The following is a 55185-nucleotide window of genomic DNA, read 5'->3' as shown; positions in this document are numbered from 1 at the left end:
ACAGCCCAGCAGGGTCGACAGGGTGCCCAGCCACTCCCCGACCCTGGCGGCGGCAGTGGCCTGCTCGGAGGCCGAGAGAAAAGCCGCGACCAGTGCGGCGCCCGTGGCCAACGCGGTCGCCAGACTGAGCCAGCCGAGCACCCGCAGCTGCCCCGCGCTCCAGCCCGGCAGCTGTGGCGGCACCCGGGCCTCCACCAGCTCCACCTGTGGCGCCGCGTAGGGATTGTGCTGATCCATGGCGATTTCCTTGTGTAATGGGAACAGTCTCGCTCACCCCAACGCCTCTCTGAAACTGTACCGACGATTGTCGGAGCCGCTGTACCGCGACGCCCGGGTGAGCTGCGCATAGGCTGCCAGCATCCACGGAGAACCACCATGACCTCGGAACTGCTGCTCGCCTTCGTCCTCTTCGCCTTCGTCACCTCGGTGACACCGGGCCCCAACAACATGATGCTGCTGGCCTCGGGCGTGAACTTCGGCGTGCGCCGCAGCCTGCCGCACATGCTCGGCATCAGCCTGGGCTTCATGCTGCTGGTGGCCGCCGTGGGCCTGGGCCTCGGCCAGCTGTTCGAGCAGTTCCCGCCGCTGTACACGGCGCTGCGCTACGCCGGCGCCGCCTACCTGCTGTACCTGGCCTGGAAGATCGCCGGCAGCGGCGCGCCAGATGCCGACGGCAAGACCACCGGCAAGCCCTTCACCTTCCTCCAGGCGGCGGCCTTCCAGTGGGTCAATCCCAAGGCCTGGATCATGGCCATCGGCGCCATCACCACCTACACGCCGCAGGAGGGCTTCCTGCTCAACGTGCTGCTGATCGCCGCCCTGTTCGCCCTGGTCAACTGCCCCAGCGTCGGCCTGTGGACGGTGGCCGGCAGCCTGCTGCGGCGCTGGCTGGACCGCCCGCGCGTGCTGCGCGTCTTCAATATCGGCATGGCGCTGCTGCTGGTGGCCTCGCTCTACCCTATCCTGATCGACGTCAAGGGAAGCCTGTGATGACCCTGGAAGCCATGGACACCTCCACCCGCCTGCGCCCGCTGGCCGACTCCGCCCCCTCCGCCGTGGTCGCTGGCTTCGTCGCCGCCCTCACCGGCTATACCAGCTCGCTGGCGCTGATGTTCCAGGCCGGCCAGGCCGCCGGCCTGAGCGCCGCGCAGATCTCCTCCTGGCTGTGGGCACTGTCGATCGGCATGGGCATCTGCACCATCGGCCTGTCGCTGCGCTACCGCGCGCCGGTGGTGGTGGCCTGGTCGACGCCGGGCGCCGCCCTGTTGATCACCAGCATGCCGGGGGTGAGCTACCCGGAGGCGATCGGCGCCTTCGTGGTCTGCGCCCTGCTGCTCAGCCTGCTGGGCCTGTCCGGCGCCTTCGAGCGGGTCATGCGCCACCTGCCCGCCTCGCTGGCGGCGGCGCTGCTGGCCGGCATCCTGTTCCGCATCGGCAGCGAGATCTTCGTCGCCGCGCCGACCAGTACCGTTCTGGTGCTGGCGATGTTCTTCACCTTCCTGTTCGGCAAGCGCCTGGCGCCACGCTATGCGGTGCTCGCCGCGCTGCTGGTGGGCGGCGTGACGGCGGCAGCGCAGGGCCTGCTAGATTTCAGCCAGTTCAAGCTGGAGCTGGCGGTACCGGTGTGGACCACGCCGAGCTTCTCCCTGAACGCGGCGATCAGCATCGGCATCCCGCTGTTCGTGGTGGCCATGGCCTCGCAGAACATCCCCGGCCTCGCCGTGCTGCGCGCCGACGGCTACGAGGTGCCACCCTCGCCGCTGATCGCCACCACCGGCATCGCCTCGCTGCTGCTGGCGCCCTTCGGCTCCCACGGTATCAACCTGGCCGCCATCAGCGCCGCCATCTGTACCGGCGCCGAGGCCCATGCGGACAAGCGCAAGCGCTATACCGCGGCGCTGTGGAATGGCGTGTTCTGCGGCCTCGCCGGCATCTTCGCCGCTACCCTGGCCGCCCTGTTCATCGCCCTGCCCAGCGCCCTGGTGCTGTCCATCGCCGCCCTGGCCCTGCTCGGCTCGATCGGCAACGGCCTGGCCCAGGCCATGCAGGCGCCGGCCGAGCGCGACGCCGCGCTGGTCACCTTCATGATCACCGCCTCGGGCATGACCCTGCTGGGCATCGGCTCGGCCTTCTGGGGCCTGGTCGGCGGTGCCGTGACCCTGCTGATCCTCAACTGGCGCCGGCGCTGAGCCGATCGCCCAGAAAAAAGCCCGGGCAGGTCCCGGGCTTTTTTGTTGCGGTGCAAACTCAGGCCGCCTCGGCCTCCTCGGCCGCCAGCTCCTTCCCATGGGCGAAGTTGACCCACCAGCCGAAGGCGGCGGCGGTGAAGAACATGATGAAGCTGTAGATGGCCGCCGGAATCGCCATGGTGGGGTTGTTCAGCAGCATCGGGCTGAGCGCCAGGGCAATCGCCAGGGTGCCGTTGTGGATGCCGATCTCCATGCCGATGGCCACCGCCTGGCGGCGCGGCAGATTCATCAGGCGCGGCACGCCGTAGCCCACGGCCAGGCTGATCAGGTTGAACAGCAGCGCGGCCAGGCCCACCACCGGGGCGTAGTCGACCACCGTATTCCAGTCCTTGATGAAGGCCAGCACCACCACCAGCACCAGGAACAGCGCGGAGATGATCTTCACCGGCTTCTCCATGACATTGGCGAAGCCCGGCGCCAGCTTGCGGATGACCATGCCGATGGCCACCGGGCCGAGGACGATGGCGAATACCTGCAGCACCTTGGCGAACTGCAGGGGGATGGCCTGGTCGCCTTCCATGAAGTAGGCCAGCGACAGGTTGACGATGAACGGCATGGTGAGGATGGCCACCACCGAGTTCACCGCGGTCAGGGTGATGTTCAGCGCCACGTCGCCATGCGCCAGGTGGCTGTAGAGGTTGGCCGAGGTGCCGCCGGGCGAGGCCGCCAGCAGCATCAGGCCGACCGCCAGGGCCGGCGCCAGGCCGAAGCCCTTGGCGATGAAGAAGCACACCAGCGGCAGCAGGAGCAGCTGGCAGCCCAGGCCGATCAGCACCGGCTTGGGAAACTTCACCACCCGGGCGAAGTCCGCCAGGGTCAGCGACAGCCCCAGCCCGAGCATGATGATGCCCAGGGCGATGGGCAGGAACAGGGTATTCAAGGCACTTGCGGTCATTCTTGTTGTTCTCCGGAACAGTCATTGGCCTGTTGCAAAAATCCGTTTGGGCGCCAGGCCGCGCCATGGGTCGTTGCTGCTTCTCGTCGTAGTCCTGCCACGACGGGTCGCAACGGCTCGCCTGACAGGCTCTGACACTCGCGCTCGAATGCAGACACCGACCGCCAGGCCGCCGGCCAGCGATTCTTGACGAGCCGGCCAAGCCTTGTAACTGGCTTTTTAAGCCAAAGGAACTACTGGTCGTAACAGAATGCAAAAAGGGCGCCTTGCGGCGCCCTTCCTGTCAGATCGCGGTGGCCCCGCCATCCACCGCCAGCGCGTGGCCGGTGGTGAAGCCGGCCGCGTCACAGCACAGGTAAAGCACCGCGGCGGCGATCTCCTCGACCTTGCCGATACGCCCGACCGGGTGCATGCCGGCGACGAACTCGGCCTTCTTCGGGTCGGCCTCGGCGGCACGGCGCCACATGTCGGTGTCGATCACCGCCGGGCACACGGCGTTGACGCGGATCTTCTTCTTCGCGTACTCGACGGCGGCCGACTTGGTCAGGCCGATCACCGCGTGCTTGGAGGCGGCGTAGATGCTCATCTTCGGCGCGGCGCCGAGACCGGCCACCGAGGCGGTGTTGACGATGGCACCGCCGCCCTGGGCCAGCAGCAGCGGCAGCTGGTGCTTCATGCACAGCCACACGCCCTTCACGTTGACGCCCATGATGGCGTCGAACTCGGCCTCGCTGCCCTCGGCCAGCTTGCCCTTCTCGATCTCGATGCCGGCGTTGTTGAAGGCGTAGTCGAGGCGCCCGTAGGCGGCCACCACCTGCTCCATCAGTGCCTTGACCTCGGCGTCGCGGGTCACGTCGCAGCGCACGAACAGGGCCTCGCCACCGGCGTCGCGGATCAGCTGCACGGTGCCTTCGCCGCCGCTCACGTCGACGTCGGACACCACCACCTGCAGGCCCTCGGCCGCGAAGGCCAGGGCGGTGGCGCGGCCGATGCCGGCGGCACCGCCGGTTACCAGGGCTACTTTGCCGGAGAAGGTCATGCTCATGTCTGCATCCTCGCAGGGAGTTGGAAATGAGCGGAGTCTAGCCAGCGCGAGCGCCGGCGAGCAGCACTATCAGGGTGCCATGTGCCGGGTCATGCAGAGGAGTGATGAAGCACCGGTCGCTCCATCACTCGTCTGGATAGGATCAGGCCAGCTCGGCGACGATCGTGGCCAGCGCCTGGGCCGGGTCGGCGGCCTGGCTGATCGGGCGGCCGATCACCAGGTAATCGGAGCCGGCGGCCAGGGCCTGGGCCGGGGTGAGGATGCGCTTCTGGTCGTCGGCACTGCTGCCGGCCGGGCGGATGCCCGGGGTGACCAGCTGCAGGGTCGGGTGCGCGGCCTTGAGCGCCGGTGCTTCCTGAGCCGAGCAGACCAGGCCGTCCATGCCGGCCTGGGTGGCCAGCGCGGCCAGGCGCAGCACCTGCTCCTGCGGCGCGATGTCCAGGCCGATACCAGCCAGGTCCTGCTGCTCCATGCTGGTCAGCACGGTCACGCCGATCAGCAGCGGCTTGCGACCGGCCAGCTTGTCCAGCTCCTCGCGACAGGCCGCCATCATGCGCAGGCCGCCGGAGCAGTGCACGTTGACCATCCACACGCCCAGCTCGGCGGCGGCCTTGACCGCCATCGCCGTGGTATTGGGGATGTCGTGGAATTTCAGGTCTAGGAACACCTCGAAGCCCCTGGCCTGCAGTGCCTCGACCACCGCCGGGCCGCTGCGGGTGAACAGCTCCTTGCCGACCTTGACCCGGCACAGCCGCGGGTCCAGGCGCTCGGCCAGGGCCAGGGCGGCGTCACGGGAGGGGAAGTCGAGGGCAACGATGATCGGGGTGGACATGGCGGGCTCACAGGCAGGTCGAAAACGCCGCGCATTGTACCCCAGTCAACCGCGGCGGTCAGATCAGCTTCTCCAGCGCCAGCGCGGTCATGAAGCCGGACAGGGTGATCAGCCCGGTCATGGCATGGGTTTCGGCGAAGGCCTCGGGGATCATCGCATCGACCAGCATGCACAGCACCGCGCCGGCGGAAAAACCCAGGGCCACTGCCAGCCAGTAAGGTGACAGGCTGGCGAACAGGCCCGGTCCGGCCATCGCCGCCAGGCCCGAGAGCAGCACGATGCCACCCCACAGGCGCAGCACGTAGAACACGCTGCGCCCCTCGCCGCGCAGCCCGGCGGCGCTGGCCAGGCCCTCCGGCAGGTTGGAGAGGAAGATCGCCGCCAGCATCACCAGGCTGACCTGACCGCTGTCGAGCAGGCCCAGGCCGAGACCGACCGACTCCGGAATACCGTCGAGAAAGGCCCCGGCGGCGATCAGCAGCCCGGCCATGTGCGCCTGGCCGCCGGCCTCGCGGCCGCGATGGCGCAGTTCCAGGCGCTCCAGCCACTCGTTGGCGGCGACGAAGGCCAGGCCGCCGGCGAGCATGCCCCACAGGGTCGGTGCCAGGCCGCCGAGGCGCTCGGCCTCGGGAATCTGCTCGAAGCAGATCGCGGCGATCAGCACCCCGCTGCCGTAGGCCAGCAAGGCCGCCACCAGGCGCCGCGACAGGCGCAGGAACACGCCGAGCAAGGCCCCCAGCAGCAGGCTGCTGGCCGCCAGCACACCCCACAGGCCGGCCTGCGCCAGCATCCCCCAGTCCATACCCCCTCCTCCAGACTCCACCCGAGCCGCTAGACTGGCCGCTCCGATTCCCCGCAGGCAGCAGTGATGGCCCGTCTCCAGCTCGATTTTTCCCGCCAACAGTTCCGCTACCAGACCCACATGACGGTGCGCAGTACCGACATCAATGGCGCCAATCACCTCAGCAACGATGCCATGATCTCGATGATCTCCGAGGCCCGCGCGCGTTTTCTGTTCGATCACGGCATCCGCGAAACCTCCGACAGCGGTACCGGCATCATAGTCACCGACCTCGCCACCATGTACCGCGCCGAATCCCATGCCCGCGACCAGCTGCTGTTCGAGGTAGGCGTGATGGACTTCAACCGCTATGGCGGCGACATCATCTTCCGCATCAGCCGCCCGGCCGACGCCACCCTGATCGCCCTGGCCAAGTCCGGTTTCGTGTTCTTCGACTACGGCCAGGGCAAGGTGGTCCCCATGGCCGCCGAGTTCAGCGCCAAGTTCCCCGAGGTGAACTGGCTGTAGATTGGCGAACGGTCGGTGAACGCTCTAGGTTTACACGGTTAGCGCCCGCCCAGAGGCGCCCAACCGAGAAGCCTGACATGCGCACACCCCATCGACTCCTGATACTGGCCGCCACCCTCGCCCTGCCCCTGGGCGGCCAGGCCGAACCTTCGGCGGAACGCGGCCGCTACCTGGTGCAGATCGCCGGCTGCAACGACTGCCATACCGCCGGCTACCTGCTGGCCCCGGACCAGGTGCCGGACAGTGCCTGGCTGCTGGGCGACCGCCTGGGCTGGAGCGGCCCCTGGGGCACCACCTACGCCAGCAACCTGCGCCTGGTACTGCCCCGGCTCGACGAGGAGCAGTGGCTGCAGCTGGCGCGCAACGCCAACTACCGCCCGCCCATGCCCAACCATGCCCTGCGCATCCTCACGGATGACGACCTGCGCAGCATCCACCGGTTCGTCAGCCAGCTGGGCGAGGCCGGTGAGCCGGCGCCGGCCGCCCTGCCACCGGGCCAGACCGCCCAGGGTCCGGTCGTGCAGTTCCCGGCGCCGCCCGCCCAGCCCTGAAACCGCCTCAACTCGGTGCGCCACCCGCACGCGGCGCACCGTATTGAACCAGCGCCGCAGCGCGCGAGGCTGCCCCTCCGCTGATTGGCGCGCCCGCGGCGCATTGGCCCGAGTCTTGCTCAAGCCCTGATACAGGCATCCAACGGCGGCTGCCCCCGATACGACAAAGGCGTCGCACCTCCTCCGCTCCGGCGGTCAGTGGTGCGGCGCCTTTTGCGTTTCATCCCCCAAAGCCCGGGGGTGGCTGGCGGCCCGCGATCCGGACGCCGGCCGGTAACTCTCTCAACCTGGCTGTGGCTTCGGCCACGGGGCCGGGCGCCACAAGCGCCGGGCTCTCCCGCCGGCGGCCAGGCGACGTGCCCACGATCACGTCGCCGCGCCGCCGACGGGACTCTAACTCGATGATGAGGTGTTGGATGAATACAAGTTTCTGGAAAGCCGGCCACGCACCGACGCTGTTCGCCGCGTTCCTCTATTTCGACCTGAGCTTCATGGTCTGGTACGTGCTCGGCCCGCTGGGCGTGCAGATCGCCAGCGACCTGGGCCTGACCACCCAGCAACGCGCCATGATGGTCGCCACGCCGATCCTGGCCGGCGCCGTGCTGCGCTTCCTGATGGGCCTGCTGGCCGATCGCACTTCGCCGAAGACCGCCGGCCTGGTCGGCCAGGTGATCGTCATCGCCGCCCTGGCGGTAGCCTGGCAGCACGGCATCCACAGCTACGAGCAGGCGCTGCTGCTCGGCCTGTTCCTCGGCTTCGCCGGCGCCTCCTTCGCCGTCGCCCTGCCGCTGGCCTCGCAGTGGTACCCGCCGCAGCACCAGGGCAAGGCCATGGGCATCGCCGGCGCCGGCAACTCCGGCACCGTGCTCACCGCGCTGTTCGCCCCGGGCCTGGCCGCCGCCTTCGGCTGGGGCAACGTGTTCGGCCTGGCGCTGATCCCGCTGGTGCTGACCCTGATCATCTTCGCCGGCGTGGCCAAGAACGCTCCCGAGCGCCCGGCGCCCAAGGCCATGGCCGACTACCTCAAGGCCCTCGGTGACCGCGACAGCTGGTGGTTCATGTTCTTCTACAGCATCACCTTCGGCGGCTTCCTCGGCCTGGCCAGCACCCTGCCCGGCTACTTCCACGACCAGTACGGCTTCGATCCGGTCAAGGCCGGCTACTACACCGCCGCCTGCGTATTCGCCGGCAGCCTGATGCGCCCGCTGGGTGGCGCCCTGGCCGACCGCATCGGCGGCATCCGCTCGCTGCTGGTGATGTACACCTGCGCCTCCATCTGCATCGCCGCGGTCGGTTTCAACCTGCCCAGCGCCTACGCCGCCCTGGGCCTGTTCGTGGTCGCCATGCTCAGCCTGGGCGCCGGCAACGGCGCGGTGTTCCAGCTGGTACCGCAGCGCTTCCGCAAGGAGATCGGCGTGATGACCGGGCTGATCGGCATGGCCGGCGGCATCGGCGGCTTCTGCCTGACCGCAGGCCTCGGCGCGATCAAGCAGTCCACCGGCGACTACCAGCTGGGCCTGTGGCTGTTCGCCAGCCTCGGCGTGCTGGCCTGGTTCGGCCTGCACGGCGTCAAGCTGCGCTGGCGCACCACCTGGGGCAGCGCGGCCGTCACCGCCGCCCGCGTCTGAGCCATCCATGCCGGGCGCCCAGTGCGCCCGGCGTTCTCACAGGACGGTTGCGACAAAGGCGGGGCCGGGCGAGGCTCCCGCACTGGTCAGGAAAGGTGGAGTGGCGACACTCCTTGGAGCCCTGAGCGGCCCGGCCTTTGTCTCAACCGACTTGACTACTTCGGGCGCCTTTCGGCGCCCTTCGCACGAGAGAGCCCGCATGGCCCTGCAACTGAGCTTCGGCGAAGCCACCGCCACCGGCCCGCGCACGGAAAACCAGGACGCCATCCGCGTGGTCACCCCGGCGCCCGCCCTGGCCGCCAGCAAGGGCTTCCTGTTTGCCCTGGCCGATGGCGTCAGCCAGTGCGCCGACGGCGGCCTGGCCGCGCGGGCCACCCTGCAGGCCCTGGCCCTGGACTACTACTCGACCCCTGAGACCTGGGCCGTGGCCCAGTCACTGGAGCGCCTGCTGGTGGCGCACAACCGCTGGCTGCAGGCCGGCAGCGGCGGCCAGCCGCTGCTCACCACCCTTTCCGCGCTGATCCTGCGCGGCCGCCGCTTCACCCTGGCGCACGTCGGCGACTGCCGCGCCTACCGCCTGCACGACGGCCAGCTGGAGCGCCTCAGCGAGGACCATGTGTGGGAGCAGCCGGGCATGCAGCACGTGCTCAAGCGCGCACTGGGCCTGGACCAGCACCTGGTGGTGGACTACCTGGAAGGTGAGCTGCGCGAGGGCGAGCGCTACCTGCTGGTCAGCGACGGCGTCTGGTCGACCCTGGGCGACGCCGGCATCCGCCGCCTGCTGCTGGACGAGAGCGACCCGACCGCCGCCTGCCAGGCGCTGGTCGCTGCCGCCCATCTGGCCGGCAGCCAGGACAACGCCAGCGCCGTGCTGGTGCAGGTCGAGGCGCTGCCGGACAACGACCTGGCCGACACCCTGGCGCAGCTGCAGCAGTGGCCGCTGCCACCCAAGCTGCGCGAGGGCCAGGACTTCGAGGGCTGGCAGGTCGAGCGCCTGCTGGCCGAGTCGCGCCAGTCGCTGGTGTACCGGGTGCGCGACGCCCAGGCCCGGCGCTGGCTGCTCAAGACCCTGCCGGCCAGCCGCCACGACGAGGCCCAGGCCGGGGCCGCCCTGCTGCTGGAGGAATGGTTCCTGCGCCGCGTGGCTGGCCGGCACTTCGCCGAGGCCCATCCGCTGCCGCAGCGCCAGCACCTCTACTACGTGCAGCGCGAGTACGCCGGCCAGACCCTGGCCGAGCACCTGCGCCTGTCCGGCCCGCTGGGCCTGGCCGAATGGCTGGAGCTGGCGCCGCGCCTGCTCAAGGCCCTGGGCCAGCTGCACCGGCGCAACATCCTGCACCGCGACATCAAGCCGGAGAACCTGCTCTGGTGCGACGACGGCGAGCTGCGCCTGCTCGACTTCGGCCTGGCCTACTGCCCCGGCCTGTCGCGCGACGAGCAGCACGCCCTGCCCGGCACGCCCAGCTACATCGCCCCGGAGGCCTTCGCCGGCATCGCCCCGGAGCGCCAGCAGGACCTCTACGCCGCCGGCGTCACCCTCTACCACCTGCTCACCGGCCACTATCCCTACGGCGAGATCGAGGCCTTCCAGCACCCGCGCTTCGGCAGCCCGGCCGCCCCCAGCCGCTACCGCCCGGACATTCCGGCCTGGCTCGACGACTGCCTGCTGCGCGCGGTGGCGGCCAGCCCCGAGGAACGCTTCGAGACCGCCGAGGAGTGGCTGCTGGCCCTCGAGCAGGGCGAGCGCCAAACCCTCGGCGGGCGCCCGCGGCCACTGCTGGAGCGCGAGCCGCTGAAGGTCTGGCGCGGCGTGGCCCTGGCCTCGCTGCTGGTCAACCTGGTCCTGCTGGTCAGTCTGCTGCGGGGCCAGTGAAGCCAGGCCGCACCACAACGACGCAGCGCCGCTTTAAACGGGTGCGCAAAACCCCGAGAGATGCACGAAAGAGCACTGGAAGCCTCGAAAAAAGGGGCCTTGCAGAGTTGGCACGGGGCCTGCAAAAGACACCTCGAACACACATAAAGGCACCGCCCTCAATGCGGAAGACGGTGCCCTCCCGCTAGATCGGGACCTGGACAAAGGCGTCCTCGCTAGGCAACTGGCGGGACGCCTTTTTTGTTTCATGGCCTGCCCTTGGCAGCCACTTTCGAGTCGTCGCGGAGCATCGCTCCCGGCCATTTTTCGGGATTTCAGCAGGAGAGGACCGGCATGAACAAACTCAAGCTGGTAATGGTGGGCAACGGCATGGCCGGGGTCAGAACCCTGGAGGAGCTGCTCCGGCTCGCGCCGGACCTGTACGAGATCACCGTGTTCGGCGCCGAGCCGCACCCCAACTACAACCGCATCCTGCTGTCGCCGGTGCTGGCCGGCGAGCAGAGCTTCGCCGACATCGTGCTCAACGGTATCGAGTGGTACCAGCAGCACGGCATCGACCTGCGCCTGGGGCGCAAGGTGGTGGCCATCGACCGCAAGAAGCGCCTGGTCACCGCCGACGATGGCAGTACCGCACAATACGACCGGCTGATCCTCGCCACCGGCTCCAACCCCTTCATCCTGCCGGTGCCGGGCAACCGTCTGGAGGGGGTGATCGCCTACCGCGACATCGCCGACACCGAGCAGATGATGCAGACCGCGAGCACCCACAGCCACGCCGTGGTCATCGGCGGTGGCCTGCTCGGCCTGGAGGCGGCCAACGGCCTGCGCCAGCGCGGCATGCACGTGACCGTGGTGCACCTGGCCGACTGGCTGCTGGAGCGCCAGCTCGACCAGACCGCGGGCAAGCTCCTGCAGCAGGCGCTGGAGGCCCGTGGCATCCGCTTCCGCCTCAACGAGCAGACCGAGGAGCTGCTCGACTACGGCAGCGGCCGGGTCTGCGCCGTGCAGTTCAAGAGCGGCGACACCATTCCCGCCGACCTGGTGGTGATGGCCGCCGGCATCCGTCCCAACACCGAACTGGCGGAAAAAGCCGGCCTGCCCTGCAACCGCGGCATCCTGGTGGACGACTGCCTGCAGACCTTCGACCCGCGCATCTATGCCGTCGGCGAATGCGCCAACCACCGCGGCATCGCCTACGGCCTGGTGGCACCGCTGTTCGAGCAGGCCCAGGTCTGCGCCAACCACCTGGCCATGCTCGGCACCGCCCGCTACCAGGGTTCGGTGATCTCCACCAAGCTCAAGGTCACCGGCATCGATCTGTTCTCCGCCGGCGACTTCATGGGCGGCGACGGCACCGAGACCATCACCCTCTCCGACCCCATCGGCAGCGTGTACAAGAAACTGGTGATCAAGGACGACGTGCTGGTCGGCGGCTGCCTGTACGGCGACACCCTGGACGGCAGCTGGTATTTCCAGCAAATCCGCGAGGGCGTCGACATCGGCCGCATGCGCGATCACCTGATGTTCGGCCGCGCCAGCCTGGAGGCGGCCGGCCTCGCCGAGAAGGATGCCGCCCGTGCCTGAAGCGACCCTGCAAACCACAGCAGCCACCTGCTGCTACTGCGGCGTCGGCTGCGGCGTGCTGATCGAGCACGATGGCGAGAAGATCCTCGGCGTGCAGGGCGACCCCAGCCACCCGGCCAACTTCGGCCGCCTGTGCAGCAAGGGCTCGTCCCTGCACCTGACCGGCGACCTCGACGCCCGCGCCCTCTCCCCCGAGCTGCGCCTGGGCAAGAATCTCGCCCGCGCCCGCACCGACTGGGACAGCGCCCTCGACCACGCCGCCAGCGTATTCGCCGAGACCATCCGCGAGCACGGCCCGGACAGCGTCGCCTTCTACATCTCCGGCCAGCTGCTGACCGAGGACTACTACGCCTTCAACAAGCTGGCCCGCGCCCTGGTCGGCACCAACAATATCGACAGCAACTCGCGCCTGTGCATGAGCTCGGCGGTGGTCGGCTACAAGCGCAGCCTGGGCGCCGACGCCCCGCCCTGCAGCTACGAGGACATCGAGCAGGCCGACTGCCTGCTGATCGCCGGCAGCAACATGGCCTATGCCCACCCGATCCTGTTCCGCCGCCTGGAAGCGGCCAAGGCCGCGCGGCCCGAAATGAAGATCATCGTGGTCGACCCGCGCCGCACCGATACCTGCGAGCTGGCCGACCTGCATCTGGCCATCGCCCCGGGCACCGACGTGGCGCTGTTCCACGGCCTGCTGCACCTGCTGCTGGCCAACGGCGACTACGACCCGGCCTATATCGACGCCCACACCGAGGGCTTCGAGGCCCTGCGCGGGCTGGCCGCCGACTACCCGCCGAGCGAAGTGGCGCGCCTGTGCGGCATCGACGAGAGCGAGCTGCGCCGCGCCGCCGAGCTGATCGGTCAATCGCCGGCCTTCCTCTCGCTGTGGTGCATGGGCCTCAACCAGTCCAGCGCCGGCAGTGCCAAGAACAGCGCCCTGATCAACCTGCACCTGGCCACGGGACAGATAGGCCGGGTCGGCGCCGGCCCCTTCTCCCTCACCGGCCAGCCCAACGCCATGGGCGGCCGCGAGACCGGCAGCCTGTCCAACCTGCTGCCTGGCCACCGGGAGGCGGCCAACCCCGAGCACCGCGCCGAAGTGGCCCGTTACTGGGGCGTGGACAGCCTGCCGGAAACCCCGGGGCTCAGCGCCGTGGAACTGTTCGAGGCGGTGCGCGCCGGCAAGATCAAGGCCCTGTGGATCGCCTGCACCAACCCCGCGCAGTCGCTGCCGGACCAGCAGAAGATCCACGAGGCCCTGGCGCGGTGCCCCTTCGTGGTGGTGCAGGAAGCCTTCTTCACCACCGAGACCTGCCACTACGCCGACCTTCTGCTCCCGGCCGCCAGCTGGGGCGAAAAAGAAGGCAGCGTGACCAACTCCGAGCGGCGCATCAGCCATGTGCGCCGCGCCGTGCCAGCGCCCGCAGAGGCGCGGCCGGACTGGGCGATCGTCTGCGACTTCGCCCGTCGCCTGGAACAACTGCAACGCCCCGGCCTGCCAAGCCTGTTCGCCTTCCTCGACGCGGAAATGCTGTTCGAGGAGTACAAGCACCTGACCCAGGGACGCGACCTGGACCTCTCCGGTCTCAGCTACGCCATCCTGGACGACCAAGGTCCGCAACAATGGCCCTTCCCGGCCGGCGCCCGCCAGGGCACCGCGCGTCTGTACGGGAACGGCCTCTTCCCCACCGCCAGCGGCCGCGCACAGTTCGTCGCCGACCCTTACCGGCCGGCCCAGGAACGCCCGGTGGCGGACTTCCCCCTGCTGCTCAACACCGGCCGCCTGCGCGACCAGTGGCACGGCATGAGCCGCACCGGCACCGCCGCACGGCTGTTCGGCCACGCGCCGGAAGCGGTGCTCGGCCTGCACCCGGACGAGCTGGCGCGGCGCGGCCTGCAGTCCGGCGAGCTGATCCGGCTGCGCAGCCGGCGCGGCGGCCTGATCCTGCCGGTGCAGGCCGACGACAGCCTGCAAGCGGGCCAGGCCTACCTGCCGATGCACTGGGGCGACCGTTTCCTCAAGGGTCTGGGCACCAACGTGCTGACCCAGTCGGCCTTCGACCCGCTGTCCAAGCAGCCGGAGCTGAAGCTCAGCGCCGTGCAGGTCGAGCGCGCCGAGCTGCCCTGGCAGTTCTTCGCCCTGGTCGAGGGCGACGTGCAGCGCCGCTTCACCGCCCTGCGCCCGCTGTTCGAGCGTTTCGCCTACGCCAGCCTGGCGCCCACCGGCCGCGAACAGCGACCGGCCCTGCTGCTCAAGGCCGCCGCCACGACGGCGCCGGACGCCGAGCTGCTGGCGCAGATCGACGCCCTGCTCGGCCTCGACCAGGGCCCGGTGATGGCCTACGACGACCCCCGGCGCGGCGTGGGCAAGCGCCTACGCACCGAGGGCGGGCGCATCGTCGCCGTGCGCCTGGCCGGCGAGATTGCCGCCCGCGACTGGCTCAAGGGCCTGTGGGAACAGGGCAGCAGTGACGCCGAGCTGCGCCGCTGGCTGCTGGCTCCGCTGCCGACGCCGCCGGGCGGCGGCCTCAAGGCCAGCAAGGTGCTGTGCAACTGCATGAACGTCAGCCAGGACGCGGTATGCGCCGGAATCGAACGCGGCCTGGACCTGGACGGCCTCAAGCGCGAGCTGAAATGCGGCACCAGCTGCGGCTCGTGCGTGCCGGAAATCAAGCGACTGCTGGCCACCCGCGTGGCGGCCATCGCCGTGCAAGCCTGAGGAGTAGAAGCATGAGTGCAAAAGTCTGGCTGGTGGGCGCCGGCCCCGGCGACCCGGAACTACTGACCCTCAAGGCGGTGAGGGCCCTCAACCGGGCCGAGATCGTGATGATCGACGACCTGGTCAACCCGGCCGTGCTGGAACACTGCCCGGCGGCGCGTGTGGTGCCGGTGGGCAAGCGCGGCGGCTGCCGCTCCACGCCGCAGGCTTTCATCCACCGGCTGATGCTGCGCTATGCGCGCCAGGGCAAGTGCGTGGTGCGTCTGAAGGGTGGCGACCCGTGCATCTTCGGCCGTGGCAGCGAGGAAGCCGACTGGCTGGCCGCGCATGGCATCGAGGTGGAGATGGTCAACGGCATCACCGCCGGCCTGGCCGGCGCCACCCAGTGCGGCATCCCCCTGACCCTGCGCGGCGTGGCCCGCGGCGTGACCCTGGTCACCGCCCACACCCAGGACGACAGCAGCCTGAACTGGCAAGCCCTGGCCCAGGGCGGCACCACCCTGGTGGTGTACATGGGCGTGGCCAAGCTGCCCGAGGTACGCGACAGCCTGCTGGCCGGCGGCATGCGCGCCGACATGCCGGTGGCGATGATTGAGAACGCCTCGCTGCCGCAGCAGCGCGAGTGCCGCAGCACCCTGGCCGGCATGCAGCAGACGGCCAGCGATTTTGCGCTGAAGAGCCCGGCGATCCTGGTGATCGGCGAGGTGGCGGCGCAGCAGCAGATTCAAGCTTTGGCAGAGATTGCCTGATCCCCTTCGCTCCTGCGGAGTAGTGCTTCGCCCGGCCGCATGGCCGGGCTTTTTTTTGCCCCGGGAGCCTCAGCACTTTTCCGCGACTATCGCGTAGCGGCCCTTGTTGCGAGCGCCGTCAGGCAGGTTCATGAACTCACCGATCAGCAGCCGGCAGCCACAATCGCGCAGGATCTGTTCGGTCTCTTCCGGCAGGTTGGAGTCGTAGAAGAATTCCACGCCGAACATGAAGTCGGTGAACGCCGGATGGCTGGAGCCGCCCACCGTCAGCATCAGCCGGCCGCCACCGGGCAGCCGCTCGACGACCCGCTGCAGGATCCCCGCATGCTCGCAGCGCGGCAGGTGAAAGATCGAGTCCCAGATGATCGCCGCCTGGAAGTCCCGGTCCGGCACGTAGTGCTCCATCGGCGACAGCAGCCAGCACTGGTCCGGCAGGCGCCGGCGGGCCTGCTCGAGCATCGCCTCGGACTGGTCCACACCGATCACCCGATGGCCGCTGGCGACCACCTGCTCGGCCATCGGCCGCCCCGTGCCGCAGCCCAGGTCGAGGACGGTGGAACCCGGCGGCAGCGGAGCCAGCAGCGTGTCCAGGTAGTGGCGCTCGTTCTTGAAGAAGCCCGAGCGCGCCTCGCCCCACTGCTGGGCGACCTTGTTGTAGGCATCGCGGTTCATCGTCTCTCCTGTCGGCGGCAGGCGCGGATTCTCGCACCGAAACAGGCGTTGCCCCAAAGCAAAAGGCCCGGTCGCGGGACCGGGCCTTTTCCGGGGCCGCGCGACTCAGCCGGCCTGCTGATGCCAAACCACCCCTTCGCGGCGCTGCCCCCAGGCATCGAAGTGCGGGCCATAGGCGTTCTCCACCGAAGCCCGCTTGATCTTCAGGGTCGGCGTCAGGAAGCCGTTGTCCACCGCCCAGACCTCGGGCACCAGCACCAGGCCGTTGAGCTGCTCGTGCTTGTCCAGGGCCAGGTTGGTTTCCTCCAGCAGGCGCTTGAGGCTGCCCTCCAGCTGCTCGCGCGGCTCCTTGCGCCCGGCCTCGGAGAGCACGCACAGGGCCAGCGGCTGCGGCAGGCCGTCACCGACCACGCAGACCTGTTCGATATGGCTGTGCACCGCCAGGCGGTTTTCGATCGGCGCCGGGGCCACGTACTTGCCCTTGCTGGTCTTGAAGATTTCCTTGATCCGCCCGGTCAGGCGCAGATTGCCCTCGGCATCCTGCTCGCCCTTGTCGCCGGTGCGCAGGAAGCCATCCTCGGTCAGCGTCTCGGCGGTCTTGCCCGGCTCCTTGTAGTAGCCCTGCATGGTCGAGCCGCTGCGCACCAGCACCTCGCCCACCTCGCTGATGCGCACCTCGACGCCCGGGTTGTTCTGGCCGATCCAGCCCTGCTTGAACTTGCCGGGGCGGCACACGTGGGAATAGCCGCAGTTCTCGGTCATGCCGTAGACCTCCTGCAGCTCCAGGCCCAGGCGGCGATACCAGTTGAGCAGTGCCTCGGGCACCGGCGCGGCGCCGGACAGCGCGTAGCGCACCGCGTCCAGGCCCAGGCCACGCAGCACCTTGCGCCCGATCAGGCGACCGAGCAGCGGGATGGATAGCAGGAAGTCCAGTTTCCTGGCCGGCATCTTGGAATAGACGCCCATCTGGAACTTGGTCCAGATCCGCGGCACGCCGAAGAACACCGTGGGACGGGCGCGGCGCAGGTCGTCGAGGAAGGTATCCAGGCTCTCGGCGAAGTACACGGTCAGCCCGCTGTACAGCGAATTGAGCTCGACGAACATGCGCTCGGCCACGTGGCACAGCGGCAGGTAGGACAGCACCCGGTCGTCCTCGCGCACGCCGAACAGCTCGGTGGCGTGGCTGGCGGTGAAGCCGAAGTTGCCGAAGTTGTGCATCACGCCCTTGGGCATGCCGGTAGTACCGGAGGTGTAGATGATGGTGGCGAGCTGCTCGGCGCGCGGCCTGGGGGTGTCCTGAATCGGCGCACAGACCTGCAGGTCCTGCCAGGTGCGGTCGTAGCGACCGTGCGGGTGCAACGGCAGGGCCACGGTGGTGACCTGCTCCGGCACGCCGGGAGCCATGGCCGGCCAGTCGTCGAGCTTGCCGATGAAGGCCACCCTGGCCTCGGCATGCTCCAGCACCTGGCGCACCGACTCGGCGGTGAGGTTGGGATAGAGCGGCACCGACACGTGCCCGGCCATCCAGATGGCCAGGTCGGCGACTATCCAGTGCGCACAGTTCTTGGAAATGATGGCGATCTTGCTGCCCTGCTCCAGCTCCAGACTGCGCAGCCAACTCGCCGCACGCCGGGCCTGCTCGCCCACTTCGGCCCAGGTCAGCTGCTCCACCTGTCCGGCGCCGAGGGGCTGGATCAGGTAGGTCTTGTTCGGGTGACGCGACTCGCGCTCGAAAAACACTTCGAGCGGCAAACGGACTGCACTGGCCACGGGGCCTCCTTGTTTATTGTTTTTGTCACAGGGAGCAACCAAGCACTTGCTTGGTCGAATATTCCATGCGTCAGGAGGCATCGCAAGTAGAGAAATGTTACAGAAGCGCCGGCAGGCCGCCCTGGCCGACTAGTGGGGGTGATACAGGCTCTTGAGCGTCATCAGGCCGGGCACGCTCGACTCGCCTTCCAGCTCGACCAGGCTGGCGGTGTGCAATGCCAGGGGTTCCTGCAGATAGCCATGCACCAGCAGACCGCCGAGGCTGCCGAGCAGCGGGTTGTGGCTGACCAGCAGGCAGTCGCCCGCGTACTGGTCGAGCTGCAGCACGGCGTTGCGCGGCGAGTCGTCGGGGGTGGCCCAGTCCACCGTGGTCAGCGGCAGACTCAGGCCAAGCGCCTCGCGCACCAGCTCGGCGCTCTGCTGGGCGCGCCGGTAGGGGCTGACCAGGATATGCGCGAGCGCCTGGCCACGCAGGCGTTCGGCGCTCTTGCGCACTTCCTTGCGGCCACGCTCGGTCAGCGCCCGCTCCGCGTCGCTACGCGCACGCGGCTCGGCCTCGCCATGGCGCAGCAGCCAGAGTTTCACAGCTTGGGCTCTTCGTCGCGCACCGGGTGCGGCGCCGGCGGGATGCTGTGCGGTTCGTTGTCCTGCGGTGCGCGCGGGGTCGGCCAGTCGGCGAAGGGCCAGGGCTTCTCCTCGCTGTTGAAGGTGCCGAAGCGGCCGATCTGCTGCAGGTACTGGCTGAGGCTATCGCCGAAGCCTTGCAGGCCAGCGTTGGGCGCACCGTAGAACAGGCGGTAGCCCAGCTGCAGCAAGACCACGCCGGCGAGCACGATTTCCGCCAGCTGCCAGACGATGGCGAAGATCACCATCCAGACAATGCGCAGGCCGATGGACTCGCGCTCCAGTTCCTTGCTTTCGTCGCTCATGTCGCTCTCCTTCTCAGAATCCGCTGGGGGAAATGAAGTCCACGTCGGTCTTCGGCTCGCCGCGCATCAGCGCCTGGATCACCTGTTCCAGGGTACGCCCCTCGAACAGGATGGCATGCAAGCCGGCGACCAGGGGCATGTAGACCTGCAACTCCTCGGCCTTGTGCTTGAGCACCTTGAGGGTGTTGACGCCCTCGGCCACCTCGCCCAGGCGCGCCACCGCATCCTCCAGACTCAGGCCCTCGCCGAGGGCATGGCCGACCTGGAAGTTGCGGCTCTTGGGCGAGGAGCAGGTGACGATCAGGTCGCCCACGCCGGCCAGGCCGAGGAAGGTCATGGGATTGGCGCCGAGCTTGACGGCGAAGCGGGTCATCTCGGCCAGGGCACGGGTGATCAGCATGCTCTTAGTGTTCTCGCCCATGCCCAGGGCCACCGCCATGCCGGCGATGATGGCGTAGACGTTCTTCAGCGCGCCGCCCAGTTCCACGCCGAAGCTGTCGCGGCTGGCGTAGACGCGGAAGGTGCGGCCGTGCAGGGCCGACTGCACGCGCTGACAGAGCTCCTCGTCCTCGCTGGCGATGACGGTGGCGGTCAGCGCATGCTCAGCGATCTCGCGCGCCAGGTTGGGCCCGGACAGCACGCCGATGCGCGCCTGCGGCGCCACTTCGGCGAGGATCTGGCTCATCAGCTTGAAGCCCTCGGCCTCGATGCCCTTGGTGGTGCTGACCAGCAGCTTGCCGGCCAGCAGCCCGGCCACCGGTTGCAGCGCCTTGCGCAGCGCCGAGGAAGGAATGGCGACGAAAACCAGCTCGCAGGCAGCCAGGGTGGTCGGCAGGTCGGTTACCGGCTCGACCCCGGGCAGCAGCTTGATGCCCTTGAGGTAGCGCGGGTTCTCGCGCTGGGTGCGCATGGCCTCGGCCTGCTCGGGGTCGCGCATCCACTGCAGGACGCGCTGGCCGTTGGCGGCCAGGAGATTGGCGATGGCGGTGCCGAAGCTGCCGCCACCCAGTACTGCAACGGGTTGTTGCTCGGTCATAGGAATTCCACAACGGGCCATCGGGATGGCGAATGGCGGCATTATCACGAAGCATCGCCCGACCGGCCAGTACCGTGCGTGACTGCCATCGCAGCGCATGCGCTGGCAAAGCCTGCCTTCTCGGTTAACATGCCGCAGTCAGGCAGAGAACAAGGCCGTTCCGTGCACAGTTTCCTTCCCCTCCCCGGCTTGCCCCCGGTCGCTCCCGCGGGCACCCGCTCCGGCATGCCCATCCTCCCCGGCGGGAGAATGCAGCCATGACCTTCGGCCGCAAGTGGGACATCCACACCCGCACCCAACTGATCAGCGTCGGCCCGGCCCTGCTGCTGACCCTGCTGTTGACCGGCCTGTTCACCCACTCGCGGCTGCAGGACCTGCGCGCGGAAATCGACCAGACCGGCCAGCGGGTGGCCGACCAGCTGGCGCCGGCCGCCGAGCACGGGATCGCCGCCGGCAACCCGCAGGCCCTGGAGACCCTGCTGCGCGCCACCCTGAAGACCCCGCACGTACGCTTCCTGGAAGTGCGCGACAAGGCCGAGAACATCCTGGTCTACGTCGAGCGGCATGGCGAGGACAGCACGGCACGCGTGGAAGTGTTCCACGCCCCCATCGAGCAGGCAGCGGCGAACGGCACCGATGAGCAGTACCTGGGTCGGGTGGTGGTCGGCATGTCCGACGAGGCCTTCACCAGCCGCCAGCAGACCATCCTGTTCAAGGCCACGGTGCTGGCCCTGTTCGCCCTGCTGCTGACCTTCCTGCTGGCACGCCAGCTGGCGCGGCGCCTGGCCGGCCCGATCATCGAGATGGGACGGGCGCTGCAGGCAATCAAGGCTGGCGACTACCACACCAGCCTGCCGGAAACCGACACCAGCGAACTGGGCGATCTGGCGCGGCACATCAACAACCTGGCGGCCGAGCTCGCCCAGGCCAGCCGCGAGCAGCACAGCGCCATGCAGCAGCTGATCCAGACCCGCGAGCAGGCCGAACAGGCCAGCCGCGCCAAGTCGGACTTCCTGGCCATGATGAGCCACGAGCTGCGCACCCCGATGAACGGCGTGCTGGGCATGCTGCAGCTGCTGGAAACCACCGAGATGACCGGCGAGCAGGCCGAATACGCGGCCCTGGCCACCGAGTCCACCGAACACCTGCTCAAGGTGATCAACGACATCCTCGACTTCTCGCGCATCGAGCGCGGCGCCCTGGAACTGGAGCGCATCCCCTTCAACCTGCTGGAGCTGCTGCAGGGCTCGATCCAGGTGTTCCAGCACAGCGCGCAGCAGCGCGGCCTCTACCTGCGCCTGGAGAACCAGGCCGGTCTGGAGGACTTCGAGGTGCAGGGCGACCCGACGCGCATCCGCCAGATCCTGGTCAACCTGCTGGGCAACGCGCTGAAGTTCACCGAGGAAGGCGGCATCCGCATCGAAACGCGCTGGCAGCCGCTGGACAACGAGGTACTGTGGTTCACCTGCGCCGTGCACGACAGCGGCATCGGCATCGCCCCGCAGCGCCTGGAGCACATGTTCGACGCCTTCCAGCAGGCCGATACCTCGATCTCGCGGCGCTACGGCGGCACCGGCCTCGGCCTGTCGATCGCCCGCACCCTGGCCGAGCGCATGGGCGGCACCCTGCACGCCAGCAGCCAGGAAGGCGTGGGTTCGGTCTTCACCCTGGAAATCCCCCTGCCCTTCAGCCCGCGCCACAGTATTGCCATGCCCTCGCCCGAGGACGACAGCCAGTCCGGCGACGGCCAGGAAGTGCTGCTGGTGGAGGACAACCCGGTCAACCAGACGGTGATCGAGGCCATGCTGCGCAGCCTCGGCTACCGGGTGACCCTGGTCGGCGATGGTGCCCAGGCGGTCGGCAGCTTCGACGCACAGCGCTTCGCCGCCGTGCTGATGGACTGCCGCCTGCCGGTGATGGACGGCTACGAGGCCACGCGGCAGATCCGCCGCCTGCACCCGCACGGCGGCACGCCGATCATCGCCCTTACCGCCAACGCCCTGCAGGGTGACCGCGAGGCCTGCCTGCAGGCCGGGATGAACGACTACCTGGCCAAACCCTTCAAGCGCGCCGATCTGGAGCGCATCTTGCTGCGCTGGCTGGGCAAGCGCACCACCGCCGGCGCAGGAATGCTAGAGTCGGGCGAGTGATGATCTGCGACAAGAACAGGCTGTTTACAACTGTTCACACTGCGCTGTGACTTTCACCTAGGCGCAACAGTCTATGACTAGTCTGCCGCTACACAAGAAAACCCGCGGCGCAGCTTAGCCCCGCCGAGGGGACCATTGAGGAGTTCGCATGACCCAGCAAAACGCCTATACCCGGGAAGAATTGCTCGCCTGCAGCCGCGGCGAACTGTTTGGCCCAGGTAATGCGCAGTTGCCCGCCCCCAATATGCTGATGATCGACCGCATCGTGCACATCAGCGAGACCGGCGGCAAATACGGCAAAGGCGAGATCGTCGCCGAACTCGATATCAATCCCGACCTGTGGTTCTTCGCCTGCCACTTCGAGGGCGACCCGGTGATGCCCGGCTGCCTGGGCCTCGACGCCATGTGGCAGCTGGTTGGCTTCTACCTCGGCTGGCAGGGCAACCCCGGCCGCGGCCGCGCCCTCGGCTCGGGCGAGGTGAAGTTCTTCGGCCAGGTCCTGCCGACCGCCAAGAAGATCACCTACAACATCCACATCAAGCGCACCATCAATCGCTCGCTGATCCTCGGCATCGCCGACGGCAGCGTGGCCGTCGATGGCCGCGAGATCTACAGCGCCGAAGGCCTCCGCGTCGGCCTGTTCACCTCTACCGACAGTTTCTGAAGGACATTTCCGCATGCGCCGCGTCGTGATCACCGGTCTGGGCATCGTTTCCTGCCTGGGCAATGACAAAGACACCGTCTCCGCCAACCTGCGCGCCGGCAAGGCAGGCATCCGCTTCAACCCGGAATATGCCGAAATGGGCCTGCGCAGCCAGGTGTCCGGCTCCGTCGACCTCAACCTGGAAGAGCTGATCGACCGCAAGGTCCTGCGTTTCATGGGCGATGCCGCGGCCTACGCCTACCTGTCCATGGAGCAGGCGATCAAGGATGCCGGCCTCAGCCTGGAGGAAATCTCCCACCCGCGCGTCGGCCTGATTGCCGGCTCCGGTGGTGCCTCCACCCTGAACCAGATGGAAGCCATCGACATCCTGCGCGAGAAGGGCGTCAAGCGCATCGGCCCATACCGCGTGCCGCGCACCATGGGCAGCACCGTGTCGGCCTGCCTGGCCACGCCGTTCCAGATCAAGGGCGTGAACTACTCCATCTCCTCCGCCTGCGCCACCAGCGCCCACTGCATCGGCCACGCCATGGAGCAGATCCAGATGGGCAAACAGGACATGGTGTTCGCCGGCGGCGGCGAAGAGGAACACTGGAGCCAGAGCTGCCTGTTCGACGCCATGGGCGCCCTCTCCACCCAGTACAACAAGACCCCGGAGAAGGCCTCGCGCGCCTATGACGCCAAGCGTGACGGCTTCGTCATCGCCGGCGGTGGCGGCATGGTGGTGGTCGAGGAACTGGAACACGCGCTCAAGCGCGGCGCCAAGATCTACGCCGAGATCGTCGGCTACGGCGCCACCAGCGACGGCTACGACATGGTCGCGCCGAGCGGCGAAGGCGCCGTGCGCTGCATGCAGCAGGCCCTGGCCACCGTCAGTGCGCCGATCGACTACCTCAACACCCACGGCACCTCCACCCCGGTCGGCGACACCGCCGAGGCCCGTGCGGTACGCGAAGTGTTCGGCGCCAAGGCACCGGCCATCAGCTCGACCAAGAGCCTGTCCGGCCACTCGCTGGGCGCCGCCGGCGTGCACGAGGCGATCTACTGCCTGCTGATGATGCAGGGCGGCTTCATCGCCGGCTCGGCCAACATCGAGGAGATCGACCCGGAACTGGCCGACCTGCCGATCCAGCGCCAGACCCGCGACGCCCAGCTCAACACCGTGATGAGCAACAGCTTCGGTTTCGGCGGCACCAACGCCACCCTGATCCTGCAGCGTTACCAGGGCTGATTCCCGGCCCCATGAAAAACGGCGCCCACGGGCGCCGTTTTTCATTGTGCGCAACTCAGATGCGGAAGCGTGCCACCAGCGCGTTGAGGTCCACGGCCAGGCGCGACAGCTCCTGACTGGCGGCGCTGGTCTGGTTGGCCCCGGCCGAGGTCTGCAGCGACAGGTCACGGATATTCACCAGGTTGCGGTCCACTTCGCGGGCGACCTGCGCCTGTTCCTCGGATGCGCTGGCGATCACCAGGTTGCGCTCGTTGATCGAGGAAATCGCCTGGGCGATCTCGTCCAGCGCGCGCCCGGCGGCCTGCGCCAGCTCCAGAGTGGAAGTGGCACGCCCGGTGCTCTGCTGCATGGCACCGACAGCGCGCTCGGTACCCTGCTGAATGCCACCGATCATCTGCTCGATTTCCTGGGTCGACTGCTGCGTGCGATGGGCCAGTGCGCGTACCTCGTCGGCCACCACGGCGAAGCCACGGCCGGCATCACCGGCGCGCGCCGCCTCGATGGCGGCATTGAGGGCCAGCAGGTTGGTCTGTTCGGCGATGGCACGGATCACGTCGAGCACCTGGCTGATGTTGCGTACCTGCTGCGCCAGCTGCTCGACCTCATGGGCGCTATCGGTCACCTCGGTGGCCAGACGGCTGATGGAATCGACGGTCTGGCGCACCTGCTCGCGGCCATGCTGGGCCGTACGGTCGGACTCGCGCGAAGCCTCCGAGGTGCTGACGGCATTGCGCGCCACCTCTTCCACTGCCGAGGTCATCTCGTTCACCGCAGTGGCAGCCTGCTCGATCTCGGCATTCTGCTGATGCAGGCCACGGGTGGAGTCCTCGGTGACCGCGTGCAGCTCCTCGGAGGCGGATGCCAGCTGGTTGGAGGAGTCGGCGATGCTCTGGATGGTGTTGCGCAGGCTCTGCTGCATGCCACGCAGAGCACTGAGCAACTGCGCAGGTTCATCCTCACCGATGATGTCGAACTTCTGTGTCAGGTCGCCGGAAGCCACCACCTGCGCCACCGCCACCGCCTCGCCCAGGGGGCGCACGATGCTGCGGGTCAGCATCAGGGCCAGGAAGATGGTCGCCGCCAGTGCCGCGACTATCAGCAGGATCACCAGCTGCGTCGCATCCGCGTAGACGTCACTGCTGAGCTGGGCCGCCTCCGCGGCTCCGTTGTTGTTCAGCTCGGTCAGGTCGCGCAGCAGGGCCGCCATGTCCGCGGCATGCTGGTTGAGCTCGCCGCTGGCGACGGCGATCGCCGAATCGACGTCGTCCTGGGCCGAAAAGCTCATGAGCTTTTCCTGCTCGCTGAAATAGGCCGACTGCTTCTGCTGGTAACGCTCATACAACTGGCGCTCCTCATCCAGGCTGAGTAGTGCCTCGTAGCGCGCCTGTGCCTGGCCCAGGTCGGACCTGAGCTGGTTGAGCAGAGCGGTGTTCTGCGCCAGGGCGGCCGGCTCGCGAATCACGATCAGGCGCAGGGTGGCCGTACGGATACGCAGGATGTTCTGCCCCATGTCGTTGAGCGCCGCGATACTGGGCAGCCAGACCTCCTTGACCTCGGCCGCGGCGCCATTCATGCGCTTCATCTGCAGCAGGGAGAAGCCCCCGACCAGCACCACCAGCAGTGCCAGGATGGCGAAGCCCAGGCCGGCTCGTGTGGCGATTTTCATATTTCTCAGAGACATGACGGGTTTCCTGATGGTTACTGGGCAATCTGAGGATAGTCGTAAGCTGCGGCAGGTCTTGGCGCCGGCTTGGCAAGCGGAAGATCCGTCTCGCCCTCTGCGTATCGGCCGTCACCGCCACGCCTTGAGCCAACTGCCCATAACGCGAAAGGCCCGGGCGCTGCTGCGGCCGGGCCTGGGTACGACATGCCGGGGATCAGCGCACCTGGAAGCGCTGCTCGACCAGCTTGCGGTCGCCCTGAAACACCATGAACTGCCACTCGCCCGGCACCACCTCGTGGTGTTCGGTGAACTCGAAGGCCATCACGTCCTGCGGCGCGCCGACCACCAGCTTCTGCATCAGCTCGATCTTGTCCTGGCGCTTGCCGTCCGGGCCCACCAGGCCGGGGGTGAAGTACATCAGGGTCAGCGGCTGCTCCGTCTCGGTCTTGCCGACCAGGCGGTAGCGCACGCCGAACTTGGTGCCCAGCCGCGCCGGCACCTGGTCGGTCTGCTCGATCGGCTGGTTGGCACGGGTCAGCACGCGCTCGCCCGGCTGCGGATCCTTGAACTGGGTGGCGAATACGCCGTACTCGATCGGCCCCTCGACACGCACTTCGGCCAGGGCCAGGTTGGCGGAAAGGCCCAGGGCCAGGACGGTCAGGCTGAACAGTTTCATCTCGCGCTCCTTGTTGGAAGATCGGGCGCGAGGCTATGACGCCGCGGTTACAGGCTGATGACAGTCAGTCAGCCAACTCGGCCCGGCGCTGGCGTGGCAGCACGGCGAGGAAGTTGTCGCGCGCCACCCGCCGCGCCACATCCTCCGGCAGGGCATCGAGGAAGGGGCGGAACTCGGCGAAGTAGTCCCCCAGGCCGTCGAAGCGGCCGACCACGTCCGAACCCAGCATGAAGCGCGTCGGGTAGCGACGTACCAGCTGCAGCCAGGCCGGGTCGGCCCGCCCCTCGGTATCCAGCAGATAGGGTCGCAGCACGCTCCAGGACAGGTCGATGTACAGGTTGGGGTACTGGGCGAGCAGGCGCTCCAGCGTCGGCAGGAGGAATTCCAGCCGCTCCTGGTGTCGATGGATCTCCAGGCTGGTGCCGGCATGCGCCCAGATGAAGCGCACGTGCGGGTGGTTGCGCAGCGGCTCCTCGAGCTCCGCCAGGTACAGCGGGTTGCGCTCGCGCTTGGAGGTGATGTTGCTGTGCAACAGCACCGGCAGGTCGTACTCGACGGCCAGGTGGTAGACCCGCGTCATGGCCTCGTTGTTGGCCCGCGGGGTGTCGCCGTAGGTCAGTGCGGTGAGGTCGTCGTGACGGGTGAAGACTTCGCCGATGCCCTGCCAGAAGCCGGGGTCCAGCTCCAGCATGCGGCGGATATGCGCGTCGGCATTCTTGTCGGTGGGGTTGAAGCCGCTGAGGAAGGGATGCAGGCGCCGGCGCTGCTCGGCCGGCAGGCGCTTCACCGCAGCCGCCACCAGCACGTCGGTGGCGCTGTACCAGTAGGCGCCGGCATCGTCGCCGGCGTAATAGCGCGGGCGCTTGGGCTCGTCCTCGTGCCATTTCTTGGCCACCGGGATGCCGGTGATCAGCGCATGCTCGACCCGCCCGGCGTCCATGGCCCGCAGCAGCGGGGCCATGCCCTCGCTCTCCTGGAAGAAGTCGACGTAATGCAGGTGGGCGTCGCTGAAGCGGTAGTCGCGGGCGCTGGCCTGCAGCGCGCAGAGCGCGAGCAGGCCGCCGAGCAGCAGTCGATGAACGAACAATGGCGGTCCTCCCTGGCAATCGAGCAAGGGTAGACTGCCGGCTTGCGCCGCCGTTCACTGGCGGCCGGCGCAACCAGGGGCCATCATGCCTCTACGCCACCTTGCCAGTGCCTGCGCATGATCCTGCCCCGCCTCGCCGCCCTGCTCGTCCTGTTCTCGCCCACGCTGGCCGCCGAGACCCTGACCTATCCGCTGCACTCCAACGGCGTCGACCCCGAGGCCTATGTGGTCGAGCTGCTGCAGCAGGCCCTGGCCAGGAGCGGCGGCGACTACCAGCTGCGCCCCTCGCCCCGGCCGATGCCGCAGAGCCGCGCCGAGCAGTCGCTGGAGCAGAACGACGGCAACGTACAGCTGATGTGGAGCATGACCACCCGCGCCCGCGAGGAGAGCCTGCTGCCGGTGCGTATTCCGATCTACAAGGGCCTGATCGGCTGGCGCATCCCCCTGGTACGGCGCGAAGACAAGAACTGGCTGGCCCAGGTGCAGGGTCTGGATGATCTCAGACCGCTGCGCTTCGGCCAGCGCGCCGACTGGCCCGACACGCGCATCCTGCGCAGCAACGGCCTGCAGGTGATCACCAGCCAGAGCTACGACAGCCTGTTCCGCATGCTCGATGCCGGGCGCTTCGATCTGTTCCCGCGCGAAGTGGTGGTGGTCTGGAACGAACAGGCCCAGGCCGCCCGCGAAGGGCTGGCGCTGGAGGTCGACGAGCACATCGCCATCCACTACCCCACCGCCTTCTACTTTTTCACCTCGCGCGCCCGTACCGACCTGGCGCAGGCGGTGGAACGCGGACTGGAGGCGATGATCGCCGACGGCAGTTTTGCTGCGCTGTTCCAGCAGCACCACGACGCCACCCTGGAACGCGCCAGACTGGACCAGCGCAAGGTGATCGAGCTGGAAAACCCCGACCTGCCGCCACAGACGCCGTTCCAGCGCAAGGAGCTGTGGTACCGGCCCAATGCACCGCAATAGCGCCTGGCGAGCCGAATTGGCGCAAACCTGACGACAGACCGACGGCGCCAGCCTTGTGACGCAGCGCACAGTGCATGATGGCACCCGGCTTGCACTTCTCCCCACAGAACTCTCAGGGAGATGCACCATGCTGCAGTTGTTGCGCAAACCCTCGCGCCGCGAGCGGGACGAAGAAGCCCTCGCCGCCCTCTTCAGCGGCCACGACCTGACCACCCGCCTGCCCGAGCAGCAGCCCTGGATGGGCCGCCTCAACCGCTTCAGCGATGGCCTGCACCAGCGCATCCGCACCAGCCTGGGCGCCGCCGTCGGCATCACCGCCCACGCCCCGCAGCTGGCCAGCATCGCCAGCGCCAACCAGGCCAGCGGGCAGAGCCTGGCGCAGTCCTCGGAGCTGATCGCCAGCGCCAGCGAGCAGGTCACCACCACCCTGGACGCCGAGCTGGTACCCGGCGCCGCCGAGGTGGCGCGGCTCTCCGGTGAAGTCGCCAACACCCTGCGCCAGTGCCAGCAGAGCGGCCAGAGCGTACTGCGCCAGGTGGAGGCCATCGGCGCCTGCGAGCAGGAACTGGCCGAGGTGATCGGCAACCTCACTGCGCAGCTGGAAGAGGTCAGCAAGGTCATCGGCGTGATCGCCAGCATTTCCCAGCAGACCAACCTGCTGGCGCTCAACGCCGCCATCGAGGCGGCCCGCGCCGGCGAACACGGCCGTGGCTTCGCCGTGGTCGCCGAGGAAGTGCGTCGCCTGGCCGGCCACACCACCGAGGCCACCGGTCAGGTCGGGCAGATCATCGAACGCTTCCGCGACGGCATGGACCAGCTCGGCGGCGCCGGCGAGCGCATGCACCAGGCGGTGGAGGACGGCCGTGCCGGCATGCTGCAGGTCGGCAGCGGCCTGGACAGCACGCGCCAGGCCATGGACTGCCTGGATGAGCGGGTCGGCCATATCGCCACCGGCACCGAGCAGATCGGCGCGGCGGTGCGCTCGATCAACGGCGACGTGCAGCAGATCGCCCAGGTCGCCGGCGACCTGCTCGGCAAGGCCGGCCAGGTACTGCGCCACAGTCAGGCCGTGCGCGAGGACGGCGACCGCCTGCTGCAGGGCCTGGGCGACTTCCGCCTGGAGCTGCACCGGGCGGTGCAACGCAGCGTCGAGCAGCTGGCCGGCGACGCGCGCCTGGCCGGCGAGGTGGCTGGCGCCGAGCGCCTGCTGGCCGACACCCTGCGCCGCGATGCACGCTTCGAGCTGTTCTACCTGGTCGACGCCAGCGGCGTGCAGCTCTCGGAAAACATCTTCGCCGCCGACGTGCCGCACCAGGACGCGCCGAGCTGCCGGGGCCGCGACTGGAGCCAGCGCCCCTGGTTCCGAAGCGTGGCGGATGACCTGCGCAGCCATATCACCCCGGTCTACCGCTCCTCGGCCACCGACGACTTCTGCTTCACCGTCTCGGTACCCATCCTCGGTGGCGATGGCCGTCTGCTGCGCGTGCTGGGCGCCGATGTGCGCCTCTCCGTGCTGGTCTGAGACGCGCCGCCTGGGCTAGGCTGGAGCCATCCAACCTAGCCCGGGAGCCACCATGATCCGTATCAGTACCGAGTCCGGCCTGCGCCACAGCATCGAGATCGGCGAGCACCTGCTGCACACCGACGTACCCGAGTCCTTCGGTGGCACGGCCTCCGGCCCCGAGCCGCACGACCTGTTCGACGCCGCCCTCGGCGCCTGCAAGGCCCTGACCCTGATGCTCTACGCCAGGCAGAAGGGCCTGGCGCTGGATAGCCTGGACGTGCGCGTGGTCCGCGACGACAGCCAGGAGCGCCAGGGCATCTACCGCCTGGCCGTGGAACTGGACCTGCACGGCGCCCTGGACGAGGAGCAGCGCCAGCAGCTGCTGCGCATCGCCGACAAGTGCCCGGTGCACAAGCTGATGACCAGCGCCGAAGTGCAGGTGGAAACCCGCCTGGGCGAGGCCTGAGATGAGCGAGCTGCTGCTGATCCGCCCCAGGGCCGAGGACATCGCCGGCCAGCCGATCCTGCGCCCGCTGCCGTCGGCCAGGTGCCGCAGCGTCGGCCCCTTCGTGTTCTTCGACCATATGCTGGAAAAGGTCTATGCCCCCGACAGCGGCATGAACATCGCCCAGCACCCGCATATCGGCCTGTCCACCCTCACCTACCTGTTCGACGGCGAGCTGCAGCACAAGGACAGCCTGGGTTCCGACCAACGGGTGCAACCCGGTGACGTCAGCTGGATGACCGCCGGCCGCGGCGTCGCCCATGTCGAGCGCACGCCCGCTCAGCTGCGGCAAAGGGGTTCACGGCTGCACGGCCTGCAGGTGTGGCTGGCCCTGCCGCAGGAGCTGGAGGCGTGCGAACCGGGCTACAGCCACCACCCCGCCGCCAGCCTGCCGCGCCGCGAAGCCATGGGCGTCGCCATCACCCTGATCGCCGGCACAGGCTTCTGCCTGCAGTCGCCGGTGCCGGTGCCCTCGCCCACCCTCTACGCCGAACTGAAGCTGGCCGCCGGCGCCAGCCTGCTGATTCCCGCCGAGCACCGCGAGCGCGCGCTGTACCTGATCGAGGGCGAGGCCCAGCTGGAAGGCGAGGACCTGCCGCTGCGCGGCCTGGCCGTGCTGCCCGAGGGTGAGGAACTGCTGCTTTCCGCCTGCGGCGAATGCCACCTGGCGCTGATCGGCGGCGAGCCGCTGGGGCCGCGGCGCATGTACTGGAACTTCGTCGCCAGCGATGCGCAGCAGCTGGAACAGGCCAAGCAACGCTGGGCCGCCGGCGACTGGCCGCAGGTGCCGGGCGAACAGGCACGCATCGAGCTGCCCGGCTAGGTGCAGCTCGGGCTGGGCTAGCGATCGGCCTGGGCCAGCGCCGCCTCCTCGTCGGCCAGGCGCCGGATATAGGCGGCGAAGTCCGGGTCCTCGCCACGCAGCAGGTGCGGCAGGCGCTCGCGGAAGTCCTCGCGGCGACTCCACTCGCGCATGTAGTCCTCCCAGGAATGCCAGCGCCTGCGCTGCTTGGCGTCCATGTCGTTCTGGTAGGCGAGCAGGTAGGCGCGTTCGAACAGCGAGATCAGCATGTCGAAGATCACCCACATGCGCTCACGCTGCTCGTCGCTGAGATCGGGCGTGGCGTTCTGGCTGCGCAGGCGCAGGTCCGGGTTGGCCAGTACCACTTCGAGGAAGTCGATGTAGGCGTCGGAGATCTGCTGCCAGATGGCCTCCTCCTCGTTCTCGCGCTCCTTGCGCTGCTCGAAGAGAAACACGCCGATGGCGAACGGCAGCGCCACCACCGTGACTATGTAGGACAGCAGCTCCCAGCTGGGCAGGCTCATGAGGGTCTCCAGAGGAACGAGGCGGCCATTGTGCCCTACTCCGTCTCCGCCCAGCGCTCCTTCACTTCCAGGATCGCCGGCAGGATGCCGAGGAACAGCTCGACCAGTTGCGGATCGAAGTGCCGGCCACTCTCGCGACGGAGGAACTCCAGTGCCTCTTCTACCGGCCAGGCCGGCTTGTAGGGGCGCACGCTGGTCAGCGCATCGAACACATCGGCGATGGCGACGATGCGCCCCTCCAGGGGAATGGCCTCGCCGGCCAGGCCGTTGGGGTAGCCGCTGCCATCCCACTTCTCGTGGTGGGTCAGGGCGATGCTGCGGGCCATGCGTAGCAGTCCGGACTCGTGCTCGCCGATGATCTCGGCGCCGATCTGCGCGTGCTGGCGCATCACCTGCCACTCGGCCTCGTCGAGCTTGCCGTTCTTCTGCAGGATGGCGTCGGGGATGCCGATCTTGCCGACGTCGTGCATCGGCGCGGCATTCAGCAGGTCGTCCGCCTCCACCTCGCCGAGGCCGGCGGCCCTGGCCAGCAGGTGGGTGTAGTGACTCATGCGGATGACGTGCAGGCCGGTCTCGTTGTCCTTGTACTCGGCCGCCAGGCCCAGGCGCTGGACGATCTGCAGACGGGTCTGGCGCAGCTCGTCGACCCGCACCAGCGACAGGTGGGTACGCACCCGCGCGCGCACGATGGCCGGGCTGACCGGCTTGGTGATGTAGTCCACCGCGCCGACCTCGAAGCCCCGCGCCTCGTCCTCGACATCGGCCAGGGCGGTGACGAAGATCACCGGGATGGCAGCCGTGGCCGGCTGCGCCTTGAGCCGGGCGCAGACCTCGTGGCCGGTCATGCCCGGCATCATCACGTCCAGCAGGACCAGCGCCGGCGCCTCGCGCGCGGCCAGTTCCAGGGCCTTGCCACCGTCCTTGGCGAACAGCAGGCGGTAGTCGTCCTGCAGGATCTGCCGCAGAACCTGCAGGTTGGTCGGCTCGTCGTCCACCAGCAGCAGCTTGGGACGGGTATCGGCGGGTCGGATCATGGGGCCTCTCCGGACTGCAGTTCCAGCCAGCCGAGCAGCTCGGCCAGCAGCGCGTCGGCGCGCTCGAAGTCGAAATCGTCGATCGCCTGCTCCAGGCCCCTGGCCTGGGCGGTCGGCAGCGCGGCGATCAGCCGTTGCAGGGCCTGCTCGGCCAGTTCGCCGTGGCCCAGGGCGGCGCGTGCCTGCTCGATCAGCGGCGCCAGCTCGGCCAGTGCCGGTAACGGTGCCGCTTCGTCCACAGGCAGCGCCTGCTCCTGCGGCAACTCGCCCGGCAACTCGCCGAGGGCGGCCTGCAGGGCCAGCAGCAGCCCGCCGGCCGAGGCGGCCACCTTGCCCTTGAGCGCATGTTCCAGCTGCCCGGCCAGGCGGCTGACGCGCAGCAGCGCGAGGTTGGCGGCGGCGCCGCGCAGGCGGTGCACCAGCTCGATGGCGGCCTGCGGCTCGGCATCCTGCAGCAGGCGCTCGATGTCCACGCAGCTGGCGCGATGCTCGTCGAGGAAGCGGCGGATGGCGGCGACCATGGCCGCCTGGCTGCCCCACAGCTGCAGGCCGCGCGGCCAGTCAATGGCGATGTCCGGCGCGGCCTCGGCGGCGGCCGACGGCGGCACCGACGGCACCGGCGCCAGGCCGATGACGCGGGCCATCTCGGCCAGCAGCTGGTCCATCTCCAGCGGCTTGGAGGCGAAACCGTCCATGCCGGCCTCGCGCGCGGCGAGACGGTCCTGCTCCAACACGCTGGCGGTCAGGGCAATGATCGGCGTCGGCGCCAGACCCTGCCGTGCCTCTTCCTGGCGAATCCGCCGGGTCGCCTCCAGGCCGTCCAGGCGCGGCATCTGCACGTCCATCAGCAGCAGGTCGAAGCCACCGGTGCGGAAGGCCGCCAGCGCCTCCTCGCCATCGCCCGCGGTCACCACCCGGTGGCCGAGCTGGCCGAGGCTCAGGCTGAGCAGTTCGAGGTTCTGCGGCACATCGTCGGCGGCCAGGATGCGCAGCGGCGGCAGGCCGAGGCTGGCGGCCCGTGGCGCGGCCGCGCTGGCCTGACCGGCCGGCAGCGGCAGCTCGACACGGAACAGGCTGCCTTCGCCCAGGCGGCTCTCCACGGTGATGCGCCCGCCCATCAGCTCGGTCAGCTGGCGGGCGATGGTGGTACCCAGGCCGGTACCGCCGAAGCGCCGGCTCATCGAGGCATCGGCCTGGGCGAAGGGGTCGAAGATGTGCTGCAGGCGGTCCGCGGCGATGCCGATGCCGCTGTCGCGCACGGCGAGCAGGACCTTGCCCGGCGCGCCGCTGACCTCCAGGCGCACCCAGCCGCTTTCGGTGAACTTCACCGCGTTGCCCACCAGGTTGGTCAGCACCTGCTGGATGCGCAGCGGGTCGCCGCGGAAGTGCTCGCCGAGGCCGGCCTGGTAGTCCAGGCTGAGGCTCAGCCCCTTGGCCTCGGCGCTCAGGCGCAGGGCGTCGCAGACCTGGCGGCACAGCTCGGGCAGGGAGAAGTCGAGGCTCTCCAGCTCCACCGCGCCACGCTCCAGCTTGGCGGTGTCGAGGATATCGTTGAGCAGGCCGAGCAGCGAGCGCGCGGCCTGGCGCACGGTGCCCAGGTGGCGGCGCTGCAGGTCGTCGAGGCGGGTGCCGAGCAGCAGCTCGGTGAAACCGATGATGGCGTTCATCGGCGTGCGGATCTCGTGGCTCATGTTGGCGAGGAAGGTGGTCTTGGCCTCGGCCGCCTGCTCGGCGCGCTCCTTGGCGTCGCGCAGGGCCTCCTCCATCTCGCGGCGCTGGCTGAGGTCGGTGGCGAACTTGACCACCTTGAACGGCTTGCCGTCGGCATCGAAGATCGGGTTGTAGGAGGCCTGGATCCACACCTCGCGCCCGCCCTTGGCCAGCCGCAGGTACTCGCCGCTGTCCAGTTCGCCGCGCGCCAGGCGCGCCCAGAACTCGTCGTAGGCGCCACTGTCGACGAAGGCCTGCTCGCAGAAGATGCGGTGGTGCTGGCCGCGGATCTCCTCCAGGCTGTAGCCCATCAGCTCGAGGTAATTCTGGTTGGCGTTGAGCACGTGCCCCTGCAGGTCGAACTCGGCCATCGCCAGGCCGCGCCCGATGGCGGCCACCGTGCCCTCGAACTCGGCGTTGCGCAGCTTGCTCTCGGTGATGTCCAGCATCACCCCGTCGATCCAGTGTGGCGCCCCCTCCTCGTCGGCCACCGCACCACCGCCCTCCCACACCCAGACCTCGCGGCCGTCGCGGCGCAGCAGGCGGTACTCGACCTCGTAGCTGCGCCCGGCGGCGATCGCCGCGTGCACCAGCTGGCTGACCCGCTCGCGGTCGTCCGGATGGATCAGCGCGTTGAAGCTGCAGCGCCGCTCGATGAACTCCCGCGCCGGCCAGCCGCTCAGGCGCTCCACCGCATCGCTGATGAACAGCATGCTCCAGTCCCGGTCCAGCAGGCAGCGGAAGGCCACCCCCGGGAGATTGCCGATCAGCGAGCGGTACTGCTGTTCGCGCTCGCGCAGGGCGCGCTCCATCGCCTTGCGCTCGCTGATGTCGCTGATGAAGCCGACGTACAGGGTCTGCCCCGGCAGGCTGGCCTTGCCGATGGCCAGGCGCATCGGCAGCAGGCTGCCGTCCTTGCGCCGCCCCTCCACCTCGCGGCCGACGCCGATGATGCGGGCCTCGCCGGTGCGCCGGTAGTGCTCCAGGTAACCGTCATGGGCGGAATGGTGCGGCTCGGGCATCAGCATGCTGATGTTGCGCCCGACCAGCTCATCGGCGCGCCAGCCGAACAGCTGCTCGACCGAGGGGTTGATGTCGCGGATAAGGCCGCGCTCATCGATGGTGATGATGCCGTCCACCGCCGTGTTCAGAGTGGCGCGCAGGCGCATTTCGTTGTCGCGCAGCTGGCCGACCAGCTGGCGATAGCGCAACAGGCCGTTGGCGGCGGCGACGAAGATGGCCAGCGAAACGGTGATCAGCGCCACCGCCAGGGCTAGGTACAGGCTGTGCTCGCTGGCGCCGGCGCCTTCGGCCACACCGACGAAGCGCGCCGCGGCCATGCCGGTGTAGTGCATGCCGCTGATCGCCAGGCCCATCACCAGGCCACCGAGGACCACCGCCCAGATGCCCAGGCCGCGACCGCGCAGGCCGAAGCGTACCCACAGGGCGAGGATCGCCAGCACCACCGCCACCCCGATCGACAGGGCGAACCACCAGGGGTCGTAGCGCAACAGCGGCGCCATCTGCATGGCCGCCATGCCGCTGTAGTGCATGGCACCGATGCCGGCGCCCACCAGTACGCCGCTGCCGACCAGCTGCGCGGCCGTGACCTGGCGCCGCGCCAGCAGCTGCAGGGCGACCCAGGAGGCGCCCAGGCTGGGCAGCATGGACAGCAGGGTCAGCCCCGGTGCGTACTCCACCCGCACGCACAGCTGGAAGGCCAGCATGCCGATGAAGTGCATGGCCCAGACGCCGCCGCCCAGGGCCAGCGAGCCGGTGATGATGGCCACCTGGCGCACTGCCGGGCTCTGGCTGATCCGGGCCATGCCCGCCACCTGCAGGGCCATGGCCGAGGTGAAGGCGGCGATCAGCACCGAGAGCAGCACCAGCCAGGGGTCGTAGCTGCCGAACAGCAGCAGGCTGGGGTCGGCGTCGAGCAGGAACAGGCTGGTCAGGTACGACATAGGGGCAGCGGGCACGGATAGACGATGGCAAGTTAAGCAGGCCCGCACGGGCCGGCGCCAGGCACTGGCACCTGGAGAGAGCCATTAGATAGCCATCATCGAGCAAGCTCCAGCGCTATTTTTCGCGGGCATGAAAAAGCCCGCCGAAGCGGGCTTTTCACGGCACTGCCGGTCAGGCGGACAGCTCGACCAGCAGCTTGTTCAGGCGTCGCACGTAGCTGGCCGGGTCCTTCAGGCTGTCGCCGGCTGCCAGGGCGGCCTGGTCGAAGAGGATGTGCGAGAGGTCGGCGAAACGGTCCTCGTCGGCCTCGGCATCCAGCTTCTCGATCAGCGGGTGGCCCGGGTTGATCTCGAAGATCGGCTTGGACTCCGGCACCTTCTGCCCGCTGGCCTCGAGGATCTGGCGCATCTGCAGGCCGAGGTCCTGCTCGCCGATGGCGAGGATCGCCGGCGAGTCGGTCAGACGATGCGACACCCGCACTTCCTTGACCTGTTCGCCCAGCGCACCCTTGAGGCGCTCCAGCAGCCCTTCCTTCGCCTTGGCCACCTCTTCCTGGGCCTTCTTGTCCTCTTCCGAGTCGAGCTTGCCCAGGTCCAGGTCGCCACGGGCGACGTCGACGAAGTGCTTGCCGTCGAACTCGGTCAGGTAGCTCATCAGCCACTCGTCGATGCGGTCGGTCAGCAGCAGCACCTCGATGCCCTTCTTGCGGAAGACTTCCAGGTGCGGGCTGTTCTTGATCTGCGCATGGGTCTCGCCGGTGAGGTAGTAGACCTTGTCCTGGCCTTCCTTCATGCGGCCGATGTAGTCGGCCAGGGCCACGCTCTGCTCGCCGCTCTCGTCGGCGGTGGAGGCGAAGCGCAGCAGTCCGGCGATCTTCTCCTTGTTGGCGAAGTCTTCCGCCGGGCCTTCCTTGAGCACCTGGCCGAAGGCCTTCCAGAAGGCCTTGTAGTCCTCGGGCTTGTCCTTGGCCAGCTTCTCCAGCATGTCCAGCACGCGCTTGGTCAGCGCCGACTTCATCGAGTCGATCACCGGGCCGGATTGCAGGATCTCGCGGGAGACGTTGAGCGACAGGTCGTTGGAGTCGACCACGCCCTTGATGAAGCGCAGGTACAGCGGCAGGAACTGGTCGGCCTGATCCATGATGAACACGCGCTGCACATAGAGCTTCAGGCCCTTGGGCGCCTCGCGGTGGTACAGGTCGAACGGTGCGCGGGCCGGCACGTAGAGCAGCGAGGTGTATTCCAGCTTGCCCTCAACCTTGTTGTGGCTCCAGGACAGCGGGTTCTCGAAGTCGTGGGCGACGTGCTTGTAGAACTCCTGGTATTCCTCGTCCTTGACCTCGGTGCGCGGGCGGGTCCACAGCGCGCTGGCGCGGTTGACGGTTTCCCACTCCGGCTCGGCCGGCTTGTCCTTGTCTTCGCCGTAGTGTTCCTTCGGCAGCTCGATGGGCAGGGCGATGTGGTCGGAGTACTTCTTGACGATGTTGCGCAGGCGCCAGCCGTCGGCGAACTCTTCCTCGCCGCTCTTCAGGTGCAGGACGATGCGGGTACCACGCTCGGCCTTGTCGATCGTGGCGACTTCGAACTCGCCCTCGCCGCGGCTCGACCAGTGCACACCCTCGCTGGCGGCAGCGCCGGCGCGACGGGTGAACACCTCGACCTGGTCGGCGACGATGAAGGCCGAGTAGAAGCCCACGCCAAACTGGCCGATCAGGTGCGAATCCTTCTTCTGGTCGCCGGAGAGGTTCTTCAGGAAGTCAGCGGTGCCGGACTTGGCGATGGTGCCCAGGTGGGCAATGACTTCCTCGCGGCTCATGCCGATGCCGTTGTCCTCGAGGGTGACGGTCTTGGCGTCCTTGTCGAAGGACAGGCGGATCTTGAGCGGATCGCCACCTTCGAGCAGCTCGGGCTTGGCCAGGGCCTCGAAGCGCAGCTTGTCGGCGGCGTCCGAGGCGTTGGAGATCAGCTCACGGAGGAAGATTTCCTTGTTCGAGTACAAGGAATGGATCATCAGGTGCAGCAGCTGCTTCACCTCGGTCTGGAAGCCCAGGGTCTCTTTTTGAGTTTCCACACTCATGGTCATCGAACTCCACATGCAGGACAGAAGGCCGCGAACGCGGCGGATGTCCTACAGATGGGGACTTCGGGAAGGATTTCAAGACCTTGCCCGAATCAGGGCTGCAACAGCTCGATACGCGCGATCTCTTCCGGCTTGAAGCTGAAGCTGGCCTGGCCGGCGCCGCTGCCCAGCTGCTGGCTGAGGCGGATGCTGCCATCGCCGTCGAGACCGACGAAGCGCCCCTCCAGGGTGCCGCCGCTGGCCTTGCTCACACGCATCAGCAGTTGCCGGTACTGTTCCGGGTTGCGCTGCAGGCGTGCCAGGGAGAAACGCAGGCGGCGATCCAGGGGGGGCCGGGCGCTGGCCTGCGGGGCTTGTTCCGGCTCCTCGGCCTGGACCAACGTTTCGGCGCGCGCCTCCTGGGCCGCCAGCTCGGGATAGCGATCATCGCGCACCTGCCAGCCACGCGGGCCTTTCTCCAGCACCAGCGCCAGGCTCTGCTCGGCGCCGTTGATCCTGGCCTGCACCTGCAGCGGCAACTCACTCGCCGGGAAGGTCACGTCCGGCAGCTCGGCCAGCTGCACCAGGCGGGTGGCGAAGCGCCGCTGCAGGTGGTCCTCGATGACCTTGGCCAGGGTCTCGCGGGAATCGAAGCGGGTATCGAGGCGACCGTCCCGGTAGCGCAGGCGGTCGGCGAACAGCTCCAGGCGCCCACTCAGGCTGGTCTTGAAGGACGGCGGCAGGACCAGGTGGAAGTCGCCCTGCAGCTTGTTCGGCGGCAGGGCCTGAAGGTCCAGGTGCAAGGTATAGCCCTGGCTCAGGCGACGTGCCTCCGGCAGGTCCTGCTCGGGCAGCAGCCAGCTGATCTCCACCTCCGGCAGCGCGCCCTCGTCTTCCGGCAGCACATCCAGCTGCACCGGGGCCTTCTGCGCCTGCGGCAGGCGGATGGTCACCTCGCGGCGGGCGAAGAAATCCTCGCCTTCGCGCAGGCTCAGCACGCCGTCGATCAGCTCGGCATACTGCGGCTTGAACGGTTGGCCGTTGAGCTCGCCATGCAGGCGGATATCCAGCTCGGCCGGGGCCTTGGGCGCCTCCTTGAGCCAACGCAGGCTGAGGATGGCCTCCAGGCGCGCGGCATCCCGGTTGGCCATCAGCACCATGCCGACCACCAGCGGGATGCAGCCCAGGGCCATGAGCACCACGGCCTGGCGCGCCATGCGCCAGTGGCGCAGCACGTAGACCAGGGTGAGCGGCGGTATCAGGCTGCCCCAGCCCCACAGCAGGCTGGTGGAGAAGGCCCGCATCACCAGCCAGACCAGGCCGACGAGGATCAGCAGCAGGCCGCCGAGGATCAGCAACGCATCCATTGAGGATTCCTTGTTCTGTTCTTATGCAGCGCCCCGCCACTCACTCAGGGTTCGTCGACCTTGAAGTGGGCGCGTGCTGTGGCGATAGGCTCGCTCTGGCTGGTCTGCCAGGCCGTGATGGCGACGTTGGCCACCCGCCGGCCCTGGCGCCACACCTGGCACTGGGCGTAGGTGTCACGATAATGACCGGCGCGCAGGTAATCTATCGAGAAGTCGATGATTTTCGGCAAATGCGGGATGCCCATGAACATCAGCAGGTGCAGCATGGCCGCATGTTCCATGAAGCCGGCGATGACCCCGCCGTGCAGCGCCGGCAGGATCGGGTTGCCGATGTTGTCCTTGCTCGCCGGCAGGCGGAACACCATGTCGTCGCCCAGGCGCAGGCACTCGATGCCGATCAGCTTGGCGTAGGGGATCAGGCTGATCAGCGCGTCGTAGTCGTTCTTCTCATGGGCCTGGCGCACCAGGGTATTGAGGTTGAGCGCGGCCATCAGGCACCTCCCTGGATATTGCGTTTGAGCTCCTTGTCGCCCTGGGCGCCCTTGCCCATGCGCATGAAGGCACCGACCACATGGGCGATCGGCTCGTCCGGGTTGTCCTGATAGGCATAGCCGCGGGTGAAGATGATGTTCTCGGTGACCCGGTAGCATTCGGCGAAGCCGAAGACGTCCTTGTGCGGCTGGGCCGGGCGCATGTAGTCGATGCGCAGGTCGAGGGTCGGGCAGATCTCGAACTCCGGCAGCACGCAGACGGTGGAGATGCCGCAGGTGGTGTCCATCAGGGTGGTGATGGCGCCGCCGTGGATCACCCCGGTTTCCGGATTGCCGATGATCTGGGTGCTGTACGGTAGGCGCAGGGTCAGGCCTGCGGGCTTGGCCTCATGCACGCTAAGACCCAGCACCTGGCAATGGCGCAGGGCCGACAGAAAGCGCTCGGCGCGCTCTAGAACAGGGTTATCGCTCATGACTGCAGTTCCCGGCGATGTTGCAAAAGGCGCGCATGATACCCCCTCGGCCGCCGCGCGACACAGCGCACGGGATGTGATGCGACGCACGCTTGGCCGGATGCGGCGGAACTTTGGCCGGTCCGTCGCCCTCCAATTGCCGGATTGAGGATAGTCCCGTCACCAAAGGAGAGACGACATGAGCAAACCCTTTACCTATGCCCTGCTGCTGGCCGCCATGCTGGGTCTGACCGCTTGCGAGCAGTCCTCGGAAGACAAGGTGGAATCGGCCAAGGAGAATGTCTCCGAGGCCATGGAGTCCCTCGGCGAAGCCGCCAAGGACACCGGCGAGGCCATCGAGCAGAAGACCAACGAAGCGCTGGGCAAGGAGCCCACTGTCGGCGAGAAGGTCGAGGAAGCCGCCGACGACGCGGCGGACGCCATCCAGGAAGCCGGCGACGAGGCCAAGGACGCGATCGACGCCCAGTAAGACCAGGAGGCCCGCAGATGCGGGCCTCCTGCCATTCAGGCCAACGCCGGGCTGAGCATCAGCAGCAGGCTGCAGGCCAGCCCCACCACCCATACCAGGCTACGCTGCCAGGCCAGATCGGCCCAGTACAGCACCACATAGAGTACCCGGGCGAGCACGAACAGCAGCGCCGCCCCGTCCACCAGCCCCCCCTGGCTCTGGGTCACATGCGCCACCAGCACGCCGGCGGCGAACAGAGGGAAAGCCTCGAAGCTGTTCTGATGCGCCGCCAGAGCGCGCGCGCCGAAGCCCGTCAAGCGTGCCTGCTGGGCCCGCGGGTGATGGTTGTCGTAGCGCCCACCGCCCTCCTCGGCCATGGCCTTGGCCACCGGGATCTTGGCCAGAAAGATCAATATCGCGCTGATGAACAGGCACCACAGTGGCAATGTCATGGGTTTTTCTCCTTGGTCGGCGTGCCGGTGGTCTGGGTATGAACCATCACTTTCAGGACATCGGAATGGAACTCGCGGTGATACAGCACCAGCACCACGCCGGCGCTGAGCAGCATGAAGAACCAGGGGTTGATGAACCAGCCCAGGGTCGCCATGCCGAAGTAATAGGAGCGCAAGCCCAGGTTGAACTGATTGGCCGCCATCGAGATCACCCGCGCGGTACGCACCGCATAGGCCTCGCGTTGCGGCTCCGATAGGCCGCGCTCGGCCACCAGCGGTGCCGAGCCGATCAGCACCGAGGCGAAGTTGTATTGGCGCATGCACCAGCTGAAGGTGAAGAAGGCGTAGACGAACACCATCGCCAGGCAGATCAGCTTGAGCTCGGACAGCTCACGACTGGCGGCCTGCACCAGGGGCAGGTCCTGCAGCAGCGACACCGCTCGATCCGAGGCGCCCAGCACGGTGAGCACACCGGCCAGGATGAGCAGGGTACTGGAGGCGAAGAACGAGGCATTGCGCTCGAGGTTTCCGATCACACTGGCGTCGGCGATGCGGTTTTCCCGCAGCAACATGCGACGCATCCAGTCCTCGCGGTACAGATGCATCACACTGGCCAGGCAGGCCGTGTCGCGCCCCTTCCAGATCGCGTAGCGGGCATAGCCCAGCCAGCACCCCAGGAACCACAGCGCCGCCAGCAGGTGCGGCAGGTAAGCCTTGTCGGAAAGCATGCGGACTCCTTGTGCCGTAGGCCCGATTATAGGAGGTCGCAAGGAGGGAAAGCTGTGCAGATGGTGCCCGAAGCCGGACTCGAACCGGCATGCCATTGCTGGCGAGGGATTTTAAGTCCCCTGCGTCTACCGATTTCGCCATTCGGGCGGTAGCGCGGTGAAGCGAGGGCTGGACTATATACAGCCCGCGCCAACCCGGCAAGGTAAAGAAAAAGCCCCGTAGATCAACGATCTACGGGGCTTTCCTTGTAGTGGAGGCCGAGGTCGGAATCGAACCGGCGTACACGGATTTGCAATCCGCTGCATGACCACTCTGCCACCCGGCCTCAAACGAAGACGCCGCTTACCGCGGCGTCAACGTCAACAATCTGGAGCGGGAAACGAGACTCGAACTCGCGACCCCGACCTTGGCAAGGTCGTGCTCTACCAACTGAGCTATTCCCGCGTCTTGGTGACGGGCGCCATTCTATAGATTCGAAACGCCTCGTCAACCCCTTGATTCAAAAATACTTTATTTCTTCTCGGCATCGATGCTGAGGTGCGGCCAGGCAGCCAGCAGGTATTGCAGCATGGACCACAGGGTGAGTGCCGCCGCCACGATCAGCAGGACGTAACCGAGGCCGACCCAGACGGTCAGTTGCGGCGGATTACCCAGCAGGATGATCAGCGCCACCATCTGCGCGGCGGTCTTCCACTTGCCCAGATTGGACACGGCCACGTGCGCCCGCGCGCCCAGCTCGGCCATCCACTCGCGCAGCGCGGACACCACGATCTCGCGGCCGATGATGATCACCGCCGGCAGGCTCAGCCACAGGTTGGCGTGCTCCTCCACCAGCAGCACCAGCGCCACGGCCACCATCAGCTTGTCCGCCACCGGGTCGAGGAAGGCGCCGAACGGCGTGCTTTGCTCCCAGCGCCGGGCCAGGTAGCCGTCGAACCAGTCGGTCACCGCCGCCAGGGCGAACACCGCGCTGGCCGCCCAGTAGCTCCAGGCGAACGGCAGATAGAAAAACAGGATGAAGACCGGAATCAGGGCGACGCGCAGTACGGTGAGCAGGTTGGGGATGTTCATCGGGACCACTGGCCAGCGAGTTGAGCGCGCATTCTACTCGCTGTGCAGGGCGGCATAAATCGACTCGGCGAGCTTTTTGCTGATACCCGGCGCCTTGGCGATCTCCTCGACGCTGGCGCGGTTGAGCTCCTGCAGCCCGCCGAAGTGCTTGAGCAGCTCGCGCCGGCGCTTGGGACCGATGCCGGCGACATCCTCCAGGCTCGAGGTGCGCCGCGCCTTGCCACGTCGCGCGCGATGCCCAGTGATGGCGAAGCGGTGCGCCTCGTCGCGGATCTGCTGGATCAGGTGCAGGGCCGGCGAGTCACCGGGCAAGGTGAACTCGTGCTCGGCATCATTGAGATAGAGGGTTTCCAGGCCTGGCTTGCGGGTCACGCCCTTGGCCACGCCGAGCAGGATCAGCTCCGGCACCGCCAGCTCTTCCAGCACTTCGCGCGCCATGGCCAGCTGGCCCTTGCCACCGTCCACCAGCAGCACGTCCGGCAGCTTGCCTTCACCATCCTTGAGCTTGCCGAAGCGCCGGGTAAGCGCCTGGCGCATCGCCGCGTAGTCGTCGCCGGCGGTGACACCCTCGATGTTGTAGCGGCGGTAGTCGGACTTCAGCGGCCCCTCCGGACCGAACACCACGCAAGAGGCCACGGTGGCCTCGCCGCTGGAATGGCTGATGTCGTAGCACTCCAGGCGTTGCGGCGCCTCATCCAGGTCCAGCGCCTCGGCCAGTGCCTCGAAGCGCGCGGCCACCTGCTGGCGATCGGCCAGGCGCGCGCCCAGCGCCTGTTCGGCATTGGTCACCGCCAGCTGCTGCCAGCGCGCCCGGGTACCGCGCACGCGGTGGCTGATGGTCAGCTCGCGCCCGCGCAGCTCGGCAATCGCGGCAGCCACCGTCGGCAGGTCCTCGTGGGTGACGTTGACGATCAGCTCGCCCGGCAGGTCGCGTTCGTGGCTGGACAGGTAGTACTGGGCAAGGAATGCGGAAAGTACGGCGCCGCCCTCCTCCTCGATACCCACCTGCGGGAAGAAATTCTTGCTGCCCAGCACCCGCCCGCCGCGCACTCCGATCAGGTGCACGCAGGCGCCACCCGGATTGACGATGGCGGCCACCACGTCCACGTCGCCGCTGCCGCCTTCCATGCTCTGCTGGTCCTGCACCCGGCGCAGCTGGGCGATCTGGTCGCGCAGCTCGGCGGCGCGTTCGAACTCCAGGGCCTGCGCCGCCTTCTCCATCGCCGTGGACAGCTCGTCCGTCAGCGCACTGCTGCGCCCCTCGAGGAACATCACCGAATGGCGCACGTCCTCGGCGTACTCGGCCGGCTCCACCAGGCCGACGCAGGGCGCCTTGCAGCGCTTGATCTGGTACTGCAGGCAGGGCCGGGTGCGGTTCTTGAAATAGCTGTCCTCGCACTGGCGCACCAGGAAGGTCTTCTGCAGCAGCGCCAGGCTCTCGCGGATCGCGCCGGCGCTGGGATAGGGGCCGAAGTAGCGCCCCTTCGCCGACTTGGCTCCGCGATGGATGCCCAGGCGCGGGAAGTCGCCATCGGACAGCAGCACGTAGGGGTAGGACTTATCGTCACGCAACAGGATGTTGTAGGGCGGGCGCCACTGTTTGATCAGCGTCTGCTCCAGCAGCAGCGCCTCGGTCTCGTTGGCCACGATCGTGGTCTCGACCTGGGCGATGCGCGCCACCAGGGCGGCGGTCTTCGGTGCCAGGCCGGTCTTGCGGAAGTAGCTGGCCAGGCGCTTCTTCAGGTTGGACGCCTTGCCGACGTAGAGCAGCCTGCCCGTCTCGTCGAGCATGCGGTACACACCGGGTCTGCCGCTGCAGGTGGCGAGGAAGGCGCTCGGATCGAAGGGCGTGGCGGTCATCGAAGTCGCAGGCTGAAAAGACGAAGAGGACGCAGTTTACGTCCTCTTCACTAGCTTGCCTAAGACTCTCAGCTGACGGCGTCGACCATGCCGTGACGCACGGCCAGCAGCGCCAGTTCCACATCGCTGTTGATCGACAGCTTCTCGTAGATGCGGTAGCGGTAGGTGTTCACCGTCTTCGGCGACAGGCAAAGCTTGTCGGAGATGGTCTGCACCTTCTGGCAGTTGGCGATCATCAGGGCAATCTGGATCTCGCGCTCGGACAGCAGATCGAAGGGCGAGCCACCGCTGTTCGGCTGGAAGGATTTCAGCGCCAGCTGCTGGGCGATCTGCGGGCTCAGGTAACGCTGGCCGGCGAAGGCCATGCGGATGGCCTGGACCATCTCCTCCAGCGCCGCGCCCTTGGTCAGGTAACCGGCGGCGCCGGCCTGCAGCAGGCGAGTGGGGAACAGATCGTCCTCGCAGGCGGTGACGGCGATCACCTTGAGGTCGGGATAGCTGCGCAGCAGCTTGCGGGTCGCTTCGAGACCACCGATGCCGGGCATCTTGACGTCCATCAGGACCACATCGGGGTGCAGCTCGCGGACTTTCTTCAGGGCTTCCTCGCCGCAATCGGCCTGGCCGATGACCTGCAGGCCATCGATATCGGCCAGCATGCGGGTAATGCCTGTTCGAACCAGATCGTGGTCGTCGACCACCAGCACCTTAATCAAGCGACACCTCGCTGCACATAACTGCCGCGACCCTGCAGTCAACGAACCTAGCTTGGCGCAATTCCGTCAGAAAGCAAACGTCAGAAAGCTGTGCTTGGCGGCTTACCAAGGTCGAAAAGATGGCGGAGGCGGTGAGATTCGAACTCACGGATAGTTGCCCATCGGCGGTTTTCAAGTTTCCCGGTCAACCGCTTTGCCCCGCTTTAAGCCGCTATTGTAAGCCTTGCGTACCTTTACAGGTCAATGGGTTGCATTCGCTTTTTGTTTTGTGGAACTTGTCGTAACTTTACCGCTGGCGCTTACGAACTGCTTATGAGCGCCTGAAAAGATGCGGCCGGCGACTGCGCCAACAGTCCCGACCGCGTGGTCAACTCCCTTAAGTACGAAGGAAGCCAACGTGACGATAGTAACCACAACCGCATCAGTCAGCGAGGCGCTATATGCCTAAGCTGACGAAGAACTACATCGACAAGATCACCGCGCCCGCTGACAAGGAGGCGTTCCACTGGGACGACTCGCTCAAGGGGTTCGGCCTCCGGGTCACCCCTACCGGCAAGATCACCTACATCGTGCAGGGGCGCGTCAACGGCAGTTCGCCCCGCATCAGCATCGGCCCGCATGGGGTCTTCACTGTCGATCAAGCCCGTGATGTTGCCCGCGAGCACCTGCGCAGCATGCGCATGGGCATCGACCCGCGCGCCGTCGCCAAGAAGGAGGCGGCGCACCGCGTCACCCTCCGCGACGTGGCCGACGCCTACAAGCGCGACCGCCCATTGAAGGACAGTAGCAAGGCCGAGATTGAACGCCATGTGACCACAACCTTTGAGGCATGGCTCAAGAAGCCGCTCAGGGACATCAACCGCGAGATGGTCACGAAGCGTTTCAACGACATCAAGAACAAAGGCACGCGCGGCGATGGGCCAGCCCCGGCGCAGGCGAACCAGTCAATGGCGGTGCTTCGCGCCTTGTTCAACTACGCCATCCGCGAATACCGCGAGCCGGACGGGTCGCCAGTGCTGACTGATAACCCCGTCGATGTGCTCTATAAGAAGTGGGTGCCGCTGAAGCCGCGCACTAGCCGCGTCCCGGATAGCAAGGTCGGCGCGGTGTGGTCATTCCTCACACATGCCCGCGACCAAGCCTACAACCGAGACACGCTGGCAAGCATCGACCTTGTGATGCTGCTCATGCTCACTGGCCTGCGGATTGGCGAGTGCAGCGAACTGACATGGGACAGGGTCAACCTTGAGGAAGGCTGGATTCACATACCCGACCCGAAGAACAGCAACCCCGTCTGGCTGCCGCTATCCACGCAGGCGGTGCAGTTGCTGACCACGCGCCAGCGCGTCAAGGGTAGCCCGTTCGTGTTCTCGTCCTGGGGCAAGGCTGGGCATATCAAAGACCCGCGCGACACGATGAAGAAAGTCAGCGAGGCAGCGGGCACGAAGATCACACCGCACGACCTGCGCCGCACCTTTACGACCATCGGCATCGCCAATTGCGGGATCGACTTGCACAAGGTCGAATTGCTGACGAACCATGTGCCCAAGGGCGTTACCGCGCGCCACTACCTTGAGACTTCGCACCTGCAATATCTCAAGCCTGAAACGCAGCACATATCCGACTGGATCGAGCAGCAAGCGGTGGCCTTAAACGACCGTTCAGAAAGCTAAACAGTTAAAAATATCAAACACTTAGCGTAAAGTGTTGCTATAGTAACGCCAACTAAGCCGCTCCGTGCAACGCGGGGCGGCGACTCAAGGGGCCGCACAGGGCGCCAAGGCAAAGAAGTAGCTGTGACGTTAGCCGGGAAACCGGACACCCCCGAACCCGTCTGGGGCAGGTGACCACACAAATCTCGACGGCAAGCATTCGCCTTGCTGACGCACTCCTATTGCACGCGCGGCAAGGCAGGTCTGGAGACTTGCCATGTCCACCATATCCGCACTCAACCCTGATCTGCTGACGAACGAAGAAGCAGCCGCACTGCTCGGCATCAAGCCCAACACCCTCGAAATCTGGCGCACCAAAGGCAAAGGCCCGGAGTTTGTGAAGCTCGGGCAAACCAAGTCCGCGCCCATCCGCTACCTGCGCACCAAGATTTTCGAGTTCATCGAGGCGCAGTCCTTCCGCAGTACCAGCGCCTACGCGCCGAACGCCAAACAAGCAGTTTGACGGTCATGGCGACTCAAACCCAATGCAGCCGCGCAACTTGCCGACCCCGCACACCCGCCGATAAGCCCTGCATAACTCCATCAAGAAAAAAGCCGTCGGGTCAGGACGGCTTTGGAGAGGAACAACATGCACAGCACGCATAGCGTAGGACAAGCCAATTCTGGCGGCTCGGAGAATTTGCAGGCCGCACAGCCGCCGCTACAGCAAGCGCAGCACCCCAGCCAGTACCCCAATGGCGGCAACCCCGCGATCTCGGCCCCTGCCGCCGCGCAGCCGCCCACGCTCCCGTGGCTTGCCGCTGCACAAGAGCGCAATCCGCACCTGACCCCGGAAGTCGCACAGGCTCAGGCGATAGCTGAGGCGCAGCGGGAAGCAACCAAGGCCAAGGAGATAGAGCTTCAAATCGAAGGGAAGAAGCTCGAACGCGAAAAGGTGCGGCACCGTGTCCTGACCCAGCCGCGAACCATCGACCCGAACAAGATCAAGCTGGAGTTCGCCATGCCGGAAGATATCGAAACAGCCACAGTCACCTACCTTGTTGATCCGTTCCTGCCGCGTCAATGCGTCGTCGGCTTCTTCGGGCGTGGCGGCACTGCCAAGTCGTCTTTCCTCGCAACGATGGCGGCCATGATTAGCCACCACGCCTCCACCGTCTGGATCAGTGCGGAGGAATTGAAGGGGTGGATTACTGCTCGCCACATCAAGGCGGGTGGCGCGCCCGGCTCGCTAATGGTTTTCGCTGGCATCGAGACCGACGAGCACAGCGGACAACAGATTCAGGTCTTCGGCGTCTATGAGCATCTGGACGCGACCATCAACATGGCGAACATCACGGCGATGAACGCGGGGACGCCACCCGTGCGACTCGTCGTGCTTGATACCGCCGTGGCACTGACCATCTGGGCACCGGGACAAAGCCCCAACGATGACGCCTCAGTTAAGCGCCTGCTCGCATACATGCAGACGCTGGCGGAAAAGCATGACGTGACAATTGCCTTCATCGGTCACAACAACAAGCGCAGCAGCCAGAACACGGAACACTTTGAGGACATGGTGGCAGGTGCTGGCGCATGGGTTACGTCACCACGGGTTGCATTCGCGCATGCCCGCGACAAGTGCGAAGAGCACGCCTATGTCATGCGACTGGCAAAACCCCAGCTCACGCCGCGCTTTCTTGTCACCTACAAGACGGAGGCCGTGCATACGCTGGCACAACGCGCAGACGCTCCAGCGTCGGTGCTGTGTAAGGCGGTGCTCGGTGAATGCGTATGGGGCGAGGATGAATCGGCGCGCGTGTTCGATGCCGCCACCGGCAAGGAGACCGAAGAAGACAGCGGGCGCGCACTCGATCAGAAGATGACCACAGTGTCACAGGTAGTCGAGGCGCTGGTGCAGGCGGTTCATGTGACGCATGCAGGCCAGGACGTGACCCGCGACATGGTGCATAGCGTTCTGAATCGAGTGGTGAATGGTCGCCGCTGGAAGGACGTGGACGACATGCTCCGCTTGGCTCAATTCCAGTATCGAATCGACGTTGTGCGCGGAGCGAACAATCAGGTGCTTTACCGAAAAGCGGCGCTGACGTGAGCGAATCGGTTTTGCAGCACTCGCCCCTGTGCTGGGAAGTGCAAAACCACAAAACTACAAAACGGGGATCATCGTTTTTTGGTTTTGCACTTTTGCAGCAGTTAGCACAGGGGCGGCGACTGCAAAACCGGCCTGCATCAGTTCGCGGCGGTCGCGCGTGACAGGCCGTTGAACTTGCGCCAAGCGTAGAACTCGCAGGCCACGTTGTTCGCGTTCCAGCCGTTTTCCGGTGCAGCGGCTTTCGCGTCCTTGATCGTTGCGTCCGGGTGCGCGTCCAGCCATGCCCAGACAGCAGCGCACAGCCCGCCAGCCTTTGGACGCTTGACGCCGTTCTGCTCGACGCGATCAACCCTCGGGGCTGCTTTCTTCGGCTTGCTTGTGGTCAACACAGCGTCGGCGGCAGCGGGTGCCGGTGCTTCCATCTGCTTCCAGCCGAAGCGCACCTCGTCGCCGTTCTTGTGAACGGTGATCTCCACCAGTTCGGCAGGCACCCCAGCGGCAACACCAGCGCGGCGGGCGTTCTCGCGTTTCGTGTAGGTCTTGTCGGTCATGTCGTTGCTCCTGTGCGGGTTGAAGTGCGCACATTGCAAGACAGGTCTCCAAGAAGCGGCAACGACTTTTTGGACGCATGCGACAGCGACAGGATTAAGAACGAATAACGCTGAATAACTTGTTCGCTGTTTGCATGTTTTTGTTTTCCTTGCGGACCTTCGCTGATCTTTCACAGCATGTAAGCACTGCGTACAAAAACGCGCCTATTTATCAAGGAGTTTCGCCATGACAGACAACATTGATCCGCGTATCACGCCCACGCTGCACCCTGACAACGTGAAGAACATTGACGGGTTCGACGAGCAGACTGCGCCGTATCTCGGCCCGACCATGACCGCGTTTAGCACCGCCTATGAAGGTGTGCGTGCAGTGTGGTCAGCCCGAGAAGCTGCCGCTCTCAATCCGACCTGGAATGAGGCGATGCAGATCATCCACACGGACGACTTCGCGCAGAAGCATTTCAACAAAATCTGCAAGAGCTTCGACGTGACTCGCTCGAATCTCGAAAAGGGCATTGCAATGCTGGAGCAGCAGCTTGCAGCACCCATTGAATCGAAGGCAGCGCAAAGCATCAGCGCCGAGATTCGTTCCTATGCGAAGAACCTGCCCAACGAGAAGCGACACGCATTTATCCAGCAAGCCATTGACGAGGGTGACCACACTACCGTCAGCGCACTGCTGGGCGCGCCTGCATACCTGTCCGGTCTCGATGCGAACTTCCAAGCTACCTACGTTCGATTCTGGAACGAGCGCAGCGCGCCTGAGATTGCCCAGCGCCTCAAGGCAATGAAGGGCGCGAAGCAGATGATCGAAGAACGCGCGGGGCTGGTGTTTAAGGAGCTTGAGAAAGCAGTCGGCGCACCGCCGCACAAAGCCGCCGCACTTCGTCAAGCCAAAACGAATGCTGAGAAGGCGTTCGTGCTGCAAGACCTCGGCTAACGCTGATCGGCACTTGATGACATCAAAGGGGTTCATCCAATGACCGAAATAGTTCAACCCGACTGGTTGAAGAGCTACCAGCCCAACACCTCGCCACCACCGGGCAGCCCGAGCTGGAAGAAAGGCATGACAAGCCCGAACCCGAACGGACGCCCGCGCGGCATCGTGGACAAGCGCACCCGCGTGACGCAGGCGCTGATGGATGACGCCCCGAAGATTGCCCGTGTGGTTATCGACGCTGCGCTTGCCGGTGACGTGCAAGCTGCCGGGCTGGTGCTGTCGCGCGTCGCGCCTGCCTTGCGTGCGCAGACCGAGCGCGTGGAGTTTGATTTCGACGCCACCGCCCCCGTCGCCCAGCAGGTCGAGGCCGTTCTTCAAGCAATCGCTGGCGGCAAGGTTGCGCCCGACGTGGGCAAACAGATTATCGAAGCAATCGGCGCACTCAGTGCCGTCCGCGCTGTGGACGAACTGGAGAAACGCCTACAAGCCTTGGAGGACAAGCAATGAGCTACACGACCCCTTATGCGTGGTTGAAACCTCGCAGCGCTGCGCAGATCGCACAGGAGAAGCAGGAGCTGGAAGGCGACAAGCGCCTGATCGTCACCACATGCTACGAGGCGATTCTTAACAGCGACGAACCATCTGTCCGCTGGCAAGCCGCGCGACTGCTTCAACGAATTGGCCCACTGGAGGATCACTGACATGCGCAACATGCACACCGACCCACGCGAGAACGCGCCCGTCAGCACGCCCGCAACTCCTGACGAAGTGAAGCTGATTCACCAGCGCCGCATCGAGGCGCACGCAGACCGGCAAACCATGTCCGACTTGAACCTGCTCCGCGCGGTCAAGCTGGGCGAGGCGTTGCGCGAGTCACGGGAGTAACCACATGGCCGACACGCGGGGCATGCTGGCACGGTTGCGCAAGCTGGAGCGCTCGCGCGGTGCAGGTGAAGAAATGCGCGGCTGGGTCAGTGAGAACTTCGGCGCTGCCATTGCTGACGGTCGCATGTGTCCCGCTGACGGCCCCGTCGTGCTGCACTGCCTGCTGAACTGGATCAGCGACGGCACCGCGCGCAGCGGGATAGCTGGGGAGGGTCTGCTGCGATGACTCAACCCGCATGGCTTGCGAACTGGCAACCCGAGCCGACGAAGCATCGCAGCGGGCCACAGGTCGAGCTAAAGCCGAAGCCCGCACCGAACCTCAAAGCAGAAGCCAATCCCTATGGCTTCGTGATACCCCAGCGCTGGCCACAGGATGACGGCACGCGACGGGAGCCAGTCCTTGACGTTGTTTTCGATCCGCCCCGCGTGGTCAGGCATGTCGGGTGGCGCAAGTGCATTCGGTGCGGGAAGTGGTTCTTCAGTGAAGACGTGGCGCGCTTGCGCATGTGCGACGAGATGAGCGCCACAGGGGTTCTAGGCTGTCGCAGAAAAGACGTTGATTACGACCTGCTCTAGTCCCACGGGAGCCGAGGCATAGCGGCGAGTCCCTCGTTAATCCAACCTCCGCAGCAGCGGGACAGGAAAGCTCCTGCCTGTCTGACGCTGCCTTCAACGGGTGCCGCGTGGTGCCCGTTGTCGTGAGTGCGCGAGCGTAGTGGGCGGCTGGGGCGACGATCACCACACTGCCGCCGCTAGGGTATTGGCGGCACCGTTGCGCAGCCTGTAGCGGCGCGCACGCTGTGGGCAAGGAACGACAAACACACAGTTATTCGGGCTTGCCCGCTAACCGATTGCTGCGCTTGTGGGTAGGTCGGTAACAAGGGCGAGGCGTAAGCGCTGCGTAAACATCAAATGGCTATCATGCACATTTGAATCAGGTTACGATTCCATCTATTTGATAGATGGAGACTATTGCCTGATGCTGACGCCAGAACAACAACTCGAATTTGCGGCCTGCAACCCTGAGCCGGTACGGATCGAACACTTCAACCCTAATGCTGTTATTCCGTTTGGCGTGACGATTGAACACGTCTGCGCGGCCATGAATGATTTCATCGGCTTCATGCAGATGGTGAACGTCCGTATGCATGAGAATGGTTCTCCGCGTTTCGAGACGATGCTCATGCCTGCGAACTTCAGCAGCATCGTCGGTGAATTCTTCATCGCAAACCTACCCAAGCACTCGCCGGGTGTGGTCAAGAATGGCTATCACAACGGGCACCCAGACATTCTTCCGGCTGGGCACTTCCCCGGCGATTCGCAGCAGTATTGCGACCTTGGAATCGAGGTTAAGGGGTCGCGCTACCTGAAGTCATGGCAGGGTCACAACGCGGAGGACTGCTGGCTGATGGTCGTCATGTTTGACGCCAACCGCGCCGTTGACGTAGCGAACGGCGTGCCGCCGATGCCCTTCCGTTTCCTCCGTGTGGTCGGTGCGCAGTTGACCAAGGACGATTGGAAGTTCGCGGGACGATCTGAAACCAGCCGCCGCACGATCACGGCTAGCGTCACGAACACCGGCTATCAGAAAATGATGGCGAACTGGATCTACAACGCGCCGGGCTTGCCGATGTAATCAGATGAGGTGGAGTTGTGATTCCAGCTCTGCCTCTTTCGCGGTAAACGAACGAACGTCAGCCTTGGCGAGCAGCGGGATGGCTTCACCAGCCATATCGAAATAGTCCTGATACCGCTCGACGCCGACGCATTGCAGCCCTAGTGCTTCCGCCGCAGCAACAGTAGAGCCGGAACCTAGGAAGGGGTCAGCAATGATGCCCTCGCCCAAGGGCAGCGCAGCGCGAACGAGTTGCCTCATTAACGACTGAGGCTTGATGCTGGGGTGGTCGGCAATCTCGCGCTCGCGCTTCGGGGTACGTTCGCTGACCACAACATCACAGAACGGGTTGCCGTCAGCGAGGCGGCGCAGTCCGCCGGTCTGGTAGGTGCGCAAGCACTCCGCGACAGTCATCTTGGCGGGAATCGGCTTGCGGAAGATGCCCCACGGTTCATAGCACCCGCGCGGCATCGAGCATACGTCGGGGAACTCGTTTTCGGCATTCTTAGGGCGGTCGCCCCCGCGCATGGTACGGACGAGGCGGATCATCTCGCCCCTGAACTCTAGGCCGCTGCGAACTAGAGCATTGAATACGAGTTGAGACAGGAAGGAATTGCTGGCGAGGATCACATGGCCGCCCGGACGCAGCGCGTGCATCACTTGCTTGCCCCACTCGAAAAAGAAGCGGTCAATTGAATCACGCTCCTTCTTGTCTAGCGCAGTGAAGCGCGGCAGCGGTGAGCGGACGTGCCCGTCGAACGATGGCGGTATGCGCCAGATGCCCCCGTTGCCGTTTTCCTTCTTCTCAAGCTGGTCGAAGTCGTATTCCTTCACGCCATAGGGCGGGTCGGTAACGATAGCGTGCAACGTGTTCTCAGGCAGACGCCCCAGCCACTCGAAGCAGTCAGCGTGGACGATTGCCGTGTGGCGATAGGCACGACTTTGATAGTCGAGCGAAAGCGCCTCCAGGTTCGTCACTTCAAGAACTCCTGCAACACCATTCCTCATCATTCCGCCTTGTCTGTCATGCAACGGCACACAGCATAGGACGCATGCCTTAGCTCGTATACCGGCACGCTGCGTTCTTCGCTTAGGGCTTACGGTGTGCTTATGACACGCTTTTCAGCCCCATAGAGAAAAGCCCCGACGAGCGGGGCTTTTCTTTGCTTGCCTCAAGCACTTTGCATATCGACAGACCTGCGCTAAGTGCTTGTTTTTATTGGCGGAAGCGGTGAGATTCGAACTCACGGATGGTCGCCCATCGCCGGTTTTCAAGACCGGTGCATTCAACCGCTCTGCCACGCTTCCTAATTCTAGTTACAACTGTTTTCAAGACCGCTGCCTTAAACCACTCGGCCACACCTCCGCATTCGCGGGCCGCCATACTACCGGAACGCAACACACTGTCAAACTCTCGGCATTGGCAGCCACAAGCGCTCTGCTAT

The 55185-nt window shown here is 66.6% G+C and carries 51 protein-coding genes, 4 tRNA genes and 2 pseudogenes (1 of these 57 cut by a window edge); 26 read left to right on the top strand and 31 right to left on the bottom strand.

Features of this window, described 5'->3' with window-relative positions:
- Nucleotides 1-237, bottom strand: the 5' portion of a protein-coding gene (locus tag AAG092_RS00590) for a hypothetical protein (RefSeq protein WP_110683657.1). Its footprint begins 405 nt before the window's first position; only the first 237 of its 642 coding nucleotides appear in the window; the start codon lies at nt 235-237; its stop codon lies beyond the left edge, outside the window.
- Between the two features lie 138 nt (nt 238-375).
- Here AAG092_RS00590 and AAG092_RS00585 point away from each other — a divergent pair, with 138 nt between their 5' ends.
- Together AAG092_RS00585 and AAG092_RS00580 are read left to right on the top strand one after the other, a co-directional pair.
- Nucleotides 376-990 (top strand): LysE family translocator, encoded by a 615-nt coding sequence (locus tag AAG092_RS00585; protein ID WP_110683656.1) that lies wholly within the window; start codon nt 376-378, stop codon nt 988-990.
- Nucleotides 990-2189 carry a benzoate/H(+) symporter BenE family transporter gene (locus tag AAG092_RS00580; RefSeq protein WP_373388072.1) on the top strand — a complete coding sequence of 400 codons (1200 nt, stop codon included), beginning with the start codon at nt 990-992 and terminating at the stop codon, nt 2187-2189. Before AAG092_RS00585 ends, AAG092_RS00580 begins: the two co-directional genes overlap by 1 nt.
- A 58-nt stretch (nt 2190-2247) precedes the next feature.
- Here the strand turns inward: AAG092_RS00580 and AAG092_RS00575 are convergent, their stop codons facing one another.
- The 4 genes from AAG092_RS00575 to AAG092_RS00560 form a co-directional block, all read right to left on the bottom strand.
- Complete coding sequence (locus AAG092_RS00575) at nt 2248-3144, bottom strand: bile acid:sodium symporter family protein (RefSeq protein ID WP_373388071.1); 897 nt, start codon at nt 3142-3144, stop codon at nt 2248-2250.
- A gap of 283 nt (nt 3145-3427) precedes the next feature.
- Complete coding sequence (locus AAG092_RS00570) at nt 3428-4189, bottom strand: SDR family oxidoreductase (protein ID WP_373388070.1); 762 nt, start codon at nt 4187-4189, stop codon at nt 3428-3430.
- Between the two features lie 142 nt (nt 4190-4331).
- Complete coding sequence (pyrF, locus tag AAG092_RS00565) at nt 4332-5021, bottom strand: orotidine-5'-phosphate decarboxylase (protein WP_373388069.1); 690 nt, start codon at nt 5019-5021, stop codon at nt 4332-4334.
- A 58-nt stretch (nt 5022-5079) separates the two neighbouring features.
- Entirely contained in the window at nt 5080-5823 is a 744-nt protein-coding gene (locus AAG092_RS00560; RefSeq protein ID WP_110683652.1) for a ZIP family metal transporter, read from the bottom strand.
- 66 nt (nt 5824-5889) lie between these two features.
- Between AAG092_RS00560 and AAG092_RS00555 the strand changes: the two genes are divergently transcribed.
- From AAG092_RS00555 to cobA, 7 genes and pseudogenes are all read left to right on the top strand, one after another.
- A complete protein-coding gene (locus AAG092_RS00555) occupies nt 5890-6330 on the top strand; it encodes a thioesterase family protein (protein ID WP_373388068.1) in 441 nt (146 codons plus the stop codon).
- A 77-nt stretch (nt 6331-6407) separates the two neighbouring features.
- On the top strand, nt 6408-6881 hold the full coding sequence (locus AAG092_RS00550) for a cytochrome C (RefSeq protein ID WP_110683651.1): 474 nt from the start codon (nt 6408-6410) through the stop codon (nt 6879-6881).
- Between the two features lie 416 nt (nt 6882-7297).
- Entirely contained in the window at nt 7298-8509 is a 1212-nt protein-coding gene (locus tag AAG092_RS00545; protein ID WP_110683650.1) for a nitrate/nitrite transporter, read from the top strand.
- 199 nt (nt 8510-8708) lie between these two features.
- Nucleotides 8709-10382, top strand: a complete 1674-nt coding sequence (locus AAG092_RS00540) for a protein kinase (RefSeq protein WP_373388067.1) — start codon at nt 8709-8711, stop codon at nt 10380-10382.
- A 333-nt stretch (nt 10383-10715) separates the two neighbouring features.
- Nucleotides 10716-11957 (top strand): annotated as a pseudogene (locus AAG092_RS00535) (NAD(P)/FAD-dependent oxidoreductase); the annotation flags it as partial.
- A gap of 1 nt (nt 11958) precedes the next feature.
- On the top strand, nt 11959-14682 hold the full coding sequence (locus tag AAG092_RS00530) for a molybdopterin-dependent oxidoreductase (protein ID WP_373388066.1): 2724 nt from the start codon (nt 11959-11961) through the stop codon (nt 14680-14682).
- Nucleotides 14683-14693: 11 nt separating this feature from the next.
- Nucleotides 14694-15431 (top strand): uroporphyrinogen-III C-methyltransferase, encoded by a 738-nt coding sequence (cobA, locus tag AAG092_RS00525; protein ID WP_373388065.1) that lies wholly within the window; start codon nt 14694-14696, stop codon nt 15429-15431.
- Nucleotides 15432-15500: 69 nt separating this feature from the next.
- Here cobA and AAG092_RS00520 read toward each other — a convergent pair whose 3' ends face one another.
- The 5 genes from AAG092_RS00520 to AAG092_RS00500 form a co-directional block, all read right to left on the bottom strand.
- Complete coding sequence (locus tag AAG092_RS00520) at nt 15501-16103, bottom strand: trans-aconitate 2-methyltransferase (protein WP_373388064.1); 603 nt, start codon at nt 16101-16103, stop codon at nt 15501-15503.
- A gap of 105 nt (nt 16104-16208) precedes the next feature.
- Entirely contained in the window at nt 16209-17873 is a 1665-nt protein-coding gene (locus AAG092_RS00515; protein WP_373388063.1) for an AMP-binding protein, read from the bottom strand.
- 129 nt (nt 17874-18002) lie between these two features.
- Nucleotides 18003-18458: a phosphohistidine phosphatase SixA gene (sixA, locus tag AAG092_RS00510; protein ID WP_110683644.1), complete on the bottom strand. Its 456-nt coding sequence runs from the start codon at nt 18456-18458 to the stop codon at nt 18003-18005.
- Nucleotides 18455-18802 carry a DUF4389 domain-containing protein gene (locus AAG092_RS00505; protein WP_373388062.1) on the bottom strand — a complete coding sequence of 116 codons (348 nt, stop codon included), beginning with the start codon at nt 18800-18802 and terminating at the stop codon, nt 18455-18457. Before AAG092_RS00505 ends, sixA begins: the two co-directional genes overlap by 4 nt.
- Before the next feature lie 13 nt (nt 18803-18815).
- On the bottom strand, nt 18816-19838 hold the full coding sequence (locus tag AAG092_RS00500) for an NAD(P)H-dependent glycerol-3-phosphate dehydrogenase (RefSeq protein ID WP_110683642.1): 1023 nt from the start codon (nt 19836-19838) through the stop codon (nt 18816-18818).
- A gap of 257 nt (nt 19839-20095) precedes the next feature.
- Between AAG092_RS00500 and AAG092_RS00495 the strand changes: the two genes are divergently transcribed.
- The 3 genes from AAG092_RS00495 (at nt 20096) to fabB (ending at nt 23880) form a co-directional block, all read left to right on the top strand.
- Entirely contained in the window at nt 20096-21988 is a 1893-nt protein-coding gene (locus AAG092_RS00495) for an ATP-binding protein (protein ID WP_373388061.1), read from the top strand.
- Between the two features lie 148 nt (nt 21989-22136).
- Nucleotides 22137-22652 (top strand): 3-hydroxyacyl-[acyl-carrier-protein] dehydratase FabA, encoded by a 516-nt coding sequence (gene fabA / locus AAG092_RS00490; RefSeq protein WP_110683640.1) that lies wholly within the window; start codon nt 22137-22139, stop codon nt 22650-22652.
- 13 nt (nt 22653-22665) lie between these two features.
- Nucleotides 22666-23880, top strand: a complete 1215-nt coding sequence (fabB, locus tag AAG092_RS00485; protein WP_373388060.1) for a beta-ketoacyl-ACP synthase I — start codon at nt 22666-22668, stop codon at nt 23878-23880.
- A gap of 55 nt (nt 23881-23935) precedes the next feature.
- On the opposite strand, the gene AAG092_RS00480 is transcribed toward fabB, so the two are convergent.
- From AAG092_RS00480 to AAG092_RS00470, 3 genes are all read right to left on the bottom strand, one after another.
- Nucleotides 23936-25561: a methyl-accepting chemotaxis protein gene (locus tag AAG092_RS00480; protein ID WP_373388059.1), complete on the bottom strand. Its 1626-nt coding sequence runs from the start codon at nt 25559-25561 to the stop codon at nt 23936-23938.
- 196 nt (nt 25562-25757) lie between these two features.
- Complete coding sequence (locus AAG092_RS00475; protein WP_110683637.1) at nt 25758-26219, bottom strand: DUF3859 domain-containing protein; 462 nt, start codon at nt 26217-26219, stop codon at nt 25758-25760.
- A 64-nt stretch (nt 26220-26283) separates the two neighbouring features.
- Nucleotides 26284-27306: an amidohydrolase family protein gene (locus AAG092_RS00470; protein WP_373388058.1), complete on the bottom strand. Its 1023-nt coding sequence runs from the start codon at nt 27304-27306 to the stop codon at nt 26284-26286.
- 117 nt (nt 27307-27423) lie between these two features.
- Here AAG092_RS00470 and AAG092_RS00465 point away from each other — a divergent pair, with 117 nt between their 5' ends.
- The 4 genes and pseudogenes from AAG092_RS00465 to AAG092_RS00450 all read left to right on the top strand — a co-directional run bounded on the left by AAG092_RS00465 (nt 27424) and on the right by AAG092_RS00450 (nt 31113).
- Nucleotides 27424-28281 (top strand): substrate-binding periplasmic protein, encoded by an 858-nt coding sequence (locus tag AAG092_RS00465; RefSeq protein WP_373388057.1) that lies wholly within the window; start codon nt 27424-27426, stop codon nt 28279-28281.
- Between the two features lie 634 nt (nt 28282-28915).
- A pseudogene (locus tag AAG092_RS00460) lies at nt 28916-29803 on the top strand (methyl-accepting chemotaxis protein); the annotation flags it as partial.
- A gap of 52 nt (nt 29804-29855) precedes the next feature.
- On the top strand, nt 29856-30251 hold the full coding sequence (locus AAG092_RS00455) for an OsmC family protein (protein ID WP_110683633.1): 396 nt from the start codon (nt 29856-29858) through the stop codon (nt 30249-30251).
- Nucleotide 30252: 1 nt separating this feature from the next.
- Nucleotides 30253-31113, top strand: coding sequence for a pirin family protein (locus AAG092_RS00450; RefSeq protein ID WP_373388056.1), 861 nt, complete (start codon nt 30253-30255; stop codon nt 31111-31113).
- A gap of 17 nt (nt 31114-31130) precedes the next feature.
- Here AAG092_RS00450 and AAG092_RS00445 read toward each other — a convergent pair whose 3' ends face one another.
- From AAG092_RS00445 to AAG092_RS00415, 7 genes are all read right to left on the bottom strand, one after another.
- Nucleotides 31131-31616 (bottom strand): hypothetical protein, encoded by a 486-nt coding sequence (locus AAG092_RS00445; RefSeq protein WP_373388055.1) that lies wholly within the window; start codon nt 31614-31616, stop codon nt 31131-31133.
- Nucleotides 31617-31651: 35 nt separating this feature from the next.
- Nucleotides 31652-32650 carry an HD-GYP domain-containing protein gene (locus tag AAG092_RS00440; RefSeq protein ID WP_373388054.1) on the bottom strand — a complete coding sequence of 333 codons (999 nt, stop codon included), beginning with the start codon at nt 32648-32650 and terminating at the stop codon, nt 31652-31654.
- Nucleotides 32647-36324: a PAS domain S-box protein gene (locus AAG092_RS00435; protein ID WP_373388053.1), complete on the bottom strand. Its 3678-nt coding sequence runs from the start codon at nt 36322-36324 to the stop codon at nt 32647-32649. The genes AAG092_RS00440 and AAG092_RS00435 overlap by 4 nt, the downstream gene beginning before the upstream one ends.
- A 172-nt stretch (nt 36325-36496) precedes the next feature.
- On the bottom strand, nt 36497-38401 hold the full coding sequence (gene htpG, locus AAG092_RS00430; protein WP_373388052.1) for a molecular chaperone HtpG: 1905 nt from the start codon (nt 38399-38401) through the stop codon (nt 36497-36499).
- A 95-nt stretch (nt 38402-38496) separates the two neighbouring features.
- Nucleotides 38497-39750, bottom strand: coding sequence for an MFS transporter (locus AAG092_RS00425; RefSeq protein ID WP_373388051.1), 1254 nt, complete (start codon nt 39748-39750; stop codon nt 38497-38499).
- A 44-nt stretch (nt 39751-39794) separates the two neighbouring features.
- On the bottom strand, nt 39795-40241 hold the full coding sequence (locus AAG092_RS00420) for a PaaI family thioesterase (protein WP_110683627.1): 447 nt from the start codon (nt 40239-40241) through the stop codon (nt 39795-39797).
- Nucleotides 40241-40714 (bottom strand): PaaI family thioesterase, encoded by a 474-nt coding sequence (locus AAG092_RS00415; RefSeq protein WP_110683626.1) that lies wholly within the window; start codon nt 40712-40714, stop codon nt 40241-40243. Before AAG092_RS00415 ends, AAG092_RS00420 begins: the two co-directional genes overlap by 1 nt.
- 178 nt (nt 40715-40892) lie before the next feature.
- Between AAG092_RS00415 and AAG092_RS00410 the strand changes: the two genes are divergently transcribed.
- The gene (locus AAG092_RS00410) at nt 40893-41183 is read left to right on the top strand and encodes a hypothetical protein (protein ID WP_110683625.1); all 291 of its coding nucleotides are present in this window, start codon (nt 40893-40895) and stop codon (nt 41181-41183) included.
- Between the two features lie 35 nt (nt 41184-41218).
- On the opposite strand, the gene AAG092_RS00405 is transcribed toward AAG092_RS00410, so the two are convergent.
- The 8 genes from AAG092_RS00405 to uvrY all read right to left on the bottom strand — a co-directional run bounded on the left by AAG092_RS00405 (nt 41219) and on the right by uvrY (nt 45987).
- Nucleotides 41219-41614, bottom strand: coding sequence for an MAPEG family protein (locus tag AAG092_RS00405; RefSeq protein WP_373388050.1), 396 nt, complete (start codon nt 41612-41614; stop codon nt 41219-41221).
- Nucleotides 41611-42342 (bottom strand): DUF599 domain-containing protein, encoded by a 732-nt coding sequence (locus AAG092_RS00400; protein ID WP_373388049.1) that lies wholly within the window; start codon nt 42340-42342, stop codon nt 41611-41613. Before AAG092_RS00400 ends, AAG092_RS00405 begins: the two co-directional genes overlap by 4 nt.
- Nucleotides 42343-42403: 61 nt before the next feature.
- A tRNA-Leu gene (locus AAG092_RS00395) sits at nt 42404-42490 on the bottom strand.
- A 104-nt stretch (nt 42491-42594) separates the two neighbouring features.
- A tRNA-Cys gene (locus AAG092_RS00390) sits at nt 42595-42668 on the bottom strand.
- 43 nt (nt 42669-42711) lie between these two features.
- Nucleotides 42712-42787 (bottom strand) — tRNA-Gly (locus AAG092_RS00385).
- A gap of 66 nt (nt 42788-42853) precedes the next feature.
- On the bottom strand, nt 42854-43414 hold the full coding sequence (pgsA, locus tag AAG092_RS00380; RefSeq protein WP_110683622.1) for a CDP-diacylglycerol--glycerol-3-phosphate 3-phosphatidyltransferase: 561 nt from the start codon (nt 43412-43414) through the stop codon (nt 42854-42856).
- 33 nt (nt 43415-43447) lie between these two features.
- Nucleotides 43448-45274: an excinuclease ABC subunit UvrC gene (gene uvrC / locus AAG092_RS00375; protein ID WP_373388048.1), complete on the bottom strand. Its 1827-nt coding sequence runs from the start codon at nt 45272-45274 to the stop codon at nt 43448-43450.
- Nucleotides 45275-45342: 68 nt separating this feature from the next.
- Nucleotides 45343-45987, bottom strand: coding sequence for a UvrY/SirA/GacA family response regulator transcription factor (uvrY, locus tag AAG092_RS00370; RefSeq protein ID WP_110683620.1), 645 nt, complete (start codon nt 45985-45987; stop codon nt 45343-45345).
- A gap of 440 nt (nt 45988-46427) precedes the next feature.
- Between uvrY and AAG092_RS00365 the strand changes: the two genes are divergently transcribed.
- The 3 genes from AAG092_RS00365 to AAG092_RS00355 all read left to right on the top strand — a co-directional run bounded on the left by AAG092_RS00365 (nt 46428) and on the right by AAG092_RS00355 (nt 49749).
- Complete coding sequence (locus AAG092_RS00365; protein WP_373388047.1) at nt 46428-47660, top strand: tyrosine-type recombinase/integrase; 1233 nt, start codon at nt 46428-46430, stop codon at nt 47658-47660.
- Nucleotides 47661-47916: 256 nt separating this feature from the next.
- On the top strand, nt 47917-48162 hold the full coding sequence (locus tag AAG092_RS00360) for a helix-turn-helix domain-containing protein (protein ID WP_197652534.1): 246 nt from the start codon (nt 47917-47919) through the stop codon (nt 48160-48162).
- A 126-nt stretch (nt 48163-48288) separates the two neighbouring features.
- Nucleotides 48289-49749, top strand: coding sequence for an AAA family ATPase (locus AAG092_RS00355; RefSeq protein ID WP_373388046.1), 1461 nt, complete (start codon nt 48289-48291; stop codon nt 49747-49749).
- 137 nt (nt 49750-49886) lie between these two features.
- Here AAG092_RS00355 and AAG092_RS00350 read toward each other — a convergent pair whose 3' ends face one another.
- A complete protein-coding gene (locus AAG092_RS00350; RefSeq protein ID WP_373388045.1) occupies nt 49887-50300 on the bottom strand; it encodes a hypothetical protein in 414 nt (137 codons plus the stop codon).
- A 226-nt stretch (nt 50301-50526) separates the two neighbouring features.
- Between AAG092_RS00350 and AAG092_RS00345 the strand changes: the two genes are divergently transcribed.
- The 6 genes from AAG092_RS00345 to AAG092_RS00320 all read left to right on the top strand — a co-directional run bounded on the left by AAG092_RS00345 (nt 50527) and on the right by AAG092_RS00320 (nt 53761).
- Complete coding sequence (locus AAG092_RS00345) at nt 50527-51240, top strand: hypothetical protein (RefSeq protein ID WP_373388044.1); 714 nt, start codon at nt 50527-50529, stop codon at nt 51238-51240.
- A 39-nt stretch (nt 51241-51279) separates the two neighbouring features.
- Entirely contained in the window at nt 51280-51747 is a 468-nt protein-coding gene (locus AAG092_RS00340) for a DUF5681 domain-containing protein (RefSeq protein ID WP_373388043.1), read from the top strand.
- A complete protein-coding gene (locus AAG092_RS00335) occupies nt 51744-51941 on the top strand; it encodes a hypothetical protein (protein ID WP_003290953.1) in 198 nt (65 codons plus the stop codon). The genes AAG092_RS00340 and AAG092_RS00335 overlap by 4 nt, the downstream gene beginning before the upstream one ends.
- Nucleotide 51942: 1 nt before the next feature.
- Nucleotides 51943-52125 carry a hypothetical protein gene (locus tag AAG092_RS00330; RefSeq protein ID WP_373388042.1) on the top strand — a complete coding sequence of 61 codons (183 nt, stop codon included), beginning with the start codon at nt 51943-51945 and terminating at the stop codon, nt 52123-52125.
- A 4-nt stretch (nt 52126-52129) separates the two neighbouring features.
- Complete coding sequence (locus tag AAG092_RS00325) at nt 52130-52351, top strand: hypothetical protein (RefSeq protein ID WP_373388041.1); 222 nt, start codon at nt 52130-52132, stop codon at nt 52349-52351.
- Nucleotides 52352-53104: 753 nt separating this feature from the next.
- Nucleotides 53105-53761, top strand: coding sequence for a hypothetical protein (locus tag AAG092_RS00320; protein WP_373388040.1), 657 nt, complete (start codon nt 53105-53107; stop codon nt 53759-53761).
- Here the strand turns inward: AAG092_RS00320 and AAG092_RS00315 are convergent, their stop codons facing one another.
- Nucleotides 53762-54718 carry a site-specific DNA-methyltransferase gene (locus AAG092_RS00315; RefSeq protein WP_373388039.1) on the bottom strand — a complete coding sequence of 319 codons (957 nt, stop codon included), beginning with the start codon at nt 54716-54718 and terminating at the stop codon, nt 53762-53764.
- A 242-nt stretch (nt 54719-54960) separates the two neighbouring features.
- Nucleotides 54961-55048: transfer RNA gene (locus AAG092_RS00310), tRNA-Ser, on the bottom strand.
- Nucleotides 55049-55185 lie beyond the last annotated feature (137 nt).

The sequence above is a fragment of the Pseudomonas alcaligenes genome, assembly GCF_041729615.1.
Lineage (GTDB): Bacteria > Pseudomonadota > Gammaproteobacteria > Pseudomonadales > Pseudomonadaceae > Aquipseudomonas > Aquipseudomonas alcaligenes_B.
The sequence above is the reverse complement of the archived record's forward strand: the minus strand, read 5'-3'. Positions and strand labels throughout refer to the sequence as shown.

What these genes read in the sequence shown, in the direction of transcription:
- AAG092_RS00325 (WP_373388041.1), top strand. Translation starts at nt 52,130, where the DNA reads ATGGCCGACACGCGGGGCATGCTGGCACGGTTGCGCAAGCTGGAGCGC.
- AAG092_RS00355 (WP_373388046.1), top strand. Translation starts at nt 48,289, where the DNA reads ATGCACAGCACGCATAGCGTAGGACAAGCCAATTCTGGCGGCTCGGAG.
- AAG092_RS00435 (WP_373388053.1), bottom strand. Translation starts at nt 36,324, where the DNA reads ATGTCGTACCTGACCAGCCTGTTCCTGCTCGACGCCGACCCCAGCCTG.
- AAG092_RS00580 (WP_373388072.1), top strand. Translation starts at nt 990, where the DNA reads ATGACCCTGGAAGCCATGGACACCTCCACCCGCCTGCGCCCGCTGGCC.
- AAG092_RS00560 (WP_110683652.1), bottom strand. Translation starts at nt 5,823, where the DNA reads ATGGACTGGGGGATGCTGGCGCAGGCCGGCCTGTGGGGTGTGCTGGCG.
- AAG092_RS00495 (WP_373388061.1), top strand. Translation starts at nt 20,096, where the DNA reads ATGACCTTCGGCCGCAAGTGGGACATCCACACCCGCACCCAACTGATC.
- fabA (WP_110683640.1), top strand. Translation starts at nt 22,137, where the DNA reads ATGACCCAGCAAAACGCCTATACCCGGGAAGAATTGCTCGCCTGCAGC.
- pgsA (WP_110683622.1), bottom strand. Translation starts at nt 43,414, where the DNA reads ATGAACATCCCCAACCTGCTCACCGTACTGCGCGTCGCCCTGATTCCG.
- AAG092_RS00585 (WP_110683656.1), top strand. Translation starts at nt 376, where the DNA reads ATGACCTCGGAACTGCTGCTCGCCTTCGTCCTCTTCGCCTTCGTCACC.
- AAG092_RS00555 (WP_373388068.1), top strand. Translation starts at nt 5,890, where the DNA reads ATGGCCCGTCTCCAGCTCGATTTTTCCCGCCAACAGTTCCGCTACCAG.
- AAG092_RS00575 (WP_373388071.1), bottom strand. Translation starts at nt 3,144, where the DNA reads ATGACCGCAAGTGCCTTGAATACCCTGTTCCTGCCCATCGCCCTGGGC.
- fabB (WP_373388060.1), top strand. Translation starts at nt 22,666, where the DNA reads ATGCGCCGCGTCGTGATCACCGGTCTGGGCATCGTTTCCTGCCTGGGC.
- AAG092_RS00340 (WP_373388043.1), top strand. Translation starts at nt 51,280, where the DNA reads ATGACCGAAATAGTTCAACCCGACTGGTTGAAGAGCTACCAGCCCAAC.
- AAG092_RS00445 (WP_373388055.1), bottom strand. Translation starts at nt 31,616, where the DNA reads ATGAGCCTGCCCAGCTGGGAGCTGCTGTCCTACATAGTCACGGTGGTG.
- AAG092_RS00360 (WP_197652534.1), top strand. Translation starts at nt 47,917, where the DNA reads ATGTCCACCATATCCGCACTCAACCCTGATCTGCTGACGAACGAAGAA.
- AAG092_RS00440 (WP_373388054.1), bottom strand. Translation starts at nt 32,650, where the DNA reads ATGATCCGACCCGCCGATACCCGTCCCAAGCTGCTGCTGGTGGACGAC.
- AAG092_RS00455 (WP_110683633.1), top strand. Translation starts at nt 29,856, where the DNA reads ATGATCCGTATCAGTACCGAGTCCGGCCTGCGCCACAGCATCGAGATC.
- AAG092_RS00345 (WP_373388044.1), top strand. Translation starts at nt 50,527, where the DNA reads ATGACAGACAACATTGATCCGCGTATCACGCCCACGCTGCACCCTGAC.
- AAG092_RS00415 (WP_110683626.1), bottom strand. Translation starts at nt 40,714, where the DNA reads ATGAGCGATAACCCTGTTCTAGAGCGCGCCGAGCGCTTTCTGTCGGCC.
- htpG (WP_373388052.1), bottom strand. Translation starts at nt 38,401, where the DNA reads ATGAGTGTGGAAACTCAAAAAGAGACCCTGGGCTTCCAGACCGAGGTG.
- AAG092_RS00475 (WP_110683637.1), bottom strand. Translation starts at nt 26,219, where the DNA reads ATGAAACTGTTCAGCCTGACCGTCCTGGCCCTGGGCCTTTCCGCCAAC.
- pyrF (WP_373388069.1), bottom strand. Translation starts at nt 5,021, where the DNA reads ATGTCCACCCCGATCATCGTTGCCCTCGACTTCCCCTCCCGTGACGCC.
- AAG092_RS00405 (WP_373388050.1), bottom strand. Translation starts at nt 41,614, where the DNA reads ATGACATTGCCACTGTGGTGCCTGTTCATCAGCGCGATATTGATCTTT.
- AAG092_RS00450 (WP_373388056.1), top strand. Translation starts at nt 30,253, where the DNA reads ATGAGCGAGCTGCTGCTGATCCGCCCCAGGGCCGAGGACATCGCCGGC.
- AAG092_RS00320 (WP_373388040.1), top strand. Translation starts at nt 53,105, where the DNA reads ATGCTGACGCCAGAACAACAACTCGAATTTGCGGCCTGCAACCCTGAG.
- uvrC (WP_373388048.1), bottom strand. Translation starts at nt 45,274, where the DNA reads ATGACCGCCACGCCCTTCGATCCGAGCGCCTTCCTCGCCACCTGCAGC.
- AAG092_RS00480 (WP_373388059.1), bottom strand. Translation starts at nt 25,561, where the DNA reads ATGTCTCTGAGAAATATGAAAATCGCCACACGAGCCGGCCTGGGCTTC.
- AAG092_RS00545 (WP_110683650.1), top strand. Translation starts at nt 7,298, where the DNA reads ATGAATACAAGTTTCTGGAAAGCCGGCCACGCACCGACGCTGTTCGCC.
- AAG092_RS00500 (WP_110683642.1), bottom strand. Translation starts at nt 19,838, where the DNA reads ATGACCGAGCAACAACCCGTTGCAGTACTGGGTGGCGGCAGCTTCGGC.
- AAG092_RS00410 (WP_110683625.1), top strand. Translation starts at nt 40,893, where the DNA reads ATGAGCAAACCCTTTACCTATGCCCTGCTGCTGGCCGCCATGCTGGGT.
- AAG092_RS00330 (WP_373388042.1), top strand. Translation starts at nt 51,943, where the DNA reads ATGCGCAACATGCACACCGACCCACGCGAGAACGCGCCCGTCAGCACG.
- AAG092_RS00365 (WP_373388047.1), top strand. Translation starts at nt 46,428, where the DNA reads ATGCCTAAGCTGACGAAGAACTACATCGACAAGATCACCGCGCCCGCT.
- AAG092_RS00570 (WP_373388070.1), bottom strand. Translation starts at nt 4,189, where the DNA reads ATGAGCATGACCTTCTCCGGCAAAGTAGCCCTGGTAACCGGCGGTGCC.
- AAG092_RS00465 (WP_373388057.1), top strand. Translation starts at nt 27,424, where the DNA reads ATGATCCTGCCCCGCCTCGCCGCCCTGCTCGTCCTGTTCTCGCCCACG.
- AAG092_RS00550 (WP_110683651.1), top strand. Translation starts at nt 6,408, where the DNA reads ATGCGCACACCCCATCGACTCCTGATACTGGCCGCCACCCTCGCCCTG.
- AAG092_RS00540 (WP_373388067.1), top strand. Translation starts at nt 8,709, where the DNA reads ATGGCCCTGCAACTGAGCTTCGGCGAAGCCACCGCCACCGGCCCGCGC.
- AAG092_RS00350 (WP_373388045.1), bottom strand. Translation starts at nt 50,300, where the DNA reads ATGACCGACAAGACCTACACGAAACGCGAGAACGCCCGCCGCGCTGGT.
- AAG092_RS00505 (WP_373388062.1), bottom strand. Translation starts at nt 18,802, where the DNA reads ATGAGCGACGAAAGCAAGGAACTGGAGCGCGAGTCCATCGGCCTGCGC.
- cobA (WP_373388065.1), top strand. Translation starts at nt 14,694, where the DNA reads ATGAGTGCAAAAGTCTGGCTGGTGGGCGCCGGCCCCGGCGACCCGGAA.
- AAG092_RS00425 (WP_373388051.1), bottom strand. Translation starts at nt 39,750, where the DNA reads ATGGATGCGTTGCTGATCCTCGGCGGCCTGCTGCTGATCCTCGTCGGC.
- AAG092_RS00420 (WP_110683627.1), bottom strand. Translation starts at nt 40,241, where the DNA reads ATGGCCGCGCTCAACCTCAATACCCTGGTGCGCCAGGCCCATGAGAAG.
- AAG092_RS00520 (WP_373388064.1), bottom strand. Translation starts at nt 16,103, where the DNA reads ATGAACCGCGATGCCTACAACAAGGTCGCCCAGCAGTGGGGCGAGGCG.
- AAG092_RS00400 (WP_373388049.1), bottom strand. Translation starts at nt 42,342, where the DNA reads ATGCTTTCCGACAAGGCTTACCTGCCGCACCTGCTGGCGGCGCTGTGG.
- AAG092_RS00335 (WP_003290953.1), top strand. Translation starts at nt 51,744, where the DNA reads ATGAGCTACACGACCCCTTATGCGTGGTTGAAACCTCGCAGCGCTGCG.